Annotated in this window: 54 protein-coding genes, 1 pseudogene and 1 riboswitch; of the genes and pseudogenes, 35 read left to right on the forward strand and 20 right to left on the reverse strand. The window is 48.2% G+C overall.

Annotated features, from left to right (window positions below; genetic code table 11):
- Positions 1–451 precede the first annotated feature (451 nt).
- Complete coding sequence (locus ACFSUF_RS24600) at positions 452–1,009, forward strand: hypothetical protein (protein ID WP_377607638.1); 558 nt, start codon at positions 452–454, stop codon at positions 1,007–1,009.
- Positions 1,010–1,693: 684 nt separating this feature from the next.
- On the forward strand, positions 1,694–3,106 hold the full coding sequence (locus tag ACFSUF_RS24605; RefSeq protein WP_377607640.1) for an epoxide hydrolase family protein: 1,413 nt from the start codon (positions 1,694–1,696) through the stop codon (positions 3,104–3,106).
- A gap of 588 nt (positions 3,107–3,694) precedes the next feature.
- On the opposite strand, the gene ACFSUF_RS24610 is transcribed toward ACFSUF_RS24605, so the two are convergent.
- From ACFSUF_RS24610 to ACFSUF_RS24625, 4 genes are all read right to left on the reverse strand, one after another.
- Positions 3,695–4,426: an SDR family NAD(P)-dependent oxidoreductase gene (locus ACFSUF_RS24610; RefSeq protein ID WP_377607642.1), complete on the reverse strand. Its 732-nt coding sequence runs from the start codon at positions 4,424–4,426 to the stop codon at positions 3,695–3,697.
- Between the two features lie 38 nt (positions 4,427–4,464).
- The gene (locus ACFSUF_RS24615; protein ID WP_377607796.1) at positions 4,465–5,655 is read right to left on the reverse strand and encodes an MFS transporter; all 1,191 of its coding nucleotides are present in this window, start codon (positions 5,653–5,655) and stop codon (positions 4,465–4,467) included.
- A gap of 71 nt (positions 5,656–5,726) precedes the next feature.
- Positions 5,727–6,008 carry an ArsR/SmtB family transcription factor gene (locus tag ACFSUF_RS24620; protein WP_377607644.1) on the reverse strand — a complete coding sequence of 94 codons (282 nt, stop codon included), beginning with the start codon at positions 6,006–6,008 and terminating at the stop codon, positions 5,727–5,729.
- A gap of 164 nt (positions 6,009–6,172) precedes the next feature.
- Positions 6,173–6,661, reverse strand: a complete 489-nt coding sequence (locus ACFSUF_RS24625) for a cupin domain-containing protein (RefSeq protein ID WP_377607645.1) — start codon at positions 6,659–6,661, stop codon at positions 6,173–6,175.
- 708 nt (positions 6,662–7,369) lie between these two features.
- Here ACFSUF_RS24625 and ACFSUF_RS24630 point away from each other — a divergent pair.
- Positions 7,370–7,918: a hypothetical protein gene (locus tag ACFSUF_RS24630; RefSeq protein WP_377607647.1), complete on the forward strand. Its 549-nt coding sequence runs from the start codon at positions 7,370–7,372 to the stop codon at positions 7,916–7,918.
- 612 nt (positions 7,919–8,530) lie between these two features.
- On the opposite strand, the gene ACFSUF_RS24635 is transcribed toward ACFSUF_RS24630, so the two are convergent.
- Positions 8,531–8,779, reverse strand: coding sequence for a hypothetical protein (locus tag ACFSUF_RS24635; protein ID WP_377607649.1), 249 nt, complete (start codon positions 8,777–8,779; stop codon positions 8,531–8,533).
- A 296-nt stretch (positions 8,780–9,075) separates the two neighbouring features.
- Here ACFSUF_RS24635 and ACFSUF_RS24640 point away from each other — a divergent pair.
- The 11 genes and pseudogenes from ACFSUF_RS24640 to ACFSUF_RS24690 all read left to right on the forward strand — a co-directional run.
- A pseudogene (locus tag ACFSUF_RS24640) lies at positions 9,076–9,213 on the forward strand (glycoside hydrolase family 99-like domain-containing protein); the annotation flags it as partial.
- A gap of 189 nt (positions 9,214–9,402) precedes the next feature.
- Positions 9,403–9,579, forward strand: a complete 177-nt coding sequence (locus tag ACFSUF_RS24645; RefSeq protein ID WP_377607651.1) for a hypothetical protein — start codon at positions 9,403–9,405, stop codon at positions 9,577–9,579.
- Complete coding sequence (locus ACFSUF_RS24650) at positions 9,516–9,977, forward strand: TetR/AcrR family transcriptional regulator (RefSeq protein ID WP_377607798.1); 462 nt, start codon at positions 9,516–9,518, stop codon at positions 9,975–9,977. Before ACFSUF_RS24645 ends, ACFSUF_RS24650 begins: the two co-directional genes overlap by 64 nt.
- 75 nt (positions 9,978–10,052) lie before the next feature.
- Positions 10,053–11,450, forward strand: coding sequence for an MFS transporter (locus ACFSUF_RS24655; RefSeq protein WP_377607653.1), 1,398 nt, complete (start codon positions 10,053–10,055; stop codon positions 11,448–11,450).
- Complete coding sequence (locus tag ACFSUF_RS24660) at positions 11,450–11,812, forward strand: cupin domain-containing protein (protein WP_377607655.1); 363 nt, start codon at positions 11,450–11,452, stop codon at positions 11,810–11,812. Before ACFSUF_RS24655 ends, ACFSUF_RS24660 begins: the two co-directional genes overlap by 1 nt.
- Positions 11,813–12,302: 490 nt before the next feature.
- Complete coding sequence (locus ACFSUF_RS24665) at positions 12,303–13,187, forward strand: alpha/beta fold hydrolase (RefSeq protein WP_377607657.1); 885 nt, start codon at positions 12,303–12,305, stop codon at positions 13,185–13,187.
- A 689-nt stretch (positions 13,188–13,876) separates the two neighbouring features.
- A complete protein-coding gene (locus ACFSUF_RS24670; protein ID WP_377607659.1) occupies positions 13,877–14,056 on the forward strand; it encodes a hypothetical protein in 180 nt (59 codons plus the stop codon).
- Between the two features lie 10 nt (positions 14,057–14,066).
- Positions 14,067–15,476, forward strand: coding sequence for an amidase (locus tag ACFSUF_RS24675; RefSeq protein WP_377607661.1), 1,410 nt, complete (start codon positions 14,067–14,069; stop codon positions 15,474–15,476).
- 370 nt (positions 15,477–15,846) lie between these two features.
- Positions 15,847–16,527, forward strand: coding sequence for an ArsR/SmtB family transcription factor (locus tag ACFSUF_RS24680; protein ID WP_377607663.1), 681 nt, complete (start codon positions 15,847–15,849; stop codon positions 16,525–16,527).
- Between the two features lie 1,464 nt (positions 16,528–17,991).
- Positions 17,992–18,738 (forward strand): SDR family NAD(P)-dependent oxidoreductase, encoded by a 747-nt coding sequence (locus tag ACFSUF_RS24685; protein ID WP_377607665.1) that lies wholly within the window; start codon positions 17,992–17,994, stop codon positions 18,736–18,738.
- Positions 18,739–18,853: 115 nt separating this feature from the next.
- Positions 18,854–19,324: a nuclear transport factor 2 family protein gene (locus ACFSUF_RS24690; RefSeq protein WP_377607667.1), complete on the forward strand. Its 471-nt coding sequence runs from the start codon at positions 18,854–18,856 to the stop codon at positions 19,322–19,324.
- Between the two features lie 753 nt (positions 19,325–20,077).
- On the opposite strand, the gene ACFSUF_RS24695 is transcribed toward ACFSUF_RS24690, so the two are convergent.
- A complete protein-coding gene (locus tag ACFSUF_RS24695) occupies positions 20,078–21,268 on the reverse strand; it encodes an MDR family MFS transporter (RefSeq protein ID WP_377607669.1) in 1,191 nt (396 codons plus the stop codon).
- A 507-nt stretch (positions 21,269–21,775) separates the two neighbouring features.
- Between ACFSUF_RS24695 and ACFSUF_RS24700 the strand changes: the two genes are divergently transcribed.
- The 3 genes from ACFSUF_RS24700 to ACFSUF_RS24710 are packed head-to-tail and all read left to right on the forward strand — an operon-like array spanning position 21,776 to position 24,790.
- Positions 21,776–22,990, forward strand: coding sequence for a cytochrome P450 (locus ACFSUF_RS24700; protein WP_377607671.1), 1,215 nt, complete (start codon positions 21,776–21,778; stop codon positions 22,988–22,990).
- A 22-nt stretch (positions 22,991–23,012) separates the two neighbouring features.
- Positions 23,013–23,573 (forward strand): TetR/AcrR family transcriptional regulator, encoded by a 561-nt coding sequence (locus ACFSUF_RS24705; protein ID WP_377607673.1) that lies wholly within the window; start codon positions 23,013–23,015, stop codon positions 23,571–23,573.
- An 11-nt stretch (positions 23,574–23,584) separates the two neighbouring features.
- Entirely contained in the window at positions 23,585–24,790 is a 1,206-nt protein-coding gene (locus ACFSUF_RS24710) for an MFS transporter (protein WP_377607800.1), read from the forward strand.
- Positions 24,791–25,095: 305 nt separating this feature from the next.
- Here ACFSUF_RS24710 and ACFSUF_RS24715 read toward each other — a convergent pair whose 3' ends face one another.
- Positions 25,096–25,665 carry a uridine kinase family protein gene (locus tag ACFSUF_RS24715; protein WP_377607675.1) on the reverse strand — a complete coding sequence of 190 codons (570 nt, stop codon included), beginning with the start codon at positions 25,663–25,665 and terminating at the stop codon, positions 25,096–25,098.
- Between the two features lie 275 nt (positions 25,666–25,940).
- Between ACFSUF_RS24715 and recQ the strand changes: the two genes are divergently transcribed.
- Together recQ and ACFSUF_RS24725 are read left to right on the forward strand one after the other, a co-directional pair.
- Complete coding sequence (recQ, locus tag ACFSUF_RS24720; RefSeq protein WP_377607677.1) at positions 25,941–27,725, forward strand: DNA helicase RecQ; 1,785 nt, start codon at positions 25,941–25,943, stop codon at positions 27,723–27,725.
- 115 nt (positions 27,726–27,840) lie between these two features.
- Positions 27,841–28,635 (forward strand): alpha/beta fold hydrolase, encoded by a 795-nt coding sequence (locus ACFSUF_RS24725; protein ID WP_377607679.1) that lies wholly within the window; start codon positions 27,841–27,843, stop codon positions 28,633–28,635.
- A gap of 73 nt (positions 28,636–28,708) precedes the next feature.
- Here the strand turns inward: ACFSUF_RS24725 and ACFSUF_RS24730 are convergent, their stop codons facing one another.
- Complete coding sequence (locus ACFSUF_RS24730) at positions 28,709–28,936, reverse strand: hypothetical protein (protein WP_377607680.1); 228 nt, start codon at positions 28,934–28,936, stop codon at positions 28,709–28,711.
- Between the two features lie 87 nt (positions 28,937–29,023).
- Positions 29,024–30,238, reverse strand: coding sequence for an acyltransferase (locus ACFSUF_RS24735; protein ID WP_377607682.1), 1,215 nt, complete (start codon positions 30,236–30,238; stop codon positions 29,024–29,026).
- A 271-nt stretch (positions 30,239–30,509) separates the two neighbouring features.
- Here ACFSUF_RS24735 and ACFSUF_RS24740 point away from each other — a divergent pair, with 271 nt between their 5' ends.
- Positions 30,510–32,675, forward strand: coding sequence for a PAS domain S-box protein (locus ACFSUF_RS24740; protein WP_377607684.1), 2,166 nt, complete (start codon positions 30,510–30,512; stop codon positions 32,673–32,675).
- A gap of 67 nt (positions 32,676–32,742) precedes the next feature.
- On the opposite strand, the gene ACFSUF_RS24745 is transcribed toward ACFSUF_RS24740, so the two are convergent.
- Entirely contained in the window at positions 32,743–32,970 is a 228-nt protein-coding gene (locus ACFSUF_RS24745; protein WP_377607686.1) for a DUF1128 domain-containing protein, read from the reverse strand.
- A 171-nt stretch (positions 32,971–33,141) separates the two neighbouring features.
- Here ACFSUF_RS24745 and yyaC point away from each other — a divergent pair, with 171 nt between their 5' ends.
- On the forward strand, positions 33,142–33,663 hold the full coding sequence (gene yyaC / locus ACFSUF_RS24750; protein WP_377607688.1) for a spore protease YyaC: 522 nt from the start codon (positions 33,142–33,144) through the stop codon (positions 33,661–33,663).
- Here the strand turns inward: yyaC and ACFSUF_RS24755 are convergent.
- A complete protein-coding gene (locus tag ACFSUF_RS24755) occupies positions 33,660–34,361 on the reverse strand; it encodes an SOS response-associated peptidase (protein ID WP_377607689.1) in 702 nt (233 codons plus the stop codon). The two genes, yyaC and ACFSUF_RS24755, sit on opposite strands and share 4 nt — an antisense overlap.
- A 113-nt stretch (positions 34,362–34,474) precedes the next feature.
- Between ACFSUF_RS24755 and ACFSUF_RS24760 the strand changes: the two genes are divergently transcribed.
- From ACFSUF_RS24760 to ACFSUF_RS24775, 4 genes are all read left to right on the forward strand, one after another.
- A complete protein-coding gene (locus tag ACFSUF_RS24760; RefSeq protein WP_377607691.1) occupies positions 34,475–34,750 on the forward strand; it encodes a hypothetical protein in 276 nt (91 codons plus the stop codon).
- Positions 34,751–34,897: 147 nt separating this feature from the next.
- Positions 34,898–36,184, forward strand: coding sequence for an ATP-binding protein (locus ACFSUF_RS24765; RefSeq protein ID WP_377607693.1), 1,287 nt, complete (start codon positions 34,898–34,900; stop codon positions 36,182–36,184).
- Between the two features lie 75 nt (positions 36,185–36,259).
- Positions 36,260–37,624 (forward strand): cytochrome ubiquinol oxidase subunit I, encoded by a 1,365-nt coding sequence (locus tag ACFSUF_RS24770; protein ID WP_377607695.1) that lies wholly within the window; start codon positions 36,260–36,262, stop codon positions 37,622–37,624.
- Positions 37,617–38,639: a cytochrome d ubiquinol oxidase subunit II gene (locus ACFSUF_RS24775; RefSeq protein WP_377607697.1), complete on the forward strand. Its 1,023-nt coding sequence runs from the start codon at positions 37,617–37,619 to the stop codon at positions 38,637–38,639. The genes ACFSUF_RS24770 and ACFSUF_RS24775 overlap by 8 nt, the downstream gene beginning before the upstream one ends.
- A 58-nt stretch (positions 38,640–38,697) precedes the next feature.
- Here the strand turns inward: ACFSUF_RS24775 and ACFSUF_RS24780 are convergent, their stop codons facing one another.
- Together ACFSUF_RS24780 and ACFSUF_RS24785 are read right to left on the reverse strand one after the other, a co-directional pair.
- On the reverse strand, positions 38,698–40,086 hold the full coding sequence (locus ACFSUF_RS24780; RefSeq protein WP_377607699.1) for a DUF2252 domain-containing protein: 1,389 nt from the start codon (positions 40,084–40,086) through the stop codon (positions 38,698–38,700).
- A 44-nt stretch (positions 40,087–40,130) separates the two neighbouring features.
- Positions 40,131–40,643, reverse strand: coding sequence for a GNAT family N-acetyltransferase (locus tag ACFSUF_RS24785; protein ID WP_377607701.1), 513 nt, complete (start codon positions 40,641–40,643; stop codon positions 40,131–40,133).
- Positions 40,644–40,878: 235 nt separating this feature from the next.
- Positions 40,879–40,974: riboswitch (cyclic di-GMP riboswitch) on the forward strand.
- Positions 40,975–41,078: 104 nt separating this feature from the next.
- Here ACFSUF_RS24785 and ACFSUF_RS24790 point away from each other — a divergent pair.
- Positions 41,079–41,765: a PilZ domain-containing protein gene (locus ACFSUF_RS24790; protein WP_377607703.1), complete on the forward strand. Its 687-nt coding sequence runs from the start codon at positions 41,079–41,081 to the stop codon at positions 41,763–41,765.
- A 112-nt stretch (positions 41,766–41,877) separates the two neighbouring features.
- Here the strand turns inward: ACFSUF_RS24790 and ACFSUF_RS24795 are convergent, their stop codons facing one another.
- Positions 41,878–42,432, reverse strand: a complete 555-nt coding sequence (locus ACFSUF_RS24795) for a DNA-3-methyladenine glycosylase (protein ID WP_377607705.1) — start codon at positions 42,430–42,432, stop codon at positions 41,878–41,880.
- Between the two features lie 193 nt (positions 42,433–42,625).
- Between ACFSUF_RS24795 and ACFSUF_RS24800 the strand changes: the two genes are divergently transcribed.
- From ACFSUF_RS24800 to ACFSUF_RS24810, 3 genes are all read left to right on the forward strand, one after another.
- Positions 42,626–45,298 carry a LamG-like jellyroll fold domain-containing protein gene (locus ACFSUF_RS24800; protein WP_377607707.1) on the forward strand — a complete coding sequence of 891 codons (2,673 nt, stop codon included), beginning with the start codon at positions 42,626–42,628 and terminating at the stop codon, positions 45,296–45,298.
- A 116-nt stretch (positions 45,299–45,414) separates the two neighbouring features.
- The gene (locus ACFSUF_RS24805) at positions 45,415–47,406 is read left to right on the forward strand and encodes an O-antigen ligase family protein (protein ID WP_377607709.1); all 1,992 of its coding nucleotides are present in this window, start codon (positions 45,415–45,417) and stop codon (positions 47,404–47,406) included.
- A gap of 84 nt (positions 47,407–47,490) precedes the next feature.
- A complete protein-coding gene (locus ACFSUF_RS24810) occupies positions 47,491–47,844 on the forward strand; it encodes a hypothetical protein (RefSeq protein WP_377607711.1) in 354 nt (117 codons plus the stop codon).
- 58 nt (positions 47,845–47,902) lie between these two features.
- On the opposite strand, the gene ACFSUF_RS24815 is transcribed toward ACFSUF_RS24810, so the two are convergent.
- Together ACFSUF_RS24815 and ACFSUF_RS24820 are read right to left on the reverse strand one after the other, a co-directional pair.
- Entirely contained in the window at positions 47,903–48,217 is a 315-nt protein-coding gene (locus tag ACFSUF_RS24815) for a dehydrogenase (protein ID WP_377607713.1), read from the reverse strand.
- Between the two features lie 70 nt (positions 48,218–48,287).
- Entirely contained in the window at positions 48,288–48,749 is a 462-nt protein-coding gene (locus ACFSUF_RS24820) for a cupredoxin domain-containing protein (RefSeq protein ID WP_377607715.1), read from the reverse strand.
- 118 nt (positions 48,750–48,867) lie between these two features.
- On the opposite strand from ACFSUF_RS24820, the gene ACFSUF_RS24825 reads away from it, so the two are divergent.
- From ACFSUF_RS24825 to ACFSUF_RS24840, 4 genes are all read left to right on the forward strand, one after another.
- Positions 48,868–49,461 carry a DedA family protein gene (locus ACFSUF_RS24825; protein WP_377607717.1) on the forward strand — a complete coding sequence of 198 codons (594 nt, stop codon included), beginning with the start codon at positions 48,868–48,870 and terminating at the stop codon, positions 49,459–49,461.
- 22 nt (positions 49,462–49,483) lie between these two features.
- Positions 49,484–50,050 carry a thioredoxin family protein gene (locus ACFSUF_RS24830; RefSeq protein WP_377607719.1) on the forward strand — a complete coding sequence of 189 codons (567 nt, stop codon included), beginning with the start codon at positions 49,484–49,486 and terminating at the stop codon, positions 50,048–50,050.
- A 3-nt stretch (positions 50,051–50,053) separates the two neighbouring features.
- Positions 50,054–50,689: an MBL fold metallo-hydrolase gene (locus ACFSUF_RS24835; RefSeq protein ID WP_377607721.1), complete on the forward strand. Its 636-nt coding sequence runs from the start codon at positions 50,054–50,056 to the stop codon at positions 50,687–50,689.
- 77 nt (positions 50,690–50,766) lie between these two features.
- Positions 50,767–51,357, forward strand: coding sequence for a GNAT family N-acetyltransferase (locus ACFSUF_RS24840; RefSeq protein ID WP_377607723.1), 591 nt, complete (start codon positions 50,767–50,769; stop codon positions 51,355–51,357).
- A 141-nt stretch (positions 51,358–51,498) separates the two neighbouring features.
- Here ACFSUF_RS24840 and ACFSUF_RS24845 read toward each other — a convergent pair whose 3' ends face one another.
- Positions 51,499–52,098 (reverse strand): TetR/AcrR family transcriptional regulator, encoded by a 600-nt coding sequence (locus tag ACFSUF_RS24845; protein ID WP_377607725.1) that lies wholly within the window; start codon positions 52,096–52,098, stop codon positions 51,499–51,501.
- A 96-nt stretch (positions 52,099–52,194) separates the two neighbouring features.
- Here ACFSUF_RS24845 and ACFSUF_RS24850 point away from each other — a divergent pair, with 96 nt between their 5' ends.
- Positions 52,195–53,775, forward strand: a complete 1,581-nt coding sequence (locus ACFSUF_RS24850) for a DHA2 family efflux MFS transporter permease subunit (protein ID WP_377607802.1) — start codon at positions 52,195–52,197, stop codon at positions 53,773–53,775.
- 173 nt (positions 53,776–53,948) lie between these two features.
- Entirely contained in the window at positions 53,949–54,173 is a 225-nt protein-coding gene (locus ACFSUF_RS24855) for a hypothetical protein (RefSeq protein WP_377607727.1), read from the forward strand.
- A 138-nt stretch (positions 54,174–54,311) separates the two neighbouring features.
- On the opposite strand, the gene ACFSUF_RS24860 is transcribed toward ACFSUF_RS24855, so the two are convergent.
- The 3 genes from ACFSUF_RS24860 to ACFSUF_RS24870 are packed head-to-tail and all read right to left on the reverse strand — an operon-like array spanning position 54,312 to position 57,481.
- A complete protein-coding gene (locus tag ACFSUF_RS24860) occupies positions 54,312–55,631 on the reverse strand; it encodes an ABC transporter substrate-binding protein (RefSeq protein ID WP_377607729.1) in 1,320 nt (439 codons plus the stop codon).
- Between the two features lie 45 nt (positions 55,632–55,676).
- Positions 55,677–56,576 (reverse strand): carbohydrate ABC transporter permease, encoded by a 900-nt coding sequence (locus ACFSUF_RS24865; protein WP_377607731.1) that lies wholly within the window; start codon positions 56,574–56,576, stop codon positions 55,677–55,679.
- Entirely contained in the window at positions 56,573–57,481 is a 909-nt protein-coding gene (locus tag ACFSUF_RS24870) for a carbohydrate ABC transporter permease (RefSeq protein WP_377607733.1), read from the reverse strand. Before ACFSUF_RS24870 ends, ACFSUF_RS24865 begins: the two co-directional genes overlap by 4 nt.
- Positions 57,482–57,671 lie beyond the last annotated feature (190 nt).

Genomic DNA, 57,671 nt, shown 5'->3' on the forward strand with positions numbered 1-57,671 from the left:
AGCACAATATATAACAAAGGCTGCAGATCTGGTGATCAGCAGCCTTGTTCAACTAAAGGGCAGATTAGTTTAATGAGGGTGAGAAGGAGGAAAACGGTTCAGGACAGCTAAAAGAAATGACGATAATATGGGAAACTAAGGGAAGTGTACGTTATAAGTAGTAAATGCTTTGAAAAAATATTTAGCGGACAGCAAAGTAATAGTGGTTTGATGGAGTGGTTATTGTAACCTTTCTTTACATCTGAGACAATTCAATATTGCGAAATATACGATTCTTGTCTAAGCAGAGGAAGTGATCTGACAAATCAATGTTGAATATTGGGATTGATGCTGGTGGTACGCTTATCAAAGTCGCCTCTATGAAGAATGGTTCGCTCGAATTTAAAAAGTTTCCAATTTCCTAATTGGAATATGTGGCCTCATGGATAAACGGATTTGAAAACGTTAAGATATGTATTACCGGTGGAAAAGCAGCTTTATTGAACTCATTTATGAATCAAAAGCTGCAGAGATTGTTGAATTTGAGGCAACATGTAACGGAGTGCGCTATCTTCTTGCAAAGTACGGAGTATCAGAGGAAGCATACATAATATCTAATGTTGGTACCGGCAATTCGATTCACCATATAGACAATAATCAACACCAAAGGATCGGTGGTACTGGGGTCGGTGGCGGAACATTAATGGGTCTATCTCAGCTGCTGACCGGGTTAACCGAGTATGAAGCAATTGTATCATTAGCAACTAAGGGACTTCGAGATCGAATAGATTTGAAAGTTAGTCATATCTATGAGGGAGCAGAACCTCCAATCCCGAGAGATTTAACAGCAAGTAATTTCGGAAATATATTATCCTTGATATCCACTGATCAATTAACAAAGGAAGAACTACTTGCTTCTGTTTTCGGTCTGGTGGGGGAAACTGTGGCAACCGTTAGTGTTCTTGCTTCTGGCCAATGTAGGTGGTTCGCATTAAATTCCATACCGGACTTGCCGGAGCAATTGCTGTAAGGAAAAAAGGCGGCTATCGTTCACAATAGGATCTTTGATTATCATCTATGACAAAGCCTCCATGTCCGAAGAAGATAAAGCAATTTAGAATGCGAGTTACGAAAGCCCTGCGGCGCTTCGCGCAAGTAACGGTTGGTATAAAGCATTCAGGCAAGATATTAATGATTTGAAAACTTATAAAAAGCTGTCCGTGCCGGTCCTCGGTATTGGGGGTACAAAATTCGGTCTTGAACCGTTTTTACGTGAAATGCAACTGATGTAAAAATGGTGATTCTCGATAAAATCGGACACTGGATCGCTAAGGAGAAACCGCAAGAAACCATTAAACTTTTTTTCAAGAGTTTTTTCAGTAAAGTTAGAAACTACAGGTATTGACCCAAGAGTAAGCTGACTTACTTTAAGAATGGCTCAATCGGGAACATGAAAGGCGGTGCAAGGGATGTAAACACCCTTGCACCGCCTCTTTATATTTTTGCCTTCACTGCAGTGTTCTTCAAGGGGACTGACCTCCTGTTGTGAGACAGCGATCAATTCCGGGACTAATCTTTAAAGTTGTCGGCCTGTGATGATCAGGTTCCCTGCTCGCCAGAAGACTGCAAAAGAAATTACTTTAAAAATGGAATAAAATTATGGATATGGATGGAACAAACTACTAATCCCTTAAACAGAAAGGAGTTCCACCCAATGAACAGCAGATGCTGGTTTCGATTGCCACAGATCATGACGATCATCCTGTTCGCTTCGTTAGTCTTACCGGCTTGCGGCGTCAATAATAATTCAGAGAGAGCTCGAATATCCGAAGTCGGCCGCAATAACCAGATAATCAAGAATCAATCCGCTAATAATCCCCATCAATCCCAATCCTTTCGCCTTGAGTCGGTGATAAGAGAACAACCTACTAACAATGCTGATATTCGTCAAATTCAAGTGCATTTTCCGGATTCGGCTCTAGCCAATCTACGCAATAAAATCCTTGCAACGGAATGGCCTGAAAAGGAAACCGTCTCCGATCAATCTCAAGGCGTACCGCTTGAAACGACTCAAAGGCTTGCGAAGTATTGGGCAACGAATTACGACTGGCGCAAGGTTGAGGCAAAACTCAATTCACTGCCGCAATACTTGATTAACATCGACGGGGTGGACATACACTTCATTCACGTTCAATCTAAGCACAAAAATGCTTTGCCGATCCTCATTACGCACGGATGGCCCGGATCGATCATCGAACAACTAAAAATTATCGATCCGCTTACGAATCCCACGGCATATGGCGGGAAAGCGTCCGACGCTTTCGACGTAGTGATTCCATCTATGCCCGGTTATGGATTTTCGGGCAAACCGACCACGGTTGGTTGGGGCCCGGAGCACATTGCAAAAGTATGGTCAAAGCTGATGAAACGGCTTGGATATACGAAGTATGTGGCCCAGGGCGGTGACTGGGGAGCGGTTATCACGGATTTGATGGCTGTACAAAAGTCTCCAGGACTAGTCGGTATTCATACTAACATGCCTGGCGTGTTTCCGCCTGAAATTGATAAGGCGGTCCAGTCCGCTGCCTTTATCAGAAGCCCGCTGCCCTCAGGGCTTTCGGCAGAAGAGAAGCGTGCGGTCAAGCAACTGGAATTCTTTTATAAACACAGCGGTTACGCCTACTTGATGGGGACGCGCCCGCAGACACAAACCGGACTCGTGGATTCACCTGTTGCTTTGGCGACCTATATGATTGACCATGACGCAAAGAGCTTAGACCTGATCTCGAGGGTTTTCGCCGGGCAGCCCGAAGGACTTTCACCAGACGATGTGCTGGACAACATTACGCTTTTTTGGTTGACAAAAACAGCGATATCTGCAGCTCGTCTCTATTGGGAGAGACAGGAAAAAAACATCTCCTTCTTCGCCGCTAAGGGTGTCAAAATCCCCGCAGGCGTCAGCGTATTTCCAGACGAAATGTATGAAGCACCGAAGAGTTGGTCTAAGAAGGCTTATCCGAAACTCATCCATTACAACAAGCTCCCTAAGGGCGGACACTTCGCCGCTTGGGAGCAGCCAAAATATTTAGTGGATGAAATTCGAGCGACCTTTAGGACGCTTCGTTAATCGGTATCGATTGGAGAGTCACTCGGCGGTCTGTTCAAGACCGCCTATATCTATGGGTGGCAGAACGTTGAACTCTCCTGAGAAGATAGAAAATCAAGGTTACATCAATAATAGTTCTTGCAGTTTGGATTATATTATTTCCACTCGATAAGATAGAAAAGAAACTCTAATTGGGAGTGACCCCTATTTTGAGACAGGGATCAAAATGCCTTTTAGGAGGGTCAATCGTTATCGTCCAAGTGAAAAACTAACTCCGCTAAGTTCTGTATTTACAACGGCCGGGTCTCTGCGTCGACTACATACACTTATACGATTACGAACGATACAGGCAAAATTAAACGGCCTCAGTCCCATGGAATTCAGGAATAAAGCCGCTTTAAGTGATTTCATTTTTTGTCTTCTACTTGACATAGTGCAGTTTTACATTTTACGATCGAAGAATTTTCAAGGTAAATAGGATCATAAATTTGAAAGAGTATGCATCAATATGTCGCTGTCTATTTAGAAGCATAATTCCGGTACAGCCCCTGTCATTCAAGGGTGTCGTGGCATTTAGTCAGCTCGGGAGCTTAAACTAGAAAACCGTGTTCACACTCTATCTGTTTCCACCAAATGGAACTCCTGAGCTTTAAAGCGCATGCCGTTTTTATCACGGGAAGCATCTGATGCCAAGTAACCGAAGACCTTTGTAATGTCTTCCGGAAGGGCAACTTCAAAATCGCGAATCGGCATAGCCGCGTTGAGCATGTCCGTATCCATCGCACCTGGGTCTACCAAATTCACTCGGACTCCGCTTCCTTCAAGTTCCGCTGCCCATATTTTGGTCAATCCCTCTAGCGCAATTTTAGATATGCTATACGCTCCTATGCCTGGATATATGTTTGCAGCAGCATCCGTCGTTAAATTTATCACGCTGCCGATGCCTTTTTGTAGCATAAGAGGCAATACCCTTTTGGTTACAAGAAATGCTCCTACCGTGTTGACACGTAGTGTTTCTTCAATATCATGCTTTTGATGGTTAAGAAGTAGTACAGGCAGCGGGGTCGGCCCATTAACCGCTGCATTATTAATCAACACATCAATGGTTTGAAAATGTTTTTCAGTCAATGCGATAAAACGCTCAACGTCCTCTTCTTGCGAAACATCTGCGCTGACTGCTAATACACGGCTGCCCAACTTCTCTGCTTCTTTCGTTACTTCTATTAATGCCGCTTCATTTCGTGCACAGATTGCTAGGTTATAGCCTTCTTGTGCAAAAAAAATCGATAGTGCCCTCCCAAGTCCCTTTGAGGCTCCAGTTATCATAGCTACCTTTTTCATATTTGAATTCCTCCTGTTAAATTGATATTTCACTTTATTTATTTGTTTGGGAGACCCGGTACCGTCGCCCGATTCCGGGAGCGGGACTTAGCCATGCCCATGGTTGTGGCAGCTATCACCGTCGCGACGAATACTCCGGACGCGCCCAGCCAGCTTACGGACGCCAGCGATATCCGCTCCACAACGATGCCTCCGATACCGGCGCCAGAAGCAAATGCTAAATGAATAACGGACGAGTTCAAGCTAAGTACGATGCCGGAAGCATTCGGAGAGAGCTTCATTAGATTGTATTGTTGAGTGGGGCCCGTCGACCAAGTGGAGAACGCCCATAGCAACAATACCGGAAATACGATCACCGTTGAATGTGCGCCTAACGACAGCAAAACCAGCGCTAAGGTATGTAGAATCATGCCGCCGACAAGTGTACGGGAGACGCCCCATTTGTCCGTTCCGTAGCCTCCAAGCTTGGAGCCGATCAGGCTGGCCAATCCGAAAGCAAACAGGGCGATGCTTACCTCCCGTTCATTCATTCCCGTTATCGTTAGCAAAAACGGAGAAATGTACGTGTAAGCCATGGAGTACCCGAATATCCAGAAGAAGCTGATAGATAAGGCCACGACGATTTTTCGGTCACTGAGCAAAGATAACTGCCGTTTCAGTGGTACCGGCTCCTCTCCACCCGTACGGGGAATTGCCAGATGGATGATAATCATCGCCAGCACCCCTAACGCTCCAAGGCCCACAAAGATCAGATTCCAATCGAATGAGGCGGCGATAACCCTTCCGAGCGGAAGCCCTATGATAAGGGCGAAACTGAAGCCCATCACTAGCGTAGCAATGGCGCTCGCCTGCTTTCCTGGCTTTGCAAGACTAGTGGCAACCGTCAACGAGACGACTACGAAAAGCCCGGTGCTCGAAGCCAGTATAATGCGTGAAACCATGAGGGGGATGAATCCCGAAGCCGCGACGGCGATCACATTGCCGATGACGAAAGCACCGAGCGAGAAAATCATCACTTTCCTGCGTTCGATACGGGCCGTTAACACTACAAGGATCGGCGTTATGAATGCATACGAAAGCGAGTAGACGGTAATCAATTGGCCGGCGGCGGCGATCGATACGTTCACGTCTTTCGAGATGATATCCAAAATCCCCCCGATAATAAACTCCGATGTACCCACCAGGAAGCTGACGGCGGCTAGCATGAAGATTTTCCACGTATTTGACAACATGGTTTGCTCCTTTCTCCACTCCAATATAATTTTATGTTTCTAAAAATATAGAAATAATGTCAAAAAAATTACTGCATTAAGTATGGCGCGTACTTTTGCACTACTTCACGATTCACACTGTAGTAAATGTAGGTGCCTTCTTTCCGTGGGTTCAGAATGCCGCAATCCGTCAATTGCTTCAGGTGATGGGACAGCGTCGACCCAGCCACCATTTGAAGTTCAGAGCCGATGTCGATGCAGCACAGACTCCTGTCATCGGTTAGGAGACGGACGATTTTAAGGCGTGTCGGCTCTCCGAGTGCCTTGTACACTTTCACGGCTTGCCGGATGTCTTCGAGGTCTTCAACCATGATTACTTCACCTTTATCATTGAGATAGATAATATTTCTAAAACCATCGAAATAAATTTACCACAATTTTCATTGGGAGTAAACCAGTCGCTTTCCTGACACTTGAAATAAGAAGCCGGGTTCCCCCAGCTTTGCTTTCTATTTCAGTAACTTGCTTTTAAACATTATCTTTCAAGAGGAGGTCCAACGGTAATGATTTGATGTTTTGTTGCTGTTTCATCTGCATCGTGATTTCCTGCTGCTGCATCTAGGAATGCATGCTCATCTCCCGCAGGGGTAAACGTAATCTGCATGTGTAAAGGAGTGTCGCTAAAATTTGCCCAGGCATGAATCGTATTTTTGGGAATTACAACGATATCACCTACTCCTGCGTCGAACTCCTTTCCGTCCAGATGGAAACGAGCATTTCCCTCAATGATACGGAAAATTTCGTCGGCCCTTTGATGCAAGTGAAGCGGCGTTCCATACGGTGGTCCGTAAGAAGAGTAGTCTGCGACTACATCTAAAATGGAGTAAGCGCCATTAGTATCTTCACCTTTTACGCGAATACAGAACTTTTCTCCTGGCGCGTGGTTAAAGTACAGCCACTCGATTTCATTATTACGATGGAAAATGGCTTGACGTTCACTTGTTACTTGTTGATGATTTGTCATAATATATCCCCCTAAAGTAAAATAAAATAAAATGAAATAATCTAAAAATAGGATTATTTCCAGAATTGATTATAAAGTTTTTCACAACTATTGGGAAGGAGATATATATTAATTGATATATATGATCTATGTTCCTGGTAGTTTTGTACTAGTATTCTTTACCAAAATGGACATAGATTTCACAAGAGTTAGAAGGTAATAGGAGAATCGGAGCATGACATGAGCGACTACAAGTCCTGCTCATTTCCTTCCATTCGCGCGACTATATGCCTATACATGATGCCGAAGTAGTTCTTGAATCCTTTTATGCAATGAGCTGCAAAGCGCGAACTAAAAAAATCCATTTTATCATCATCCGATGGAATTCCATATCTAGCTCCTGAAATAGTTCTTTTTATAAATCAAGTTATTTAGATGGCAGCGATGCTTAACACCATAATCAAGAGCTAGATTCAGCATTATTATGTTTTAGCTTGGAGCAAAAACAATGGCTAAGATGGACTATTGAGAGGGAGTATCCTCACGGTCACGTCTGGTTAGATAGGTTGAATTAACGGGAGACGATAGTAAAATAAAGGAAACTGACGAGGCTGCCACGAATATGTAGGCAGCCTCGTTAAGCTAAAGGGTAGGTTAGTACACGAGATATTTTCAAAAGGATATATATTAATAATATATAAGGAAATTCTCTATTGAGGTGGTGGGCTAATGAGACATAAATTCATTTTAGTGTATTTTATAATAACGTTATTAGTTATAACTGGTTGTAACACATACAAATCATTAGATGAAGCTATACAAAGTAAGTGGAAATCACCAATAAAGGTTCTTCTCATAGATAAAATGAAAAACACGGTTGTCTTTCTGGACCAAGACCAATATGTGTTTAATACTTTCAAGAAAAATGGTGATAAATACATTTATTCTACTGATGGTGAAGATGGATGGACATTTACTGCTGACAGTGGATTGACTCCTTTTTTGTTTAGGTCACTTAATACAAAAACTGCTGGTAACGTATTTTGGGGTGCAATAAAGACAGATAAGGACGTAGAAACTGTCGAGGTCACATATACTAATATAAATGCTTCTGATAGTCAGATTAAAGTGAAAATACCAGTAGTAGATAACGTATTTATTGGTTATCCAACACGGGATTTTTTCGATTCTGATTTAACACTTTCTGGGGAATGGAAATTATCAGCGAAAGCATTCGATGAGGATGGAAATATAGTAGCAGCCGTGACAGGTTTCTGACTACGCTAACGAGGAACAATAGCTCAGTAAAGGAAACTAACGAGGCTGCCACGAATATGTAGGCAGCCTCGTTAAGCTAAAGGGCAGTTTACGTAAATGAATACACTATCCTATCCAAGGGTACTTTGCGTGTAAGGCCATAAATTAATATCGAATATCGAACTTCCAGGAATCCCCTGCCTTAATAATTGAGTAGGTCGTGTTATCAGCATCTCCAATATCCCATTCTCGGTTAACTTCCAATTCAAACATCTTATCATCTAGCTGGTTTAGACTCACAATCTCAAACAAGTTAGCTTTATTTGGGCAACTTCTTCAGCATATCGCTTTTTAACATCATCCAAGGTTAGTTCGTTGATATCTTCACCTGTACACCACGTGAAGACACGCCTAACGTACTCTTCGGTAGAGTACTTACTCCAAGTGTATATATCATTGAACCCACTGAAATAGTTTTCGATAACTGTACTCACACTTGAGTATTGGACATCCTGTTTTACATTAGAGTAGCCATTGATTTGCTGGACCTCGGAATCCATATTCGCAAAACTTATCTTATTACTGGAGCATGCGGTCAGAAAAACAAGAAGAAACAAATGGCTAATTCCTTTCTCAAACTAAGTCCCCCTTTGCCGATCCCTTCTTTGTGATAAGTTTCTTCATTACATCATGGTGATAATGGTAAATCAAGAAATGCTCTCGACTTTCCCAGCAACTCCAATTGCTTACCTCGTTTTGTGATTGATGCTCAATCGCTAAAAGGAATTTGTCCAGTAAATCCTCATCTATTTCATACGGAGATTTGAGATCAAGTTCATTTATTGCACGAGTATAGAAGTAAGACAGTACTTTCTTTGCCACCCTTGTACAAACTCCCATTGAGTGTGCGAGTGATCGTACCGTAATTAAGGTACGTTTGAGCGGTTTTTGGTTTCGTCATATTAGGCGGAAGTGCAATCGGGATTGTGAACGACCGGGCGAGGAGCGGCCATGTGAAAGGCGGCCTTAATAATATTGAACTATGGTTTGCGGTTCGTAAAGTGTAGTTGGTGCAGAGAGCTTAATTAAAGCCATACCGGGGCTGTCCCATAAGTAATAAATTAAGCTGACTTGAAACAAAGAATTTTCTCCAAGAGGGCGGCACGAACCCTCCCGTACTTACCATCAACTCATGGAACGAGTGGACGGAGGGAAGCTATATCGAACCTGATACGGTCAACGGTTACGGCTATCTGGAAGCGATCCGAAGCGTATTCGGGCAACAGCGGCAGGCGCCTTCCCGACAGGAGGATTAATGAATTGATAGAACGCGCCAGATTCTATTCCGTTGGATGCGGCGGGTGTCCCGGCGGGTTCCTGAATGGGCAAACGAATGTAGCTATGTTAGTTACTTTTCAGCAAATGAGAACGATCGGTAAAAGTATATTCTTTACCGATCGTTCTCAATGTGCTATATTGTACGGAGAAGGGGGGCCGTAAGAGCTATGCCCAGAGCCAAAGAATTCAATGTGGATGAAGTTCTGCTGAAAGCGATGAAGCTATTCTGGGAGCAGGGATATGAGAAACATCGGTCAACGACCTGGTCGAGCACCTGGGTATTCATCGCAGAAGCTTGTACGATACGTTTGGCGATAAACATCAATTGTTTCTGCAGGCGGTAGATGTGTACCGCAGCTTTGTTAAGCGGAACCTGGACCAAGTCAGGAAGCCTGAAAGTGCGAAGCAAGGTTTGCGGCTGATGTCTGATTTCATCATTGACGGGGCTGAAGGTTTTCCGCCCGGCTGTCTCGTAGTGAACATGGCCGCGGAGCTTGCCCTGCGGGACCCGGACGCGGAGATGAAGGCGGCGGAAAGTTTCGAACGGATGGAGAACCTTATTACGGAACTGATCCGCAAGGGCCAGGAGAACGGGGAGTTTGTTACCTCCCGTGATGCCGGGGAGCTGGCTGCGCATTTTCACAGCACGATGCTCGGGCTGCGTGTTCTTGTCCGGACTTCGGCCAGCAAGGAGAAGCTGCATCGAATAGCGGAGAACGCGATCGCAGTGCTGGAACGTTGAGGGGCGCTGCTCTTTTTTTGACAATACTAGAATGATCATTCCCGTTTTAAACATAATGAGAAAGGTGTGATATCAATGAATCAACAGGAGAGCGGCTCACCGGAAATGCAAGCCCTAGCTCAAGATCCTGCTACCTCCGTTTTCAAAGAAAAGCCGGTTACCTACACACTTGGTATCGCCGTTATTCTTGTTATCATGAATACGATGATGTTCAATTTGGCCCTTCCCAAAGTGGCCGAACAATTTTCACTGAGTCCCTCTACGGTCTCCTGGATCGTGACTGGTTACTCGATCGTCTTTGCGATGTCGTCTATCACCTTTAGCCGCCTTTCAGACTTTGTACCGATCCGTACCTTGTTTACTGCGGCGCTGGTTTCGGTTGGGACCGGTTCCTTACTCGGTATGTTCAGCGAAGGCTTCGGGCTGCTGCTGGCAGCGAGATTGATTCAAGCAGCGGGGGCAGGGGCCATTCCGGCTCTAGGTATCGTTCTGCTTACTCGTTATATTCCTCAATCCCGTCGGGGGAGATCGATGTCGATTATTTTATCGGCAAGTTCTTTAGGATTGGGACTCGGACCGGTTATCGGCGGATCCGTCGTACAGTATCTCGGATGGCATTTTCTATTTGTGATTACCGGCGTCATGCTGCTGTTCATTCCTGTATTCCTGCTGATGCTTCCTAAGGAAAAAGCGTCCAGCGGTACCTTTGACTTCATCGGTGCTTTACTCGTCGGAGCGGGTACAACGGGACTGTTGCTGTTTCTTACATCCAAAAGCATCATAGCCTTGCTGGCAGGATTGCTTGCGCTGTTTCTGTTCTCGCTTCGTATCCGTGCTGCGGCGGATCCTTTTGTCCAGCCGTCTTTGTTCCGAAACAGAGCCTACATGTCGTTAGGGGCGGTCGGCATTGGTACGTATATGATTAATTTTACCTTTTTGTTCATCGCACCGCAGATGCTTTCCCGTGTCTACGGTTTGGATCCCGGTGTATCAGGCCTGGTCATGTTTCCCGGAGCGTTGACCGCTATGTTCGTCTCAAACCAGGTAGGAAGATGGATTGACCGTTACGGCAATGGTGTCATTCTCCGCTATGTGCCCTGGCTTCTGTTGGTATCCATCGTATGTCTGGCACTGACGTCCATCTATTCTTATTACGCGATTGCTTTCATCTATGTATTTACAAGTATCAGTTTTACGGCTATTTCCAGTGCGGTTTCGAACGAAATGTCACGCTTGCTGCCCAAGGAGCATATCGGCTCCGGAATGGGGCTGTTCCAGCTGCTCCAATTTTTCAGCGGGGCTTTCGGTGTCGCTCTTTCGGGAACTGCGCTGGTGTGGCAGCACGCTTTGCCGGAAGTGCATGCGTTCGGAAATATTATATGGGGTATGACGCTTGCCGCGATTCTTGCAATCACTTGCGTGTTCATGTACCGCAAGTACACATCAAGCTTAGACAGCGCGCCAAATCTGTAATGGCATTTATCGTGCCTATTCATAGTCATGAAGACCGTGAAACTTTCTATGTAGTTTCAGGGGAGCTTGAAGCTTGGTCTGGTGATCACTGGGTAACAGTTCGGGCTGGTGACGTACTTGATGTTCCCGAGAACCAAAAGCACGCTTGGAGAAATACTACGAACGAAAAGGTAACTTTATTAATTACTTCAACAGTAAAAATGGGAGAATTCTTTCGTGAGGTTGGCCGTCCAGTAGCGTCCGTTCCGCCAGGGCCACCTGCACCAGAAGCTTTACAGAAATTTTTTGAAGTTGCTATCAATTACGGATATTGGCTTGGTACGCCCGAAGATAATGCCGAAATTGGACTTAAACTTAGGTAAGAATTTACTTGATTAAGTACCAGGAAATTATAAAAGTACGTTGTTGACAAATTGCAAGCTGACTCCGGTATCTGCTAAAGTTTTGTCCACCTATCTCAACGTAAAAACCCGCCGGCAGGGCTTGCCTAGCCGCGCAAGAGAGATGCTCAAATATGCCAATTCTTTTGTAGCATTCAGTTTAAGCGTAATCGCAGTCGATCTCGAAGGAATACTACGAAGCGGCGACGATCGACGGAGCGGGCGCCATTTTCCGGTTCATGCATAACACATGGCCACTCCTCACCCCGTCGTTCACCGTGAGCATCAAGCGTTCGAAGTCATCGTGGCCATGACTAACAGCTGCAGTACCGTAATTGGTCATTCCTTTGACAACTTACCAACTTATAGTTAAATACGAACACGGAAAACGCATTTACGATTTCCGTATATTTCGCTAAAAAAAGAACACAATATATTTAATAAATTAACTTAGAAGGATGGGATTAACAGAATGAACACTAACTTTACAACATCGCCAAAGATGGAGATTGGCGAGCTGCAGGTCAATTCGGATATCAAGCTTCGACATATGGTTTATCGTTCTGCCCATTCAAAGGCTACGGTGTTGTTCCTGCACGGCTTCCCGGAGACAATGTATGCGTGGATGCCAATTGCTGAGTCTCTATCAAGCGACTATGAGGTTCATGCGTTTGACTGGCCCGGTTACGGACAGTCCTCACGTCCAAGTGCCGATCGCTTTTCCTACGCGCCGAAAGACTATGCCCGCGTGCTACAAGATTATATCCAGACTTCCGGTATCGACAGCTCGAAGCTGGTGATTTATGCAACCGATATTGGGGCTTTGCCTGCGCTGCTAGCCGCCCTGGAACAGCCACATATCGCGAAGGAGATCATCGTCGGAGATTTTGCCCCATTCAACCGTCCGCAGTACATGTATGAAAGCCTAAAGGCCCTGAAATCCAAGCCCTCGTCCGATGCCGTGCGTGCTGCGTTTAACCAGAACCGAGATGAAATTCTGGCAAGCGCGTTCTTTCGCGGCCTGCCGGCAGAAGAGCACTACTCATTGCCACAGGAGTTCAGGGACGATATAGCGAAAGGGTGGAACGGCGATATCACTCCGGCCGACGCGTTATATCACTATTACTCTCACTTCACCCGCGACCAGGACTATTTTGAAGCCAATATGCCGAAGCTCAAAGTGCCTGTGAAAGTCGTGTGGGGCGAAAAGGATATCATCATCAAGAAGGAAATGGGTGTCGAGTTCGCTGAGTGCATTCAGGCAAAGCTTACAATTCTCCCTAACCGTGGCCATTATCCGCATCTGCAGGCACCAAAACAGACCGCAGATGAGATTCGAGCCGAAATCGACTGCTGATGCCTGGCCAAGCCCGCTGCGCAAGCGGGCTCTCCGCCAAAACATTGTTCCATTAACGGGCTCTCCCAAAAGTCATCATAAGATGACAAGGGACGCCCCTTTTCTCATTTTTGTAACACAAAAAGAACCCACCGACTGTTTAGTCTATGGGTAATTTTTCTTGTAGGGCGATTAACGGCAGGTGAAGGCTGGGGAGAGTCTGACGCTTACATATAACCCTCTGCATGTAAAGAAAAGCAAAGAGCCGGATGACAATTCGCCAACGAAGAACGACGTCAAGGATGCTAAGGTTATCGCGCAAACTGGTCAAAGACGGAAGATACGCCGTACCTTGACTGTCACTCTGTACGAAGGCTCAATTAACCCGACTGAATTAATAATCGTCTAATTAACGCTGCAAAAGTAAGCTTTCTTGCTGCGAGGACAAGTAAATTAATCCAATGTTGCATGTTTACTGTCCTATAAGATTATTTCAATAAATTATTCAATTGTTTTATTGAATAGGTTTATGTTAATAACTAACTTATTTATTGTCAAGGGTCATATAACCTATAGCCAACTTTCCCTCGGTCAGGAGACTCCGTCGCTGTTGGTGACACTGGACTGAAAATGCCTAGGATAAGGATGTAATGGATTGCTAAGAATATGAAACTTGAAGCCCTTAAAAACGCGAGAAGGAGTTAAAAAAAATGCCCATATCCGCTGAAAGTGTCCAAAAGCTCTTTATTGAACAAGTCAAACGGCCAATTGACCCGGCCTTAACAGAACATGTTGTAGGTCTGCTTTCCCCGTTTATAGATGGACTAAATATGATTGAAGTTCCAATGGAAGTACAGCCAAGTATTGTTTTTCAGCCCATAGAAAGGTGAGATCTCTATTATGAGTCAAGAACTAGCATTTCTTCCCGTGTCAAAACTGGCGCCACTCATATCCTCCCGACAGATATCACCAGTAGAATTGACAAAGCAAGTATTGCAACGAATCGAAGCAGCAGAACCCAAGGTTAACGCCTATATAACCAAATTAACACAACAGGCTCTAGATGAAGCCTCCGCTGCGGAGCGCAACATTCTAGCGGGTAATTACCTAGGACCGTTACACGGTATTCCGATAGGCATTAAAGATAATATAAATATTCAGGGGATTAAAACCACTGCAGGCTCGGCAGTTTTGGCGAAGGATATACCTAATTATAATGCCTCCACCGTAGATCGACTTCGCCAAGCCGGTGTTGTCATTGTAGGTAAGCTAAATATGCACGAGTTTGCATATGGGGCAACAACGAATAATCTAACATACGGTGCTACACATAATCCTTGGAATCTTGAATATATTCCCGGGGGGTCTAGCGGCGGGTCCGGGGCAGCCGTCTCAGCTTCAGAATGTATTGCGGCACTTGGAACCGATACCGTTGGATCAGTTAATACTCCTGCAGCTCTTTGCGGCGTTGTTGGACTCAAACCAACCTATGGCAGGGTAAGCAACTTTGGAGTAATTCCCCTCAGTTGGTCGATGGATCATGTTGGTATGGTAAACAAGTCAGTGACAGACGCTGCCCTAACACTGCAAACAATTGCAGGGTACGATCCGTTTGATGTAACCACATCCTCACTGCCTGTGCCTGACTATACCTCCAATATTGAAAATGGAATTAAAGGCCTTCGCATTGGGATCCCGCGATATTACTTCTTTGACCGAATAGATCCGGAAGTGAAGCAACAGGTCGAGAAATCAATACAGGTGCTTATTGATTTAGGGGCAACCCCTGTTGAGGTTACGTTACCCGCGGAATTAGAATTATCATTTTTACTGTCGTTTACCATTGTTTTCTCAGAGGCATCCAGCTATCATGAACCACTTGTGAAAAAATGGGCCGAACTGTACTCTCCAGATGTCCGGTTGTACCTTGGAGCAGGCGAGGCAATAACAGCTACCAAATACCTAAAAGCTCAGCGATTACGGACCTCTTTCAAACAAAGTCTCAATTTAGTCATGGAACAAGTGGACGTTCTTGTTACTCCAACCGTACCTTCTCCAGCAGTGAAGATTGGTGAGGATTTCGTTGTGATTAACGGTCAAGAAGAGCGTGTCAGCCAAGCCATGTTCCGATATACGTGCCCTTTTAATTTGTCCGGCCAGCCAACACTAGCTGTTCCATGCGGATTAACTGAAAAAGGGTTGCCAATCAGCATGCAGATAGCGGGACGTGCCTTTGATGAAGCGACGATTTTGCGGGTAGGAAGAGCATTTGAGGCTGCTACGAATCATGAATTTCAACCGGCACTATGAATAAAACTTTTCAAAGTGCATTCTATCATATATGAAGCTAAGGGCTTCAGAATCGTTCGATGTTCGAGCTGAAATATCCTAAAAAGTCTTACTGATTAGATGATGCGGCATTGACGGAACATAAATGATTCATTTAAGCGAGCCATAATCCATTCTTGCTAGAAGCTGTTTCCGGTATTGCCGGAAACAGTTTATTCTACTTGCGATTGACGTAGGATACTCGAAATTATGTGAAACAATTTCATCGAAGAAGATAATTGGGACGGTGCGAAATCGATTGGAAGAGAATTATGGCCCTTGACACTGTTAGGTATAGCATATAACATATATCCATTCAATAATACAATTGAATAGTTAGGATGTGTTGATCGTGGACGATGAGCGTAAATGGAAAGATAATTTGTATCTTGAATTTGCTCGTATCGGCACATGTCTATCCAGTCCGAAACGTTTAGAGCTAATCGACTTACTTTCTCAAGGACCTAAATCTGTCGAGCAGCTTTCTAAATCTACGGGAATGAGTGTTGCAAATGTATCGCAACATTTGCAAACGCTGCATGACTCAAAGCTGGTTCGTTTTCATAAAAAGGGGAACTACGTTATCTATGAGGTAGCGGAATTATCAATAGCTGACTTCATGGTTGGTTTGCATCGACTTGGCGAGAAGCAGTTGACGACTATTCAACAGCTAAAAGCTGAAGTTTTTCAAGATCACGCCAATATTACGCCCATAGCTTTAGACGAGCTCAAAAAGAAGGAAAGAGGGCAAGTTTTATTGTTAGACGTACGGCCCGAAGATGAATATCAAGCGGGTCATCTCCCTGGAGCTGTTTCGGTACCTGTTGATGATTTGAAAACAAAACTTGCGACATTACCGACGGATAAGGAAATTGTGGTCTACTGTCGAGGTCCTTATTGTATAAAGTCCGCTCAAGCCGTTGAGATCTTGAAAGTCAATGGATTTCATGCATCCCGAATCGAAGAGGGCGTTCATGAATGGAAGCGACACTTTGAACAGTCGAGTCCTTCACCTCTGGAAGAGCTTCAATAGATATTATCTAAATATCGGGCATAATGAGGTCTTTAAAGTTGGTCACTTGCGTTAAGCGCACCTTGGGAAATTCCATCATCTGCAAGCCGAAGCCTATCGGAATGGGATAAAGTTCATGTATTTAAGACATCAAGTTCTGTCAACCGACGACTGAAACCTCATAATTAACTACTTTCAAAATGTTCAGGAAGTCAGCCGGGTTGGAACATATGTTTTTGCTGTCATCCAACAAACATTTTTTACGATTAACCAAAAAGAACGCCTACAGCTGGACGTTCTTTTACTGTTATAAAAGCGAAGAATGGGAAGTTAATTTGTTAAGCGTTATACGGACTTATATATTTTGGAACTCCGTACGTCTGACGACACAAAGCAGGGAAATAACTGAACGCCCGAAAGCTTGAGAAATCAAGCTTTTTTGTTTTTATGTCCCCACATTTGTATCGCAGACAGACGACCCAAATGTGGGGACCTTGTCGGGAGTGGAGCGTGTTGATTCCAAAAGGAAGAGCTGGTATATATATTCCAGCGGATCCCTCTGGATCGCCTCAACAATTCAGCATGAATGAATTATCTTTAAAAAAATCGTCAGGCAGCTTTATTACGCTAACGGAGAACGTTAGTTCAATGAAACAACACCAGTCTATGGACAGTACTTGCAGCATCATTCTAAAAAATAGACCTATACGTAATCCGGAGCAATCCGGAGAAAAACAAAGAACCGCCCCCGGCAAAAAGGGGCGGTTTTTCGTATTGTTCCACGGATGGCGAATCGACGCTCACGGCCGAATTTGACCAAATATGCGAAACGCTTTACGCTGCTGACGTGTCATTATTTTTTATTATCGAACATTAAACGGAAACTAGAAATTTATTACTTAGAAAGTCAATCTACATTCATACGTAGAGCCTTACAAGAAACCAGGTTACCCCGATACCTATAACTGTATATATAAATATTTTATATAATTTAGATCAACATACCTCGGTTTAGCCAGTGGTTTTTATTTGTTTGTGATTTTTCATCATCTCACTCCAACCATCAAGTTTTATATTACAAGGATTTATTGTGTAGCAATGAGATGAATAACGCTCCAGGGAACTTCTTTTTTAGTTTTTCCTATATGTCAATATATTTAAACGTATTAGCATGCCATAGATGTTCGGCTGCACCCAAGCTTTGTCCACAAGAGACAAAGCTTGTTTTTTCTTTGTAATCAATTTATTCAATAATTCTGCAGCCGTATATACATAATAAGAGGATTAACCTCCAACCAGGAGCTGGGAGGTATTTACTCGTCCTGAAATTCTCCGCCTGAATACAATTATTACTTTTATGTGACTATATAACATTAAAGTGCGTACTATCCAAATGGATATTAAGATCGCATAATAAGTTTTGTTACCGCGTGATGAAATGAAAAAACCATATTTACCAATAGATTAACAAAGGAGTTTTGCAAAATGGGAAAGTTTGAAGGAAAAGTAGCAGTCGTAACAGGTGGTACTAGCGGTATAGGCTTACAAGCAGCGCAACAGTTTGTAAATGAAGGTGCTTATGTATTCATTACAGGAAGAAGACAAAGTGAGCTTGATTCAGCCGTTAAGCTTATTGGAAAAAATGTTACCGGAGTCCAAGGCGACATATCCAATCTTGCGGATTTGGATCATTTATATGAAGTTGTTAAAAAAGAAAAAGGCCATTTGGATATTCTCTTTGCAAATGCAGGCCTGGGGTCGATGCTTCCACTTGGAGAAATTACAGAAGAGCATTATTACAAAACGTTCGACGTCAATGTAAAAGGAACCATCTTCACCGTACAAAAGGCATTGTCTTTGTTTCCTGACAAAGTGGGTTCCATTATTCTAACGGGGTCCACCGCTGGTTCAATCGGCGATCCAGCATTCAGTGTATATGGAGCTTCAAAAGCAGCAGTCAGACAATTAATCCGCAGCTGGATTCTAGATCTGAAAGGGACTGGAATTCGCATCAATGTACTTAGCCCAGGTTTCGTTCATACTCCTGCGTATGATGAGTTATTCGGGGAAGCGAAGAATCATGTTCTTGAACATGCGAAGACGATAACTCCGCTTGGAAGAGTGGGAACCGTTGAAGATATCGCAAATGCTGTCATGTTCCTCGCTTCTAACGATAGCAGCTATGTAAATGGAATTGAATTGTTCGTAGATGGCGGAACAGCCCAGATCTAATAACAGAAGAGATATATTATAAGCGACTATAACAGCAAAACGACATATACTTCGCCGCTAAATTCCATAGATGGTAGAAGACAATGCTAATCCATTTTTCAAAGGAGCGATTTCGATGAACCAAACTGAATTGCAGAAAAAACGTATTGATTCGGCAGTCAATTACTTTCGATATGTCGAAGTAGGGGATCCACGCTTAATGGCACTTTTTAAAGATAATGCAACGCTTTATTTCCCGAAGGTAGGTATAGTACACGGCAAGGATGAAATTGGCCTTCTTGCTCAAGGATTCGGAGCTTTAGAAATTGCCCATATGGAACACGACATAAAGAACTTTAATATTATGCCAAGCGGTGATTATGTAGTAATTGAGGGACAAGTAAAAGGCACTACAAATTCCGGCGAAACTTTTCCAAATAACCCGTATTCGCATGGTCGCTTCTGCAACGTTTTCGAATTTGATGGTGACCTCATTAAACGGGTACATGTGCACCAAGATCCTGATTTCAATGGTTCGGATGCTCCTCGAGTAGAGTGGGCGAAAAAGATTCAAGAATCCATTGCACAGCACAGAAACTCTCATTAAGTGCCAACCGAATGGGGATGAAAACTGTGTTTACACTGGTACCCATAGACTGTTTAGTCTATGGGTGCTTTTCTTGTAGGTTAGGGCGATAGCGACAGGTGAAAATGGGGAGAGTTTGACGCTTACATATATAAAGCTAGCACAACAGGCTATAGACGGTATGAAATGCCCTTCTTTTTCCGTTCGATAAACCTTCACAATAATTCAGCATGCTTGACACCCCTTCTGGCACATATTTAATGTGATTAAAAAACTATGTAAAACACACCAAGTTGGTGCGGAAAGCATTCATGTGTATGACGATTCTCGTTATCCGATGGTATATGCTTGGGTAGGTTTATTCTACTGATGGGGAAGATGGATGGACATTTACTGCTGACAGTGGAATGACTCCTTTTTTGTTTAGGTCACTTAATACTACAACTGCTGGTAACGTGTTTTGGCGTAATACAGACAGACAAAAACGTGGAAACAGTAAAGGTCACATTTACTAACAAGAATGCTTCTGACATTGAGATTAACGTGACAATACCAGTAATAGATAATGTGTTTATTGGTTATCCAAAACAGGACTTTTTCGAGTCTGAATTAACACTTTCTAGAGAATGAGAATACTCTGCGAAAGCATTTGATGAGGATGGAATTACAGTAGCTACGACAGGTTTCTGATTTACGCTAACGGGACACGATAGTTGTGGAATAGGAATGATTATTCTTTCGTTCTTACTGTAAATTTATATAAGTAGGAAAGCTTTACCCCGCAGCAATCATTTCGCCGCGCTGCTGTCGTGGAGCAGCCATTCGCTTTCCTAGACGTAACAGCAAAATGGCGAATGTGGCGCCGCACAGCAGCAGCACACACCAAGGCAGCCAGTAAAGTGCGGGCTGCTTTTTTGCTATGTCGAACAGAAAGCCGCTGCCAGAGTTTCCGATCACCCCGCCGATCGCAAGCGCAATACCATTAAAGCCAAAGTAAGTCCCGAACAAGTTGCGCTCCGTAAATGAAGCGATCATATTGTTCATGATCGGCATTGTGACCATCTGCCCGGTCGTGAACAAAAGCACCGCGAGCAGAAGTGTCCACCACTGAAAGGCAGCTCCGATGGCGAAAAGCCCCAGCCCGAGCATCAGGGATCCGATCGCGAGCACTTGGCTGGCCGGCCAACGGCGCTGGAGGAATTGCGTCAGCGGCAGTTGCATCGCCACCATGTAGACGGCGCCAGCCAAGTATAAATACGCCACGGACGACGTTTCCGCGAATAGCATCCCCGCCCTGACGGGTATGGCCAGATACAGTTGAACGTAAAGTGCCCATACTCCCATCATGCAGAGGCAAAACAGCAGGAACGATGCATCCTTCCGAATCAACCCGACGGTAGACAGGAAAGAGACGGAATCTCCTTCGAATTTCATCGGCGGCAGGAACCGATACGAGATGGCAAAGACCAGCAAGAACATGAATGCTGCGATCAGACAAACCCATGTAAAGCTGAATTTTAACAAAAACATCCCGATTACCGGTCCCAGTATGAAGCCGAAGTTGCTTAACATCTCGCGGATTGCATAAATTTTACTTTTGGATTCATCCGGAGTCAGCTTCGAATACGCACCGTAACTAGCCGGATGGAAGATTGCTCCCGCCAATCCGGAAATAAATGCGGCAAATGCGAACGCCCAAGGCATATCCGCAAATGCATACAAAAGATAGCCGGGAATGCGTAACGCCACGCCGATTAAGATGGACCGTTTATATCCGATACGATCAGCTATCATGCCGCCCAGCACCTTGAAAGCCTGCTGTGAAAAGCTGCTGGTTGCCATGATAGAACCTGCGGCCGCCGCGCTCCATCCCAAGTCGTGCATCATATGAAGGCCAAGCATCGGGACCAGCATAAAAAAGCCGACCGCAATCAGAAGGGTATCCAAATATAAGACAAAGATCATGAAGAAGCCGCCTTCTTTCATCGGAAGTCCACTCATCATAGCACTAAAAGACAGGAGGGTCGGCGGAATTTCTTTATCCTTGTTGTCGTTTTTTTTAGGTGGAAAGCACAGCTATAGAAAAGCGGTGAAATATTTGCGATCTTCGTCAAAATTTTATATATAGGGTAGAGGAGTTCCTAGTAATCAGCAACGGGGCGGCCACGCTTGGCTGTGCTATTCGTTTGAATACAAACAGCGGCAGCCTTGGACGAAAAATAATGTCCTCTGCCGCTGATTCTAAATTAGTATAGTCTACTTTAAAGACAAGGTCATCTAACCGTTTGATAAAAAAGGCCTAAAGCTCCAGAATCAAAAGTTTTATTCTCATTAAGTTTTAAATTCATTTTCTCCTTGATACTTCAAGGATGAATTGGAAATCATACACTTCGCTTTACATCATACCGTCCAGACGGTATACTAATTCTATACCGTCCAGATGGTACAGTAAAAGCGAAAGAGGTTATAGAGATGACAATGGTTCGATATGATCGGTTATTTCCTTTTGAATGGTACGCGTATATGTTAGAAAACAACCCGGTGTACTATCATCCGAAGCAGAAGAAATGGCATATTTTCAGCTACGAACATGTGATGTCCGTCTTGGCGGATTACATGAATTTCCCGCAACTGTCCCGGCCGGAAGAGAAAGCAATCAGCCCGCTGGAAACCAGTTTGATCGGGCTAAATCCGCCGAATCACCGCCAAATGAGGAGTCTTGTCAGCAAAGCTTTTACACCCAAAGCGATCCAGGATCTGCAGCCGCGCATCCGGGAGATTGCCCGGGAATTGTTGGACCGCGCAGTAAACAAGAACGAAATGGATATCGTGAAGGAATTCGCGTATCCATTACCGGTGATTGTGATTGCGGAAATGCTGGGCATCCCGAAAGAAGACCGGGACCAGTTCAAACAATGGTCCGATGATATTGTGAACAGTGCAGAGCTCGGGTCATTTGACATGAACGACGAAAAGGCAGGGTTCGGCGATAAGGCGAAGAGGCTGGCGAAACAGCTGCGCATCGTGCAAAAATTCCGTAAAGCGGAAAAAGAGCTTGGCGCCTATTTCAAAAAGATCTTTGAGGAACGCCGCAAACAACCGAAAGACGATCTGATTTCACAGCTGATAAAGGCCGAAGTGGACGGCAGACAATTAACGGAGTTCGAACTGTTAGGCTTCTGCAGTTTGCTGCTGGTGGCAGGGAACGAAACCACCACCAACTTGCTCGGCAACATCATCTTCAGTCTGAATCAATTCCCCGAAACGGCGGCCCACTTGAGAAACCATCCGGAAGATATGCGCAAAGCGATTGAAGAGGTTCTTCGTTACCGTTCGATGGTACGGAGTCTGGAGCGCGTAGCCGGGAATGATATCGAAGTAGGAGGCCAGCTGATCAAAAAGGGACAAACCGTGATCGTGTGGCTCGGAGCGGCCAATCAGGATCCTGCGAAATTCCCGAATCCCGAAATGCTGGATATTCATAGAGACAACTTGCAGCATGCGGCTTTCGGCCATGGCGTTCATTTCTGCCTAGGGGCACCTTTAGCCAGGTTGGAGGCGGATATTGCCATGCAAGAGTTGTTTGCCTATTTTAGCGATATCCGGCTGAAACCGGATGTGGAGTACCGCCTGAATGCCTTGGACGGGATTGAGAATTTGCCGATAACTTATACGGTTAGAAAATAGACCATTTTTAGGGGGGAACATAATGAAATCACAACAATCAAGCACTACACGCGAACTAATCCTGAAATCTGCCTATCAAATTGTAAAAGAACAGGGCTTTACGTCCCTCACCCTGGAGGCCGTCGCTAAACACGCGGGGGTCAGCAAGGGGGGACTGCTATATCATTTTAATTCAAAAGAGGCACTGATCGGCGGAATGGTCACAATGATTAGCCAATTGGCGGATCAGCAGATTGAGCAAGAGTATAACAGAGCGCCTAAAGAACCCGGTGCTTTTCTGAGAGCTTATCTCTCTTTGCACACTGTAGAGGATTATGAAAAAGAGATGGGACCCGGGATCCTTGCTGCCCTTGCCTCGAACCCTTCCATATTGGACCCTATCCGCGCTGAATCTCAGAAGACTCAGCAGCGGATTGAGAACGATGGGCTGGATCCCGTATGGGCAACCATCATCCGTTTGGCTTTCGATGCGATGATTCAAAGCGAGTTTTTGCAAATCGGGGAGCTGGATGAGGGGATGAAGAAACTTGTACTGGAACGCTTGGATGCTATGACACGCCAGTCCAAAGGTGAGCAAACTTGAAGGCACCGGCATTGTTCAGGAACCGCCCGTTTCTTCTTGTATGGTTAGCGACGGCCTTTTCAACCATAGGATTTTCTATGTACATGATTACGGTGTCCTGGCACTTGGCTAACAATCTTGGCATGGCGGAGGCGGTCGGGATAGTGCTGACCACCGCAGCTGTCCCCCGCGTAGCGGTCATGGTCTTGGGTGGGGTGTTGGCGGATAAATACCAGAAGTCCAAAGTCATGTTCTGGACACATGTCTTCCAGTCTATAACAATCGCCGGGTTATGCTTCTTTTTTACCGAATCCTTACTATCGTTTCCGCTTCTGCTCCTCTTTGCTTTCTTCATGGGATTGTTCGATGCGTTCTATTGGCCGGCCAGTTCCTCTATTATTCCGTCTATTGTAAGGGAAGAGGATCTTCAAAGGGCGAATTCCTTGCAGCAAGGTTCGCATACGTTTTTTTATGTACTCGGACCGGTGCTCGGGGGAGCTTTAATTTCAGCCTTTTCGGTAGGCGTCAGTTTCCTTGTGAGCGCGTTAATGATCGTGCTGTCTGCAGTATTTGTTTTTCCAGGCTTCATAAAAGATGAGGTTATGGCAGATACGTTGGGGAAAACGCAGATGATCCATGAGCTCCGGGAAGGTTTTCGTTATGTGAGGCGCTCGCCGGTTCTCTTGTGGGGAGTCATCATTATTGTGATGGTTCACTTTTTTGTGCTTGGACCGCTTGGGAACAGTTTCCCTATTTTGGTTACGATGTTAAAAGGAAGCGCTCTGGACCTTAGCTATATGGAGGCGGCCCTGGGTGCAGGAACGTTTTTGGCTGCTCTGCTGATGTTCGTCATATCCAAAAAGAACCTCGGTACAAAGCCGATTTTTATAGCTTTGTTTGCGACAGCGATTCTGGTGGTTATCTTTAGCCGTATCGATCGGATTCCAATTCTCATCCTGCTGAGTGCGGGAATCGGCTTTGCTGCGATTGCGGCTTATCTCCCCATTATCACGCTCATTCAGCAGCGTACGGACAAAGAAAAGCTGGGTCGTGTCATGAGTATCGTATCCTTATCGTCCAACGGGGTAGAGCCGCTGGCGTTCGCCTTCCTCTCTGTGATGATGACGGCAGGATTCTCCGTTCAGACATTATTGACCATGCTGGGCATGGGCTGTCTGGTGTGCGGGATGATTGTGTTTGTCCGGGGTAAAGCATTTCGTAATCTGCAAGAGGCATAAGTGCAGGCTGGAAAGCAAACCATAAGCAAATCTACTAGTTGCATTGCTGGAGGTTTATTTTATGAAGAAGTGGATTACAATCACTGCACTGTTGCTGCTTGCGGGCTGTACAGCAAATTACGATCAGGGTCTGGTCGAATGAATAATTCGCCAGTGGCATTTACGCCACTGGCATTATTTTTGCACTCAATCTTACTCCGGCCGGTCCACGGATTCCATACCATTTAGTCTAATACTACGCAGGAATTTGTTGATTGCAGCAGGCTTCCCTCTGCTGCCTGCATACAGGCTGAAGCTGCATGAAATCAAACGCCTTCCACGAGCACATCCGCCTTCTCCTGCGGCTTCAGCAGCTTGACGTAACGGTCTTCAGCAGCCATCCAGTCCTCCCACCATTTGCGGGCTTCCTCTCCATCCCGCTGCAAACCGCGCTCCAGCCGCAGTTCTCTCGGGCAATCCACCCATACCGTCAGGCCGTAGCTGCGGGCCAGTTCCGGGAGGGTGCTGTACACGCCCTCAATCACGACAAGTCCCTTGGCCGGAACGGTATGTTCCTCCGCCAGACTGTCGGATGGCCAATCATACCGCTGATAGCGCGCTTCGTTACCTTTTGCAAGCGGCGTCAGCACCTGGGCGTGCAGCCTTGGCCAGTCATAATCGGCTGCAATCGGTTTTTGGTCTGCAGGAAGCTGCACGCGGTCCGCCGAGAGCCTGTAGAAATCATCCATATGGACGATCGTCGTACCGGAAAATTGTTCGGCGATCTGCCGAGCCAGGGTGCTTTTGCCGGAACCGCCGCAGCCGTCGATGCCGATGATCGTCAGAGGCTTGGCCAAAGTCAGGACCGATAATTTATGAAGTAATGTTGGATTCATGGGTTGGGACACCGCCTTAAGTAGACTATTTTGAACTAACCTATGTTCTGTATTTCAAGCTTTTTTGCTCATTGTATTGCTATATATAGTTTACCACCGCATCCCCCTTTTGCCTGTATAAAAAATAATTCTACTTCATTTTACCTCCATCATTCGGTGATCCTTCGTGTGACTTCATCTCCCCGGAATGGTACTATATGAGGTGAAGATAGTTAGCCGGTATGCCGGGTTCGGCTTGCTGGTTTTCGCAGTTTAGGAAACAGAGGTGAACGGTTGTGCTGCAAGATGCCGTCAGGCTGCTGCAACGATTTTACGGGTATCCGTCCTTCCGCAAGGGGCAGGAACCGATTATAGAGAATTTGCTGGAAGGCAGCGACACGCTGGGGGTTCTGCCGACAGGCGGAGGAAAGTCGATTTGTTATCAAATTCCCGCCCTGCTGTCGGAGGGGACAACCCTCGTTATTTCCCCATTGATCTCCTTAATGAAGGATCAGGTGGATGCACTGGAAAGCATGGGCATTCCGGCAGCCTACATCAACAGCTCCCTGAGCGCATCCGAAGCGAACGAACGGCTGCGCAAAGCGGCGCAGGGCGAGTACAAGCTGCTGTATATCGCGCCGGAGCGGCTGGATACGGGAAGTTTTCAATACTTGATGGATTCGATACGGGTTCCGCTCATCGCCATCGACGAAGCCCACTGTATTTCCCAGTGGGGGCACGATTTTAGGCCAAGCTATTTATCCATTGTTTCTTTTATACGCAAATTTACGCGCCGTCCGGTTGTCGCGGCCTTTACGGCAACGGCTACCCCGGAAGTCATACGGGATATTGCCGAAGCGCTGTCGCTCCAAGACCACAACGTCTTTGTGAACGGGTTCAGCCGGGAGAATCTTTCCTTCTCGGTAGTCAAAGGGGCGGACCGGCGCGATTTCATTACCCGGTACCTGAACGAACATCCCGATGCTTCCGGCATTGTGTATGCCGCTACCCGCAAAGAGGTGGACGACCTTCACACATTTCTGAACCGTAAAGGGTTCGCCGCAGGCAAATATCATGCAGGTTTGAGCGATGTGGAGCGCCAGCAGGCACAGGAGCAGTTCCTGTTCGATGATGTGCGCGTCATGGTAGCAACCAACGCTTTTGGGATGGGCATCGACAAGTCGAATGTGCGGTTCGTGCTGCACCATAATATGCCGAAGAATATGGAAGCCTATTACCAGGAAGCGGGCCGTGCCGGAAGGGACGGGGAGGAAAGCGAATGCATTCTGCTGTATTCTCCTCAAGACACTCAGCTGCAGAAGTTTCTGATCGAGCAGGGGGAGCTGTCGGACGAGCGGAAGGCTATGGAGTACAAGAAGCTGAAGTCTATGGTCGATTACTGCCATACCGGACGCTGCCTGCAGAATTACATTGTGCGGTATTTCGGCGAGGAGCATGATGATACCTGCGGCAAATGCAGCAATTGTACGGACGAGACCGAGTGGTCGGACGTCACGGAGGAAGCCCAGAAAATATTTTCCTGCATCCGCCGGATGCGGGAACGGTTCGGAGTCTCCCTGGTAGCCAAAGTACTGAAAGGCTCCAAAGACCGCCGGATTATGGATTTCCGGTTTGATGAACTTCCGACCTACGGTCTGTTCCGCAACCTGCCGGAGAAGGACATATCCGCCATGATCAATTATCTTGCGGCGGAAGGCTATCTGCTTATGGAAGGCGGGCAGTACCCCGTTGTGAAATTGACTCAGCGGGCGGTAACCGTTCTGGCGGGGCAGGAACGGGTATCGCGAAGGGCCGTGAAAATGGCATCCGCCGCGCAGCCCGAACCGAACCGCGAACTGTTCGAGGAGCTTCGCCGGCTTCGCAAGGAAATGTCGGAGAAAGCAAAGGTGCCGCCGTTCATTATTTTCCAGGACGCCACGCTGCGTGAAATGGCTGAGAATATGCCGACGGACGAGTCAGCTATGCTGAGGATCAAGGGGATCGGGGAGGCCAAATTTAACAAATACGGCCGTCCGTTCATGGAATTTATCGCAAAGTATGCAGCCGCCGCCGGAGAGTAGACCGGGGAGAGGCCGATCGCTCCCGCCATACTGGCGTAGTTACAAGGCGCGTTCCAATGGGTAAGAATTGAAATCCGATATGATGAAATACATTGACGAACCGGAGGTATGCCATATGGAAGTCAAACGAGTGAAGGTGCAGGACCAGTTGGAATTGGCTTATGTTGAAGAGGGACAAGGGGAACCGGTCCTGCTGCTGCACGGCTTTTGCGGAAGCTCCCGTTACTTTGAGAAGTTCATTCCGCTGCTTAGCGGCGATTACCGTATCATTGCGCCGGATCTGCGGGGCCATGGACAATCCTCTGTGCCCCAAGGTCCTTATGCGATCGAGGCGATGGCTGCGGATATCCGCGGCTTGATGGAAGCATTAAACATTGAAAAGGCGCATCTCCTGGGGCATTCGCTCGGAGGGTACATTACGCTGGCTTTCGCCGAAGCGTATCCGGAACTGCTGAACAGCTTCGGCCTGATTCATTCGACCGGCTATCCGGATACGGAAGAGGGCAAGGCAGCCCGCGGCAAAGCTATAGAAGCCATCCGCCGGGACGGGATGGCTCCATTCATGGACGGCCTTGCGCCGAAGCTGTTCGCTTCTTCCCACCGCGCGGCCCGGCTGGACGCCCTGGAGGAGACGAAGCGGATCGGCACAGAGACCGATCCGGAAGGAGCCGCCTCCACAGCGGCAGCCATGCGCGACCGCCCGGACCGGACGGCGGTCATTGCCGAAACCCCCATGCCCGTCCTCCTCGTGGCCGGAGGCGAGGATGCGGTGATCCCTCCCGAGAAGACGTTCTCGGCGACGGGACACCGCATTACCCAGGCCCGGCTGGAGAGCGCCGGGCACATGAGCATGATGGAGACGCCGCGCCAGCTGGCGGCCGTCGTCCGTGAATTTCTGCGCAGCGTGTAGCGAAGGGCTGCGCAACCAAAGAAATAGACCCAATACCCTCCGGGGGTATTGGGTCTATTCTATGTAAGGCCTGCTATCCGGCCACTTCCATGTACAGCTTCGTACCGTCCGCATATTTGAAAATAGCTACGTCGCCGACGAGCTCAATGGCCGAGATTTGTTTCATTTTGCGCCGGAAATCCAAGTTCAACTTTAACTCGTTCAACTTGCAATGAAGGTGTTTCAGGTGGGTGGTGTCACCCGATGTATTATGAACGGGAATGCTTTTGTTTTTATATGAAATGGTGGTGTAGATCCGCAAAAGTAATCGCCTCCCTGACTGCTGTTCCGTTACTTTTATTTACTACAAACCGGTCCGCCTGAAACGGGGAGAAAGAGAACTTATGTGTTAAGCCTGCAGCTCTTGCGCATTGACTTGCGGCCTTCTGTAACGGGCGCTCTTTGGGGCGGAGCCCACAAGCATCCATGGCCAAGGGAAGTACCTCAACACGGCCTCTGTGACGATCCACGAAACCGCCCAGGCTAAGAGGAAACCGGAAACCTGGAACAGATGAAACCCGATCGGCGAATTGCCGAACGACAGCATCCGGTAGAATAACAGCACCAGCGGATGAATGAGGAAAACGCCAAACGATACGATGCCCAGACGCATCAGAAAATTTACAAGCCTTAAGGGACCGGACCGGTACAGCAGGAACGAAATTTGAAACAGGACAAGACAGGAAACCAGATTAAAGCCGCAGGAGACCAGACTGTACATTTTGGATGAATAGGCAGGCTGCCCGGAGAGCAGTACATAGTGCATATAGACATAGATTGAGCCTAAGAGAACCCAACCGGTCCAAAGCACAGCCGTCCCTGCCCTTCTCAGCAGGCTTCTTTCTTTACTCCCTACGTTCCCGGAACCTAAGCCGGTCCATGGATACTTCAGCCACCCGCTCACCCGTTCCCAATAGATTCCCAAAAATGCCCCAAGCATCAAGTATGCAAAATATGATAAGAGAATACTCCCGCTTCGATAGGCGATATTTGGAAGACCTTTCATTTGACTAATGACTTCGCTGTTCAAAAAAATATAGGACCATTGCAGGCCGATCCCGATCAGCACCGCGTACCGGGCGGCTCCATGCTGCATCCACACTAGCAGAAGAGGAAACAAAACATACAGCTGAATCATCAGGAACATATAGTAGAGATGAGTGTGCGCCCCGCCGGTAAGCAGCTGGATTATACCCCTGTAAACCGCAGTGCCCGCGTCGGGGTAAGGATGAAGCCAAGCCTTAACAGCAAAGTAAAGGACGGAGAACAATACGTAAGGCACAACAATATAAAGAATCCGTTTCCGGTAGAAAGCGGACAGCATAGAAGAAGTTACGGGCTTCTCGTAATAAGTGTAAAACAGAACAAAACCGCTTACGCACAAAAAGGCGGGAACCGCAAAAGAGCTGAATTTATTAGCATATAAATATAGTCCGAATAAGGTCGAATGGCGATCCAGTATGGCGACCGCCGTATTTGTGCCGTGAATTGTCAGCACGGCTATCATGGCTATAGCCCGAAACAAATACAGCTCGGGAATTTGGTTACGTTTTTCGGAGCTCATCCTTGACACTTCCTCCGTTCTTCCCAAGCTGGGTAGTTCCAATGTATTACCATCATACTATTCGGATGAAACTGTATAAATTAGGGTGGGAAATTCGGTTCATGACAGGATATGCTGCGAAAGAAGGTTTTTGAGCGGACATGTCGAATTTCACGGTAACTATTCAAAATTGGAGTGCTGCTGCATGACAAGGCGAACGAGAGCAAGGTTACACCGGTCCAGAAACCGAAATATCCGCAAGCCCGTCAATTCCTCCATACAGGGAGCCCATATGATCAGACAGTGGTATCATTCCCTGCTTCACCATAATCCTGACGGGATCATGGTGTTCAGCAGAAATGCACGGATCCTATCGGCCAATCCTGCAGCGGAGGCCATATTGGGACGTACGATCCATGAATTAATTCAATGCGAGACTTACGGGGAACTGGTAACCCAGGAAGAGCGGCAGAAACTGTATAGCTATTTTTTACAAGTAATTCAAGGCGAACACCAGACCTTTAGCACACGGATGCTCTATAAGGACGGCCGTATCCTGGAAATCGACGCAAAGCTTGTTCCCATGGTCGTTAACGGGCAGGTAGCGGGCTGCTTCGGCATTTTCAAGGATATGACGGGATACCGCGAAGCGCAGCGGGAGCTGTTGAGGACAAAGGACACGATTGAGTCGTTCATCCATCACTCCTCCGACGGGATTGTAGTGGTTGATCTGGAATGCAACATTATAAGGACAAATCAGGCATTTTGCGATCTGATCGATAGCAGCCCCTCGGAGGTCCTTGGCACACCGATCAACAGCCTGCCCAATTATCTCAACCAGCAGAACCTTCTTGACATTTGGGGGCATATCGCCAACGGAGATCAATGGTTCAATTATGAAGCCGAGCAGGTCCGCTCGGACGGGAGTATTGTCAACCTTGATATCCATGTAAGCCCGATTGCCAATGAGCAGGGTCGCGTTTATGGTTATGCCGGAACGATTTACAATATTACTCCGCGGAAGAAGCTGGAGTGCGAGCTTAGGGAAAGCCGCGAGAAATATAAGCTTATTGCAGAGAATATGACGGATCTGATCTGCCTGATCGATGATAAATGGATGATCCGGTTCATGTCGCCATCCAGCGCATGGATTCTCGGTTATCCCCCTGAGAAGCTGGAGAACACACTGGTATGGGCATGGATATCGGATGAACAGAGAATTCCGCTGAAACCGTTGTTCATGTCCTCAGGGATCCGTGAAACGATATTGACCGAATTGGAATTCAGCTTGCCTGACGGTAGCCGGATCGTTCTGGAATGCAACTCGATGCCGCTCTATAGAGAAGACGGTACGCTAAAATATATTTCCGTAGTGGCACGGGACATCACCCAACGGAAGAAGGATCAGCAGGCGCTGGCTGAAGCAGAGGCGAAATACCGGGTACTTGTGGAAGAAGCTCTAATGGGTGTGTATTTATATCAGGACGGATATTATCTTTATGCGAATCCTAGGTTATGCGAGATGCTCGGGTATACCATTGAGGAAATCTCCCGTATTCCTGTGGCGGAACTTGTATTTAAGGATGACTTGCCTCTGATGGAAGAGAATATCCGGCTTCGCTTCAACGAAGACGTAAAGAATGTAAATTACTCCTACCGCATGGTGCGCAAGGACGGATCCATCGCTTCGATGGAGGGGACGGGCAGCCTTACGACCTTTAACGGGAAGCAGGCAATTATTGGAACAGTTATGGACATGACTGAGCGCAATAAGACGGAGGAGATTCTCCGCAAGACGGACCGGCTGTCTCTGGTAGGCCAGCTGGCGGCCGGAGTCGCCCATGAGATCCGCAATCCGCTCACCTCCCTTAAAGGCTTTGTACATCTGCTCAAGGCCCGCAGCAAAGGGTATACGGAATACTTGGATATTATGTCTTCGGAATTGGACCGGATTAATTATATCGTCAGTGAATTTATGCTGGTGGCCAAGCCTCAAGGCGCCGTGCAGTTTGAGAAGAAAGACGTTGCGGCTATCATGGACCAGGTGATCTCCCTGCTGAGTTCCCAAGCGGCATTATTCAACGTTCAGTTTCTTACGGCAAAATTTACGGATTCCATCTTCGTAAACTGTGATGAGAATCAGATGAAGCAGGTATTTATCAACATTACGAAGAACGCGGTGGAGTCAATGCCCAAAGGCGGTTATGTCCGTATTGAGTTCACCAGGCAACCGGACAACCGGCTCCGGATCCGCATTGAAGATCAGGGGGACGGCATCCCGGAGGATCGGATGCCGCAGGTGGGAGAACCTTTTTATACGACCAAAGAAAAGGGAACAGGTCTCGGCCTGATGGTTTGTTACAAGATTATCCAGTCCCATGGAGGCAGTATTGCCATAAACAGTGTCGTACATAAAGGTACCGTGGTGGATATTACCCTGCCGCTGGCGGAAGCGTGAGGGCATGGAGATCAAACAAAAAAGCACACCTCGGCTGCGGCCGGGTGTTCTTCTTTGTTACGCTTGATCAGACGTTTTTGCGAAGCTTGCCCAGCTCCGAAACGAGCTGTTCGATTTCGCTGATGCTGAAATTAGACTTGCTGTTTACAAGTTCATATACATCTTTAATGTCCTCGTACTGGTTCGCGTCAAAATGCTCCGGCTTAATGGCAGCAGCGGAAGCCATCTTGAGTTTGCCTTTGATCTCTTCAATCATGAAAGAGATATTCTCCGCCGTCGGTTGGGTTAGATCCATGAAGCACGACCTTTCATATGGCATAAATAGTAGTTCAAGTTGCCTTCATTGTACCATGTTTCCGCAAGGAAACAAACGCAAGCGAGTGGTGCCAAGGACCGACATTTTCTACAGGACAAGCGTGATATAATACGGTACATCAACCATAACCTTCGAAAGGAGCGATGCGGTGTGGCAGATCAAGCTTATGCTTTTCGCGCCAAAGTATCGGGGGAAGAGCTTCCCGAGTTTTTTGAAAATATGAAAATCATCTGTCCTTCACTCGATGATCTTGTCTTTCTTTGTATCGGAACCGATCGCTCCACAGGCGATTCACTAGGTCCCCTTACGGGTACATTCCTTAAGGAAGCGGGATGCCCGCATGTGATCGGAACGTTGGAAGCACCGTGTGACGCGGGTAATTTACAGGAGAGGCTGGCGCAGGTGCCGCCGGGAAAAACGGTAGTCGCCATTGATGCCTGCTTAGGGAGGCCGGCCTCCGTCGGATATTATCAAGTCTCCAACCAGCCATTGTTACCCGGTGCGTCCGTCGGGAAAAGACTGCCGAGCGTGGGAGATTTCAGCATTGCGGCGATCGTTAATGCGGACGGTGTCAAAAAATACTGGATTTTGCAAAATACATCTCTTAATCATGTAGTCCGCATGGCGAAGCAGATTTCCGCAGCTGTCGTCAGCGTTTATGACGTAAGTTAAAAGAGCAGAGGTTCATCCGGGATGTATTCAGCCTCTTGGATGCACTCCGGGCTCTCGTTCTTTACGCTGCCGACAAGCGGAGATACGGGATATGCCATCATTTCCTCGGAGGGGAATGGCCTGCACAGCTGCAGCAGCCTCTCCTTGTCGGTCATGTCCCGGCTGAGCCAGATATCTTCGTCCTCACGGCGCAAAATAACCGGCATCCGGTCATGGATCGGTTCCATCAGGGAATTGGGAGCCGTCGTTAGGATCGTACAAGTGGCGATGCTGCGCCCGGGTTGAGCAGGGTCACTCCACGTTTCATATAAGCCGGCCATGGAAAAGATGCCGCGGTGCTTCATCTGAATCCTCATAGGCTGTTTCCCGCGGGGCGTCTTGCGCCATTCATAAAAACCGTCCGCAGGAATGAGACAGCGTTTGTGAAGAAAACTGTTACGGAACGACGGCTTCTCCAGAACCGTTTCCGCCTTGGCGTTCAGAAGCTGGGAAGCCATCTTCTCGTCCTTTGCCCAAGACGGGATCAGTCCCCATTGAAGCTGTCCTACCCGGTTGCCGTTATCCCCGCGGATGACGGCGGTAACATACTGTCTGGGAGCCACGTTATATCGGGGGACATAGGGGAAGCTGAGTCCAACCGCTTCGAACCGGTCCAGCAGCTCGTCCTCTTCTTTCGTTAATGTAAAACGTCCGCACATGCTGATTCCTCCTTAAGAAGGCCCTGCCCGGGCGATTATCGTGAGAATACAGGGCAGGCCAAGCATATAGTATGTCATTAGTATATCATGATCGAACCGAAAGGAGCTTTGTCATGAAAAGAGTCCATCATATTAACATAAAGAACGACAGGGGAGAGGTCTATTGCTGCCTCCGCAATAAAGTGGTGCCGCTGGATGAGGAGCAGCTAACATCGTTCTGCAAGGGTTGTTCCATGTTTGCCGGAACGGCCGGTGGACAGGGAGTAGAATGCATCTGGAACGATATGCGATCTATTGGCAGCCCTTGCCTGATCACCGATCCTGTCTCCGAGCTAAAGCAGAATCAGACTAGACAGGTACGCCTGCGTACTGTTTCACCGGCAATGTAAAACCGGCTATCATAGTCATCCCTATCAAAGAGAACTGCAGGTCATAGACCGGCGGTTTTTTTGCTTTGCAAAAAAATCCTTGTAAAAATTAGCAATTTCGTCCACATTATACATAGGGAAATGATGACAAAAGCTGGAGTGGTCACCTTGTACAACGAAGGTTTTAAGGAACTTATATTGTGCTTTTTATTGCTCCTGCTTCCGGTGTTTATTTACCGGATGTATTTTGGCGAGGATACGCTGCGTAAGTGGAAGTTACCGAAGTATTGGAGATGGGCCTTTTATGGGGCAGCTACTGTACTCACGATGAATTTTCCTTTAAGGATAGCGGAAGGATACCAATTCGATTTAAGGCAGATTCCTTTTATCGTAGGCTCTTTCTATGGAGGCCCGGCCCTGTCTTTCTTTTTGTACGCTGTTACTTGTCTGTACCGGATATGGCTTGGCGGAGGGGGAGTCGTATCGGCTCTAATCAGCTCGACCCTTATTTTATTGTTGATCCAGCCGGTGCTTTCCCGCTATAAAGCGCTTCCGTCGAAATCCCGGACCGTATTCGCTGCCGGCACAGCCGTTGTCTTTGCAGCCACATGGATCGGAACCGCGGTTGCTATGAAGCCTTCTATTATAGGCGATATATTCCTCCAGTTGCAGCTGCTGCTGGTTGAAGTATTCAGTGTGGTCCTGCTTGTTACGCTCATCGAATCAAGCCGCAACCGGATGATGCTGCTAGAGGAGGTGCGGAAGTCTGAGAAAATGAAGGTCGTAGGGGAACTGGCTGCCAGCGTAGCACATGAAGTGCGGAACCCGCTGACAGTCACCCGGGGCTTTATCCAACTAATGCAGCACGGGCGCTATACGGAGGACAAGAAGAAGGAGTTTATTGAACTGGCTCTCCGGGAGCTGAACCGGGCTCAGGATATTCTGTCCGATTATCTGTCTTTTGCCAAACCGCAGATGGAGAATGTCGAACGGCTGAACGTTGCCACCGAGCTCAGGTATGTAGCCGATGTAATGTCTCCTTATGCGTTGATGCAGGAAGTGTTTTTCGAGAATGATCTGACCTATGACTTATGGATCCAAGGAGACCGTCAAAAGTTCCACCAAAGCCTGATTAATCTGGTAAAGAACTCGATTGAAGCGATGCCCGGAGGAGGTTCGCTCTATTTATCGGCCATACCGTTAGGCGCGTGTGCGGAAATCCGGATCCGGGACACGGGGATCGGAATGAATTCTCATCAGCTGCAGCGCCTCGGCCAGCCGTATTTCTCCAGTAAAGATAAAGGCACAGGGCTCGGCATGATGGTTGTATTCAGCATCGTAGAAGCTATGGGCGGTATCATCAAGGTGGAGAGCCAGGTGGGGCGGGGCACCGTATTCATCATCCGGCTGCCGCTGGTTTCCAATGCCGCTTTTCAATTGGTAAAAGATGCATAAAATGAATTTCTTTCGCTCATATTACAGATGGAAAGGTTTGTTATTTCCATTTAGCAGCGAAGGGAAGCGTTAAGTATGGACAATATAGTGATGGCACGCGCCCTGTTCGGGACTTCCATGGCGTTTCATATCATTTTTGCGACGCTGGGTGTCGGGGTTCCGTTTATGGTGGTATTCGCCGAGATTTTATATCATGTCAAGAAGAACAAGCATTATGCCATTCTGGCACGGAGATGGACCAAAGGCTTCGCCATCATTCTAGGCGTTGCCATTCCCTCCGGTACGTTGGTCGGCGTTATGCTTTCTTTGTTGTTCCCGGGTTTTATGGAAATTGTGGGAAAAGTCATCGCCGTCCCATTTCAGGTGGAACTTTGGGCGTTTATGCTGGAAGCCTTATTCATGTCGATATACGTGTATGCGGCAGATCGGCTCTCTCCGGTACTTAGAATAGTCAGTGTGTTTTTCGTTGCATTAGGAGCCAGCGCGTCAGCTGTGCTGATTACGGATGCCCATGCCTGGATGAATACCCCACGCGGGTTTGATTTAGTCAACGGGGAAGTTACGAATGTAGATCCTATTGCGGCTATTTTCTCCCCTAGTTTGTGGACCACTTCGCTTCATGTTCTGTCCTCGGCCTACATGACCGGAGCGTTCATTATTGTGTCTCTCGCCGCTTATAAACTGCTGAAGCGCAACAAGACGAAAGAAGAGATGGAATATCATGCCCGAAGCCTTCTGCTTGGTCTTGTTGTGGGGGGCGCGCTTTCCTTGTTTACAGCACTGAACGGGCACGCGACCGCACAGATGCTGCATAAATACCAGCCCGAGAAGCTGGCCGCCGCGGAAGGGCTGTTTGAAACGACAGACCATGCGCCGCTTGCCGTGTTCGGACGCGCGAACCCGGATACCGGAGAGATCGAAGGCGGCATTGAGATTCCCTGGGCGCTCAGTTTTCTGGCCGGAAACAGCTTTGATACGGTCGTGAAAGGATTGAACGAGTTCCCGGAAGAATTGTGGCCGCCGCTCTATATCCATACGTTATTCAACATTATGGTTATGATCGGGATGGCGCTGATTGGCCTTGCTTTCGGAACGATAGCCTGGAGGTATATACTTAAACGAACGCTGCCGAGGTGGTGGCTGTGGGTGCTTACCAGTGCGGGAGCCTTGTCCCTAATCGGGATTGAGACCGGCTGGATTTTTAGTTGTACCGGACGCCAGCCGTGGACGATTTACCATATGCAGCTGACGAAAGACGCCGCTACGAAGTCTGAGAACCTGGGGCCCTTGTTCGTGCTGTTTTTGGGAATCTATATCGTGCTGCTATTCCTGACGGCATTCGTACTGCGCTTCTATTTCAAGCGCCATCCGGTTTCTAAGGATCTGTCCCCGAATACGCCTGTACTTGAGCAGGATGAGGGGGTGCAGAGCAATGGCTGAGTCTTCCGTTGCGATTCTGCTGGTCTGGTCAATTCTGTTCGTCTATTCCGTTCTGGGCTCGGTAGATTTCGGGGCCGGGTTTTGGGGCATGGTGTTCGGCCGCGGCGAGGTGACGAACGCAGGAGCTTTGGCCAACCGTTTTTTGTCGCCTACGTGGGAGGTAACCAACACGTTTCTGGTGATGGTAGTTGTGGCACTGATCGGATTCTTTCCGACGGCGAATGCGTTGCTGGGTACAGCCTTGATTCTTCCGGTCAGCCTGGTGCTTGCGTTGCTGCTTGTAAGAAGCACCTTTATGATATATGCCTATTCCTCCCGGAAATACGGCAAGGAGTTAAATATTGTTTCCGGGGTAACCGGCGTGTTGATACCGGGACTGCTTGTAAGCGTGCTGCCGATCTCGCTCGGCGGATTTATCGATATAGAAGGCGGCGTTCCGGTGCTGCATTTCGGCCGCCTGTTGTCGTCGCCTACGCTTTGGGCCCATTTAGGGTTCGGCTTGTCCACCGAGCTGTTTCTGTCTTCGTTGTTCCTGGCGGATTATTCCAGCGAGTCGGGGGATGAGACGGCTTACAAGCTGTTTCGCAAAGCGGCACTCTGGCTTGGGCCGTTTACCTTGTTCTTTGCGGTAATCACCACGTTCTCTATGGTGGGGGACGCGCAGTGGATTGTAGAAAATATTCAGGAGAACTTCCTCTGGTTCCTGTTTTCCATTCTCGCTTTTCTCATAGGGTACAGCTCTTTGTTTTGGACACAAGGCTATGGAACGAGCGCACCCCGGCTGGCGTTTACGGCGATTATTATCCAGTACGCCTTTGCCAGCATCGGGTACGGTCTGTCTCACATGCCCTACATTATCTATCCGTATATGACGGTGGAGCAGGGCTTTACGGACCCGGCTACGTTCCGCGCTCTGCTGGTGGCCTACGTCGTCGGCCTGCTCATTCTCGGTCCAGCTTTCTATATATTCTGGAAGCTGTTCCTGAAAGACAAGCGGTATTTGCGCCAAGAATAACGGCGCTTGAATATAAGAGGAAGGGCACTGACGGAGATCAGTGCCCTTCGTTGTTGATTCAGGTAATCGGGATCTGATCCGCGTTCCCAGCCGCTTCTTCATTCCCGCTCACCAGGCCCTCCTCACGGATCCAGCTGCAGAACATCTCGTAGTCGCTGTTTGCCTGCTTCGCATAAGTGATTGCTGCAAAGGAAAGCTGGCTGATGAAAGCATCGGAGTCGCTGCCAATGGCGCGGACGATCTCCTCTTCGCTGTGATAGGGCAGAAGCGCCTTTTCTACATCCCTGTCAGCTCTGGCATGCATTTTGGCGGTGATTCGTCCCATTTGCTTCACAGTCGAAACCAGATCGTCCACCGTCTCCAGCTGGTCGATTTTCAGCCGCTTTTTGAAAGGGGAACGTTCTCTTACATAATAATGATCGCCGTTCAGCGTAAAGTAACCCAAATAAGGATCTGCTTTATGATGCATCGAGCGCTGGGTAGTAATGACCCGTTTTCCCTGATGAGGGAACTGCTCCCAGAACGATTCGCTATGGGGGAGGAAATAAGCGGGAACCGGTGCGCGAACCTCTTTGGCTTCCAGCACCAGGTCATCCAGAGCCGTACGCTCCATTCCGCCTTCCACCAGCACGTAGTAGCGGTCCAAACCAATGGAAGCCGTCCCGGACGCATGCTTCACCACAACATCCTTTATCTTGTAAAATCCCTCTCCCCGCGCACCGGCTTCTTCCAAAGTTCCAACGTACTCAAACCAAGCCGATTCCAACAGTTTACGCTGCTTCGGTTTCAATGGCTCCAGTTCCGAGGTGCTGTTAAATCTGCGCCGCTGACCGCTCATGGAAGTAACGTCCTCCAGAAGATGAGACGCGCTTCGTTTATTTACTTTGCGCAGCAGTTTACGAAGCAAACCGCTTGATTGCTCTTCCGTAAAGTTCATACGGGCCGCGTCATCCCTGCCGTCTGCAAACCTGCGGATCTGCTTGTAGTACGCCTTAAGGTAGCCCTCTACCGCTTCCCGCGCGTCGGATTCGCCGAAATGTCTCATTTGGGCGATAAGTACAATGCTGACCGCCATCCGAAGCAGATCATATACGTACGAGCCGAGGTAACCCTCATCAAAATCGTTGACATCATAGACCATCTGTCCGTCTTCATTTCGGAACGCGCCGAAATTCTCAAAATGAAGATCCCCCTGAATCCATACCGGACGGTCTTCCGGAGTATGGAAGGGGAACGGAATCCGCGTAACGTCATAGTAAAACAAATAAGCGCTTCCCCGGAAGAATCGGAAAACGCTTTGAGCCATTTTAGCGTATTTCTCCGAACGGTTGGAAGGCTCCAGCTTCATGATGTCCCGGTCAAATTCATTTAAAATGGCGCTGATCGTATCGGTCCTCAAACGGTGATGGGTATGTTTAATGCGTTCAGGCGAGTATAAGCTTTTCAACAGGCATGACTCCTTTATGGCACGAATAGGTTGTAAATTACTTCCTATTTTACCACATTCCATTCCTCGGCAGGAGCACGAAATGCAAAATCCACCACGACCTCTACCGGCATCATCGACAGCTCGTAAATACTTCTATGCTTACCGGGGCCGTAATAATTCACTTCCAAATGGCTGTGCTGAAATCCGAAAGACTGAAGCGCACGAATGGAAGCCAGGTTCGTATCGCTTACCGTCACCTGGACGCGGCGAAGCCGGGGGAACTGAGAAAGTGCCTGCAGCCTCGCTTCGATAAACCGCTTGCCGATTCCCTGGCCCTGAAACTCCTTGGCTACATTGTTGAACAGCAGCCAGCCGGTCGTCTGATACATGTCTATTCCCGCGCAGCAGAATCCAACGAGGCGGCCATGGAGCGTTGCCTTGAAAATCAGCCCTGGGTACAGTTCAAAATATTTCTTCAATTCATGCTGATTCATTCTTTCAGGCAGGGTTAAGTCCGCTAATTGGATCATATCAAGAAAATCTTCCCTGTTGGCTTGGCTGATAACCGCTTCCATGGTGAGCTCCTCCTTGGATGTATGCATATACAATCTATTAACCAACTGTACCACCCTATTGTTAAGGCGAAACGCCAATGATATTAAATTATTGTAACGGATGCTGTCAAAACGGATCGAGGGATGCTTAAGGTCCTATGAAACAGGGTCTTATGAACTAAAAAACTTGGTGAAATCTATTGCATCATCTGTAAAAAAAAGGTATAGTAAAATCAACCAAATAATTTCGAATGTATTCGACAAATGGCAAACTTATCGAAAGATAAGGACGCAAAGCCGAGGGTCTAAGGAATGAATGCAATATTCATGCTATGGCAGCCTGGTTACCGAAAATCCTTTCTACAGCCATAGGCGGTATCTATTCAAGAGGATGCGGTCTTTTTTGTTGTAATTCAGGAGAATACAGGGGCGTGGAGGAAAGGAGCGGGTAAGGAAATGAGCGCAGGCTTTGCCTCAAAGAAGACAAATTATCAATCGGAGATCGCTGCCTCGGTTCTATTGGATTGCAAAACAGTAGTGGAGAAAGATGATTTTGTATCCACAGGTGTATTAACATATGCGGAAGGCGATATCGTAGAAGTGGAGATCGCTGAATATAAGCTGTTCAAGCTGGGAAGTCCGGTGAAGCTGACGATTTATTCCCCGGCGGGTATCCATGTGTTTCATTCCACGGTGATTGCCAGGCATAACGGCGCTATTATGGTGATCAACCCTCCGGAGAATAAGAGAAAATTCAGGGACAAACGGGAGAGCCCGAGGGTTCCGGCTGACCGGAAGGGGCATTTCAAGTCCCCGCACGAGTCTACGCTATTCTCCAAGGGGGAACCGGTTGCTTTGCAGCTGAAGAATGTCAGCTTAAGCGGTATGGGGCTCACCGTGTTCGATTACGACCGCCTTCCCGCAGGCACCCGCTTGGACCTTACCCTGGATATCGGGTTCACCTTGGAGTGCCCGGTAGAAGTGGTCCGGTGCGAGCCTTTGCAACAAGGCTTTTATTACGGCGTACAGCTGCTGGACCTAACACCGGAGCAGTCGCAGGGACTTAGAGCTTTTATTTTGCGGAGTCAGGCGGAAACGTATTTCAAAACCAAGGAAGTAGAACGGGATAAGAGGGAAGAGTAACCGGGCTGGTGCCCGGAATACATCGAACAGAAGTTTTTGCTTAAGATTAAGGAACGTTCAGCAAAGACCCTGCTGCTTTTGCCTTGTATCTATAGCGAGTGCTAACACCGCGTTAACGTGCCACAAAGCGCCAAGGCAGTTCGCGCGCCTTGGTGATGCCGATCCGGCCGGTCTCTTCTATGGAGACCGGCTTTTCTGTTTCGGGCGGCCACAGTTCCAGGCCGCCCTCCCCGGGGCTGAACAGATCGTACCCGTTGAACGAGAGGTCGATCGCCAGCCCTTTGGTCAGCTTGCCGGGGCCGTTCAGCAGCTGCGCATCGGGGACCCCAGGACGATTGGCCCGGACCAGGTCGAGCCCTTCCACGACCTCGGCTCCGCGCAGAAGTACAGCGCCCGGTTCGCCTTCCCCTTCCGTCGTAATGTTCATGCAGTAATGCATGCCATACGATAAATACACATACACGATGCCAGCTTGGCCGAACATAAGCCGGTTGCGGGGCGTCACTCCGCGGTGGGCGTGGCTCGCCGCATCGTCGGGACCGCGGTACGCCTCCGTTTCCGTTAAGCGTACAACAATACGGCCGCTATCGGTTGTCCTTACAAGCCGGCAGCCTAGTAGTTGCTTGGCTGCCTCCACAGTATGTCTCTGCAGAAATGTGCGTTCCATAGAAAGTCCTCTCCTTTTTGCAGTAGTCCTTGTGCCCTAGATTTGTATGTCATTAGTATTGTCAAAATTCTATAAAATGTGACAAAAATACTATGTTCATTAGAAGCTCTCTGCTAGAATAGAAACGAATAAGTAAAAATTTCCACTGCGGTGTGGAATCTCGCCTGATTCAGGCAAGGGAGGATTTTTAATCATGAATTATACTCCGTACTTTAAACATAAGGTGAAGGAAATATCCGTTATCGCTTTACTCGCTGCAGGAGGATACCTTCTGCCGGAGGGCGATACTGCGCAGGCGGCTTTATCGGCTGCAGATCAGGATCGGCCTATTTTGTTAATGCCTGCTCGTACAACAGTGACGGATCAAGTGCGGCCCGAGGTTCTCTTTCGCGCTCCTGCCGGCACCATGATTGTTCTTAAAGAGAACGGGATTGAGCTCGGAAGAGGCCAAGGTAACAACTCCGGGATTGTATCGATAACCTTTGCCCGTGATTTACCGGAAGGAGCCCACAACCTGACTGCAGAGCTTACGTATGGGGAAACTGCCGCTGTCGTTGCGCTTCCGCCGGTCATCGTGGACTCGGATAAAGTGTTCGATATCAGGGACATCGCGAAGCTCATGAAAGCACCGGGAGCCGATACATATGATTATAACCAAGATGGGCGTAAGGGAACGAAAGAGGACTTTAAGTTTCTTTTGGGAAATGTCCAACCTGCGAAGGTAAATGCGCCTATTGGCGATTTAACTGTGTTGGCTGCCGCGTCTACTCCGGAGTCCGTTTCTCTGCTGTTTTCTGCTCTGCAAAGCGGGAATGTGAAGCTGCTTCAGTCCGAAGATCAGGGACTGACTTGGAAAGAGGCGGTCCTAACCAAGCCTTTGAATGAACAATCTCAATTGGCTTTGGTAACCGGGCTGAAACCGTCAACGGCTTATCAGTTCAAGCTGCAGGTAAACGCGGGGGTTCGCCAAGGCGAGTCCAACACGGTGTCGGCGCTCACGCAGCCTCCTGCAACGGTTGAAGCTTCGCTGCCTCCAAGCGCTGATCATATCTTTATCTACCCCGCTCTTGGCAAGGTGAAAGTAGACGGATTGTCCTCGGGCGATACGGTGAAAATCTACGATCCATCAGGAGAGCTAGTTGCCTCCAAAACGGTTGAAGCATCAAGCAGTGAGGTATCATATGTTGTTTTTGAACAGGTGCCGATAGAGAATAAAGTAGGCAAGTTCGGGTTCACGGTTACTTCCCCCGGCAGAGCTGAAAGTGCCCGGACTGTTAAGTATTTTATGAAGAGCCCGGTTATAGAAGTGACGGAAGAAGGTCTGGTTGTAACGGGTGCAGTGCCTGATTCCAGTATATATTTGTATAAATACGCTAGTACTAACCTTCCGCCTGTAAAAGTTCAATACGCAGATCAGGATGTAGTTGTGACAGCCGATTCGGAAGGACACGCATTCTTCCCGGCTGAAAAGCTGTCTCAAGGAAACTATACAGTCAAGGCGCACATGGTTTATGAAGGCAGCCATGTTGAGAGTGAGTTTGCCCCGCAGAGAGCATGGGAAATGCCGCTGCATTCACGTTCCTTTGCGAGAGCAGAAGGCAAGCATATTCTGCTGCCTGACAGTAATGTAGATGTCGGATCGTATACTTTAGAGGCATGGATCAAACCTGACTCTTTCGGTTGGAAAGAAGGAATTATCAGTAAATACCAAACCAGCAGGGAACCTTCATTTACTTTGCGTACCAGCGATGGTCCGCCAACTTTGGATGGGTTTAATCACATTAATTTTGCAATCAATGATACCTTTCAACTTAACTCTGTCCGTACATTAGAAACGGGAAAATGGTATCACATTGCCGCTGTTTATAAAGTAGGTCAGAACGAAATGCAGAACGAAATGCGGTTATATATCAATGGGGAGCTTGATTCTTCCTTAGCTGGAGTTGTAAGCTCAACCAATGCATCTAACATTACAATCGGCTCGGATTTCCAAGAACGTTATTTTGACGGCATGATCGGTGAGGTGCGTATTTGGAAGACGGCACGTACGTCCGAAGATATTGTGTCCGATATGACAAATCATAGCAGTAGGCACATCGATAGCGATCTTGCTGGATATTGGAGTTTCTCGGATGAAACGAATCCTGGAAAAGATACTTCAGGAAATGGATATCACGGTATTCTTACCACTGAGCATCAGCTGTCCCTAATCGAGGACTTCGGTGACGAGTTGTACACTAAGGGGATAGAAGGGCCTTTAGGAAACGGGTTTACGACGCTTCCGTCCTACACAGAAGAAGAGTTGCCTGAAGGTACCATTCTGAAATACAAAAACGTTACTTCCAATGAAGTGCCAAGACTTTTCGTAGGCAGTAAACTTGACGATGATTTCATAGAGTACAAAGATAAGATAGAGGCTGCTAATGATGATAGAATTGCTTTCGCTGCTGTAACGCCAACCGGTGAAATCGTAAGATATGGTTGGAGAACGGCGCTTGTATTGGGGAGTGATGGTGTAGTCTTTTATAAAGACCCTTCTACGATTCTTGAAAATTACCAGGAGTTTATTAAGGATTCTGAAGACACCAAGACCTACTACTTTAAAGCATATGCCGAGGGTAGGCCCATGGACCGTGACTTTACAGTAAGGATCTATAAGTTGGCTTACGATGGTGAGGGAGAGACAGAAGTAGAAGTAGAGGGTGCTATTATCAGTGCGGTCTTAAGTGATCCGGACAAGCATCTATACAAATTCGATATTGATGCGGATTTGTTAGAAGAAGGCATCTGGCAAGTTCAAATATTGGATCAAGATGAACCCCTTGATAATGAGTTATACTTGTTTATTGGTCTGCCATCGGTATAACGCCTATAGTGAAACAAACCTGCCTATCCTTGTACAGGCAGGTTTTTTCTTTCGTATGCAGAACTTAACACATACCTGATTCACAATCGATTCCAACTAACCGGGAGGCCTGACTAGTGCAAACCCGCAACGCGCTGTTTCTCGTGTTCCTGATTACTCTGCTGGCGGCGGCTGCGTTTCGCCGCGGGCTCTTTTTTGACCGCGATGGGTATGCCTTGCAAATCGTCATATTCTTGTCTGCAGGGGCGGCGTTGATCTATAGCCTAAAAAGCCGCAGGCCGCTGTTTCCAGCCCTAACCTGGGCTCTTCTGCCATTAGGTATGGCCGTGTTGTATGCGCTGAAGCTGGGCTATCATCCGGCATCGGCAGGCGCTACGATAAATGAACTGCTCAGGTGGACTTTTTACGGCTGCTTTCTCTGGCTGGCTGCACTCTATGGGCAAAGGCCGCGAGGCAGGGAGGCCATGAACTGGTTGCTGCCTTGGGTTGGAATCTTTGTTACAGGAGGAGCCTGGCTCGGGTTCTATGGAGTTTTGGACTTCCCGAACATCGTCGTTTATACAGATGACAGACGGTTATCTGAAGCAGGCTTTCGTTTGTCTGGATTTTTTCAATATGCGAATATGCTGGCTGCCGTGCTGAGTGCGCTCTTTCTCTTTCATACCGCCAAGCTTTCAGCTTTGCGCTGCTATGGATGGAAGCTGTGGCTTCTGGCTCTGCCCCAAGTCCCGTACGTAACCGCATTATTGCTTACAGAATCCAGAGGGGGCTGGATCGCGGCAGCGGCTGGTTGGATCATCGGCCTCATGTGTACCCCAGCGAGAGATAAAATCAGATACGCGATGTTCTCTCTGCTGCCTGCTGTCTGCGCGGCTGTAGCCTATCGGGAAATACTGCGGGAGATGCAGATGGATATGCTGTATCCCGGGCTTCCTCTGCTCTTATCGGTAACCCTCGCCTATTCCGCAGCCGCTGTACTAGGCACTTTGCGTGTCACAGCAAAGCCCCAAAGCAAGCCCCTGATCCTTACAAGCATCTTATTGATCGGCCTGGTCCTCTTTGCAGCCATTGTTCCGGACAGCACGGTACAACGTGCAGGAGGCCATTATGAAACTGCTGCTGCGCGTAAGCTTTTTTACTTGGATGCATGGACGATGCTGCAGGAATCGCCTTGGACCGGAGGCGGAGGGAACACCTGGGCGAACAAATACACCCGCTTTCAACAGCAGCCTTATGTAGGGACGGAGGTGCATAGCGGATATATTGATATCTTGCTAGATTTGGGTTGGACAGGCTTCCTTTTTTTCATAGGAATGCTGTTCTATTTCCTCTATCGGATAGTCCGCCGGTCTCTCTGGCTTGCGGCCCCTGCTGTCGTGCTCCTGTTACACGCTGCAATAGATTTTGACATGTCATTTGGCTTTTACTGGCTGTTCCTGTTTAGCATGGTCGCTATCGGGGGAACCGATGTGATTGCCAAGCCATCTGAATTCAGGAATCATCCCGCCTCGGCCAAAGCAAACGTCCTGATCGGCCTGCTCCTTATAGGAATCACTGCAGCAGGGGTCTACAGCGTCAGGTTTGAGGCGGGGCAAGTTGCTCTCACCTCCGCAAACCCTGGGGAGGGGAGCCGTTTCACAGCTTTGCGTTACAATCCCTATGATACGGCCAACCGGCTGCGTCTTGCTGAAAGGATGCCGCTGGAACAAGGTTTGCGCCTGCTCTACGACGGACTAAGCTATGAACCGGACCGCGTCTCCTTGCTTTGGAAAGCGGGGACGATGCAGGCACAACTTCACCGCTGGCATGAGGCCGTTCCGCTGCTCTCCCGTGCTGTTGAACTCGACAGATATGATACACAGAAACAGGAGGAATACATTCAACTTTTATATCAAGGGGCGCTTCAATTAAGAAGCAGGGGAGACGAAGAGCAGGCGAGGCAGCTCGCGCAGGCCGCGGTCCGTTCTTACCTCCAATATGAAACATTGGCCAAAGCACTGAGTGAACTCCCAAACCCGGCCAACGGAAGAAAATTCCACCTTACCCAGCAAGCCAGTTTCTTGGCGGAACAATGCGCATCGGTGTTCGGAATCCCGCTGCATAATTAGGTTGTTTCTTCACAAAGTTCATCCAATCATAGGTCTCCCTTTTAGCATACGGTAATTGGAAATGCATAAAAGGAGTGACTGTCGATGAAGCAACCTAAACCTTTATTAAAAGCCGGCGTATCAGGCGGACGTGTACTGGCGCGCAGACAAGTATCCGCGAAAACGGCCGGTAAAATATTTTCCCGTCTGGTCATCGTGTGGCTGCAAAGCAATGGAGTGCCATTCAATACAACAGGTTTCCGTGCCAGGTTAATCCGCCAGAGCACAGGCCAGGTTGTAGCTACCACAAGCTTCGATCGATACGGAGCAGCCAGGTTCAGCACGATCTCAACCCTGACACAAGTCAGATATAGAGTCCAGCTGCTGGATAACAACGGCACCGTGTTTAGAACACGACAAATCCCTGCCGGCGTTGAAGTTTTCGGGGTCATCGGGTAATACAAATGCCAGCAGCTTGAAACAGTAAAAGGACCGTCCCCAAAGGGCGGTCCTTTGCTTAGCCTCCGAACGATTCCCGGAACGCTTTCGAAAGCTGATCGGCAGGAACGTCCCAAAGCCCGGCAAGCTCCTGACACACATTCTCGTCCCACCAATCGGCCAACATCTTCCGGTTGCTGCTGTGTTCGTGAATCCAGAGCAGATTCAACATAACTTTCTTATAATACAACGTTTCCCCTTCCGCAAGCTTGTCGGCAGGGATGTACGTCTTCAGCCGCTTCACGGCACGGTATAATTCTTTACTGCATGCCCTGCGGATTTTTCTGGCCGTCGGCAGGCCCCCCGCTTGATGTTTCACCTGGTTGTACTGCATGAAATTCACCGCTCCTCTCTACAACACCTTATGCAGAGATAGGGCGTCAGGCTACTTTATCCGGCTCTCTTTAATCCACGATAATGTAACCGATCATGGGGGCGGTACGGCCGTTTTCGGGATGCGTCAAACAGACAATGCGGTAAGTGCCTTCCTGTTCGGTCTGAAAGCGGACGACGGTCTCTTTGCCTTTTCGGACCTCGCTTCTAATGTTCGTTCCCTCGATGATAAAAGGGTGGCTTCCGCCGTTCACCCCGTAAAACGAAAGATTCACCGGCTCGCCCTGACCTACATATATCGTGCCAGGGTGGAAGGTATAAGCTTCGATTTCTTTTCCGTCAGCCCCGGTTGACTTATACTCTCCTGTAACGATGTGAATCGTGCGCTCGGCGGCGCCTGTTTCGGAAGCTGCAGGCTGTAATGCGCTTGTGGTGTTATGGAGGTTCAAATACAGCGTGGCGGCAACCACCATCAGCCCGGCGATGAGCACCAGCTGCAGCTGCCTTTTGGTTACAACGAAGAAATTGGACATCGGCCATGCCTCCTCAATCGTTCAACTCCTACCGGAGTCTGTGATACAACATGTCTATGCAAAGGCTTGTCACCATATGTTAGAATAAAGTGGATTACATATAGAAAGTGGGAGAGGCATGTCTGGTATCGTTCATGATTTATTGCAATGGGTTGAGAGCTTAGGGTATTGGGGAATTATGCTGGGCCTCATGATTGAAGTCATTCCGAGTGAAATTGTGCTGGCTTTCGGCGGATATCTCGTATCCCAAGGGGAAATTTCTTTCCTGGGGGCCGTGATTTTCGGAACGATCGGCGGTGTCATCGCCCAAATTTTCGTGTACTGGATCGGGCGCTACGGCGGCAGGCCTTTTCTTGAGAAATACGGGAAATATATTTTTATTAACAAAAAGCAGATCGACATGTCGGAAGAATGGTTTGAACGATATGGAACGGTGGTCGTTTTCACAGCCCGGTTCATTCCGGTCGTAAGGCACGCGATTTCGATCCCTGCAGGGATTGCCAAAATGCCTTTGGGCAAGTTTACCCTGCTCACGACTGCAGCTGTGATTCCATGGTCCATTTTGTTTGTATACTTAGGGGATACACTGGGCTCAAACTGGGAACATGTGGATGAGAAGGCGGGACAATACGTACAGCCCGCTCTTATAGCGGCTGTTGTGCTGCTGGCGGTCTATTTTGCAGTAAAATATGTTCGCAGAAATAAAAAATAACACCGGTTAAGGAGTGTCACAAATGAGCAAATCTGTAGGGTCTCAGCTGAATACAGGATTAAAGCCGCAGCAATTTATCGATGGGATGACGAAGAATAAGGAAGCTTTTCAGGACTGGTATGACCGTTTCGCTTGGGAATCGGAGGAAGACAAGGAATTTTTTGAATCGCTGAACAACCGTGACGATCTTCGCTGCCTGATCCTCGCTGCCGACTGGTGCGGGGATGTCGTGCGCAATATTCCTGTCGTGTTCCGTGCGTTGGAGAATTCAGGGATTCCGGTGGAAGTGCTGATTATGGAAGACAACCTGGAAACGATGGACCGGTTCCTTACGTTCGGCGGACGGAGTATCCCGATTGTTATTTTTGCGGATACAGGCGGTTATGTGCTCGGGCAGTGGGGCCCGCGTCCTGCGCATGTTCAAGCGGTGATGGCTGAATTCAAAAAAACCGATCCGGATCGTGAAGCCCCGGATTATCAGGACAAAATGGCGGCTGTTCGTGCCGAAATTATGAAGCAATACGGAGAGGGCACAGGCTACCAAAGCGTGATCGTAAAAGAGCTGCGGGACCTGTTGGCATCGTTCTGATTTATGGCACAGTTGAACATCGAGAGCTTTTCGCTGGGCGCTTTCCAGACGAATGCCTATTTGTTGACGGATCCGGATGGCAAGAGGGGCTTTATTATCGATCCGGGCATGAGCCCGAAACCTCTGCTGAAACGGATTGAGAACGTGGAGATCGAGGCGATTGTGCTTACTCATGCCCATCTCGATCATATCGGCGGGGTGGATGAAATCCGCAAGTGGAAGAACTGCCCTGTGTATCTGCACGATGCGGAAGCCGACTGGCTGACGGATCCGAAGCTGAACGGTTCGGCCCGTTGGCCGGATCTCGGCGGCCCGATAGTAACCGAACCGGCTGAATACGCGCTGGACGACGGGATGACACTGAAACTGCTCGGTGAGAAGTTCCGCGTATTCCATACGCCCGGCCATTCACCTGGAAGCTGCAGTTTGCTGTACGACAATAAGCACTTGTTCGGCGGTGACGTGCTTTTTAAAATGTCTATCGGCCGGACCGACCTGACCGGGGGCAGCGAACGGGAGCTTTACAACAGCATCCGCAGCAAGCTCTATACTTTACAAGATGATGTAATCGTGTATCCGGGACATGGACCCAGAACGACGATCGGTTATGAGAAACAGAACAATCCATATGTAAGGTGATACAATTGACGCAATTTAAATAAAGCGGGCGGGGGGAGCGATCTTCCCGTTTTTGTCTATAGAGGGGAGTTACATGTATGCCTCATATCGTTGGTGACCGGATTCTGCTAAGGGAATACCGGAAGGAAGACTTCCCGTTTATCCGCAAGTGGGTTAATGATGAACGGATCGTTGGGGCGCTGTCGGATGTCTTTGATTATCCGCATACCGTACATGCGACTGAGAGCTTCCTGAATTCAATGCTGGACGGAACCTCGAGCATCAAAGGCTTTATTATTGCCCATAAGGATACGGAAGCTTACATAGGGCAGATCGACCTGCATTTCGTGGATTGGAAAAACCGTGTAGCAGAGCTGGGAATTGTGATCGGGGATATGGAAATGCACGGCAAGGGATACGGCCGGGAAGCGATTCGCCTCCTGCAAAGGTTCGTCTTTCGGACATTGAATCTGAACAGGCTGCAGCTGCAGGTCTATGATTATAATGACAAAGCTTACCGTTCCTACCTTAACGCAGGCTTCAAAGAAGAAGGAAGACTGAGGCAGCGCCTATTTAAAGACGGGCAATACCGGGACGTGATTTATATGGGAATTCTCAGGGATGAATATTTGCAATTTGAGGAACGTCAGTTGAAAGGTTCAACAGAGGAGAATTCTACAGAGGATTAGGATCTATACATTAGGCCGTTCCGAAAGTATTCGGAAACGGCCTTTTTGTGCATTCAAGTCTCCTTTATCCATGCTCGCCCTTAGCCATTGCGGACCGGGCGTAACCGGAACCGGTATGGGCATGGAAAATAAGGGATTTTATCATCTTACTAGCGGGTCTACCAAAAGCTGTTCCACATGACGCTTTATGTCCTCTGTTGTTCTGCCTTGGCTGTATCGGAACTCCATATACAATTCAGGACAGATCACCGCCAGGAAAGCGTGGGAAGTGAACTCGGGATCAACGGCGGAGGCAGGATGTTGTTCCTTATGTTCAAGAAGCAGCTGCTGAATTTGTTCCTGAATAAACAGATACGGAGCCGACCGGTACATCAGAGGCCGCCCGTCTTCGCACTGGGAAGATTGGACTGCTCCGAGATAGCCTGATTTGTCCTCAAGAAAATCGATACAGACGCTTATGATTTCCCGCAGCCGGTCTGCCGGGGAAACAGCAGGACGGTCCTGGACAATGGCCTTAATCTGAACCTGAAACTGAATAAAGCTTTCGTTCATTAAGTCTATACATAGCTCACCTTTGCTTGCATATCTGCGGTATAAAGTGCCTTGACCTACACCGGCCGACTTGGCTATTTGATGCATGCTGACGGTATCAACGCCATGTTCCTTGAACAATGCAACGGCGGTATGCAGGATGCGTTCCCTATGTTCTGCTGCGTCTCTTCGCGGTTGTCGAAGCTGCATGACGGCCACCTCGTTTCCTAAAAATGGATAGGGGTATTGACTGACGGACAATTGTCCGTTATGATGCAAGAAAACGGACAATTGTCCGTTTGCGGGATGATAACGACTTCGTTTACATATTATTGTAACGGGACGTACGGGCTCAGGTCAATCCTGGAGGCCCCACGATACGAATATACACCCGCTAACAGGATGGAGGAGAGAGAATTGGCAGCAACAACAGCAAAGGCAGTACCTGACGGTCAGGAGCCGTCCATCAGGAGTATTTTGGCTCCGCTGGTTGCAATCATCGTCGGTTTGTTTATGGTTATTCTGGATGGAACGGCAATGAATGTTGCATTACCGGGTTTCGTAACGGAGTTCGGTAAAGATTTGTCCGTGGTGCAGTGGACCGTTACGGGTTACGCTCTGGCCCAGGCAGCGGTTATTCCGCTCGCAGGCTGGTTATCCGACAGGTTCGGCGCTAAGAAAATATTCTTGATTTCTGTGGCCATGTTCACGTTGGGTTCGCTTCTGTGCGCGCTTGCGGCAGATGTAAACCAACTGATTATCTACAGGGTTATTCAAGGAATCGGCGGCGGGATGGTTATGCCGATCGCGATGGCGTTCACGTATCGACTGAGCCCTCCCGGCAAAGTGGGTGCGGTAATGGGCATGATGGGCATTCCGATTCTGCTGGCGCCAGCCCTTGGCCCGGTTATAGCGGGATGGCTTGTAGATTATGCAAGTTGGAAATGGATCTTCCTATTGAACCTGCCGGTCGGCATTATCGGAATTCTGATTGGTCTGCGCACGCTTCCTAACATAGATAGACAGTCGGTTCCGGCGCTTGATATGGCGGGTATTATCCTGGGGCCAATTGCCTTTGCAGGGTTGTCTTACGGGGTAAGCGAAGGAGGAAACAGCTGGACCTCCGCACAGACGCTGACAGGTTTGATTGTGGGTGGAGCCGCGCTGATCGGATTCGTGATCGCCGAATTGAGGCGCGAGAATCCGCTGCTTGAGCTGCGCGTGTTTAAATCGTCAGACTTTACCCGCGGCATAATTGTGCAGTGGATCTCTCAAATCGCCCTTTTCGGTACGCTGTTTATGATTCCGTTATTCCTCGTAATGGCGAAGCAATATACCGCTTTTGAAACCGGTCTGGTTATGCTGCCGCAAGCTCTTGCCGCAGGTTTGTTCATGCCGATCGGCGGGAAATTGTTTGATAAGATCGGCGCGCGTCCGCTGGTGATCAGCGGAATGTCTCTGGTTCTCCTTGCAGCGTTCCTGCTATCCCGGATCCAGATGGATGACAGTGTCTGGGCCATGGTGCCTCCGCTTGCGCTGTTAGGTGCGGGTATGGGACTTAGCATGATGCCGCTGAACACCCATCTGATGCAGTCCGCACCGCAAAACCTGGTCAGCCGGGTTACGTCCTTGACGAATGCTGCCCAGCAGGTTATGACTTCGTTCGCGGTAGCAGGTTTGACAACCATTCATACTACGCTGACCAAGGATTACATCACAGACGGCACTGACCCGGCGAAAGCAGGCGGTCTGGCTTTTGGGGATACGTTCTACGTCCTTGTAGGTATCGCCGTGCTGGGCATATTGATTGCCTTCTTCCTGAGAAAGCCTAAGAATGCTGCGCAGAACACCGGCCAGCAGCCTGAGGTAGCAATGGTGATGCACTAACATCGGTACAGCAATATTGATAAAAACAACCGTCCTCTCGGGAAACCGGGGGACGGTTGTTTTAGTTGATGCGACATGCAGATTAACTGATAAAAAGAGCAGGAAACCCATCTCCTATCTTTTCTGAATAATACAGGAGTGAAGATTACATAATAGGCTCAGGAGGTGAATACATGTACAGATATTGGAAATCAAGTGGCATAGTAGCCAAATCTGTTCTTGGCATAGCACTCCTTACAGCGGCGGCAGGCTGCAATAATGCGGGCCCGGAGATACAGCAGGAACAGCAAGAGGATCTGATTGACGAACGGGAAGACGATACTCTGAACACGCCGGGCGGGGAATATCGGCAGGAGCAGCAAGAGGATCGGATGGACGAAGAGGAAGACGCACGTTAAGTGCATCTTCCTCTTTTTATTATTACGGATCGAGAGGTCAATGGAGCCGGGACCGGATAGCCGTCCAGTTCCCAAGCCAATCCGTGTTCCATGTCCATTCATGCAGCGCCGCCGTGTTTTCACCCAATTTATCTCAGGTTACTTTTTTTGCAGAATTTCATTAATCTTATCGTTCATTTTCTTCAGGCCTTCTTCAACCGGGATCTTGTTCGTCCAGATTTCCTGTCCGACCGGACCGATTGCCTTATCGCCTGCTTCCCGCCATCTCAGGTGGTAAATATCTCCGATCAGGCCGTTCTGCATCCATTCGAACCGCGAATCCTTATAGCCTTCCGGCGCCCATTCTGGCGGAGTGATCGTATCAAGGGCCGGCTTATAGACCGGAATCCAGGATTGCTGCTTGGCGAGCGTTTCCTGGTTTTCCGTCATAGCCCATTTTATAAATTCCCAGGCTTGATCCGAATTTTTGGATTTGTCCGCAATGACGTATCCGCCCATGAAATAGGGGGTTGCCCGCTGTCCCTGCCAGGTTGGGAGCTTCACCATACCCCATTTAAAGTCCTTCACTTCCTTGATGGCACCCAAGTCCCAGTCGCCGCCCGTCGTCATCGCTATTTTTCCGGTGAGGAACAGATTGCCGCCGCCAATTGCCTGGCCTTGGATCGTATCCGGCGCCACTTTATGCTCGTAAATCATGTCCCGAAGGAACTTTACCGCCTGCACCGCTTCCTTGGAAGCGAAGTTTACTGATGCCGGTTCGTGGACATTTTCGGCCAATTTGCCGCCTTGCGCTTCAGTTAATGCGTTCCAGCCCCACCAGTTGCCCAGTGCGCCGACGTCGAAGCCGAATTGGGTCACTTTATCGCCGTCGCGGATCGTCAGCTTTTTGGAAGCTTCCAAGACATCATCCCATGACCAGTCGTTCATAGGATACTCGACCCCGGCTTTGTCGAATAGATCTTTGTTGTAGTAAAAAATAAGGGTTTGATAGTTTTCCGGCGCGACATACATATTCTTGTTGTCAAATTTGAAAGGTTCGAACAACTTAGCGTCGTACTTATTCATATCCAGCGATTGCATGTAAGGCTGCAGGTTCTTAATCAGGCCTTTTTTATAGTAAGCATACGCCGGTACGTCCCAGTAGAACAGATCGACGGGGTTGTTAGAGGCTAGCGAAAGCTCGATTTTTTTAAAGGTCTCTTCCCAGGGCAGCAGAGTCATTTTTACCTCGATGTTCGGGTGAGACGCATTGAATCGCTTGATCTTATCCTTCTCTTCCTCATCCAGGGCGGGGCCGTTTGACCATCTGATAAAATTCAGCGTGACTTTCTTGTCTTTAGTGCCGCTGCCGTTCACTGTTTTATTATCTTCGCCGCTTTGCCCTGAACAGCCGATCAACAGTACGAGGATCATGACGGTCATACTCAGTATTGAAATCCATTTCCTAGTAGCTTTCATTGCGCTTCCTCCCAATTTGGTATTGGAATCTATGTGACAGGACGATTAGCCCTTGACCCCCGTGAATACGATGCCTTTCACAAAAATGCGTTGACAGGTGAAATACAGAATGAGACAAGGTGCGACCGCATAGATGGTAGCCGCCATAAGCAAATGCAGTTCCGGTGATGACCTTGCTGAGCCCTGAAAATAGGACAAGGCTAGGGCAAGAGTTCTTTTGCTCTCGTCGGTCAAATAAATCAGCGGGGTCATAAAATCGTTCCAGGTGGCCATGAACGTAAAAACCCCCACCGTAACCATCACAGGCCGTGTGAGCGGCACCAGGATACGCAGCCAGATCATAAAAGTACTGCATCCGTCAATCCTTGCCGATTCTTCAAGCTCGCGTGGAATACTCATAAAAAACTGGCGCATAAGAAAAATATAGAAAGCGTTTCCAAACCAGGACGGAACTATAAGCGGAAGAAATGTGTTGATCCAGCCCAGTTTGTTAAACAGTATGTACAGAGGAACCATGGTCACGGCGTACGGCAGCATCATGGTCGCCAGCAGCAGCATAAAGATGAAATCTCTGCCCGGCGCAGATAGTCTTGCAAAGCCGAACGAAGCTAGAGAGCAGGACAGAAGTGTACCGATCAGCACAAAGAATACAATAATGGCTGTGTTGAACGTATACAAAGGAAAAGGAAAAGTCGTTAGCGCATCGGGAAAGTTGTGCCACTGTGCCGGAGAAGGGATCCATTCCGGTGGAAACTTGTAGACATCGACCTTCTCCTTGAGCGAAGTGGACAACATCCAGAAGAAAGGAATCAGGATTATGAGGGCTCCGGCCGTAAGCACAAGGTAGGACGCCGTCATAGCAAGGGTACGGGAGCGTTTGCGCTTAAGCCGCAGCCCGGTCTTCCTGGATCTGTCCGATAAAGGTGTCTCCATGACGGAGTTCATCGTTTGCGTCCCCCTTCGTAATACACCCACATGGGTGAGGATTTGAAAATAAATAGTGTGAAAAAGAGGATGACGAGAAACAGCACCCAAGCCATTGCGGAAGCATAGCCCATCGACAGGTAATCAAAGGCGTTGCGGTATAAATAGAGGACACTGAACAAGGTGGCGTTGTTCGGACCTCCCTGTGTGAGCACGTAGCCCTCGGTGAATACCTGTAACGCACCGATAATACCCATGATCAGATTGAAAAAGATGACGGGCGAGAGCATCGGGATCGTTACGTTCAGGAATCGCCGGAACCGGCCTGCTCCGTCAATCTCGGCAGCTTCATAAAGGTCGGAAGGAATGCCTTGAAGTCCCGCCAGATAGATTAGCGTGCTGCCTCCTACGCCCCATAAGCTCATAAGGATTACAGAAGGAAGCGCCCAGTTCTCGTCTAGTATCCAGTTAGGGCCGTCCAGGCCGAACAATCCGATAAACCAGTTAAGCAGACCGAAATCCGGATTGAACAACCATCTCCATAAGAGAGCTACTGCGACCCCGGAAAGCACGGCGGGCATATAGAAAATAGTCCGGTAAATGAAGATCCCTTTGAGATTCTGGTTAAGAAGGATTGCTAAGAACAGGGAAACGGCAAGGCCCAGCGGAACGCTGACTACCGAATAAATGAGCGTGACCTTCATCGATTTCCAAAAAAGATCGTCGGACAGCAGAGTACGATAATTATCAAGCCCAATCCAACGGGGCGGGCTCAAAATATCATATTCCGTGAAGCTGAAATATGCGGAGGCAATGATGGGTCCAAGCAGGAAAACGACTAGACCGATGATTGCGGGACTGATAAACAAATAACATTCCAGTGCTTCACGGGAGGCTTGTGTCAGCCTTTTCGATCGAATGCCCATATCCGTACCTCCAGTTATATTGAATCTCTTGCAGTTCATTTCGAGTCTTTCCCGTACCCGGATTTGCAGGTTGAACCATCGCCCCTTCCTAAAAATGTTATCGCTTACAAAAAAAGATTGTTAACAATATATTGTTTTATGCTCCCCATTATACGATGCTTCGCCGAATAGTCAATCCATTTTTTTGGGA

It is taken from the genome of Paenibacillus gansuensis, assembly GCF_042684925.1.
Classification (GTDB): Bacteria; Bacillota; Bacilli; order Paenibacillales; family DY6; genus Paenibacillus_N; species Paenibacillus_N gansuensis.

Bases quoted from the DNA above. Each gene is read 5' to 3' on its own strand.
- ACFSUF_RS24600 (WP_377607638.1), top strand. From the start codon at position 452: ATGTATTACCGGTGGAAAAGCAGCTTTATTGAACTCATTTATGAATCA.
- ACFSUF_RS24605 (WP_377607640.1), top strand. From the start codon at position 1,694: ATGAACAGCAGATGCTGGTTTCGATTGCCACAGATCATGACGATCATC.
- ACFSUF_RS24610 (WP_377607642.1), bottom strand. From the start codon at position 4,426: ATGAAAAAGGTAGCTATGATAACTGGAGCCTCAAAGGGACTTGGGAGG.
- ACFSUF_RS24620 (WP_377607644.1), bottom strand. From the start codon at position 6,008: ATGGTTGAAGACCTCGAAGACATCCGGCAAGCCGTGAAAGTGTACAAG.
- ACFSUF_RS24625 (WP_377607645.1), bottom strand. From the start codon at position 6,661: ATGACAAATCATCAACAAGTAACAAGTGAACGTCAAGCCATTTTCCAT.
- ACFSUF_RS24630 (WP_377607647.1), top strand. From the start codon at position 7,370: ATGAGACATAAATTCATTTTAGTGTATTTTATAATAACGTTATTAGTT.
- ACFSUF_RS24645 (WP_377607651.1), top strand. From the start codon at position 9,403: ATGCCCAGAGCCAAAGAATTCAATGTGGATGAAGTTCTGCTGAAAGCG.
- ACFSUF_RS24655 (WP_377607653.1), top strand. From the start codon at position 10,053: ATGAATCAACAGGAGAGCGGCTCACCGGAAATGCAAGCCCTAGCTCAA.
- ACFSUF_RS24660 (WP_377607655.1), top strand. From the start codon at position 11,450: ATGGCATTTATCGTGCCTATTCATAGTCATGAAGACCGTGAAACTTTC.
- ACFSUF_RS24665 (WP_377607657.1), top strand. From the start codon at position 12,303: ATGAACACTAACTTTACAACATCGCCAAAGATGGAGATTGGCGAGCTG.
- ACFSUF_RS24670 (WP_377607659.1), top strand. From the start codon at position 13,877: ATGCCCATATCCGCTGAAAGTGTCCAAAAGCTCTTTATTGAACAAGTC.
- ACFSUF_RS24675 (WP_377607661.1), top strand. From the start codon at position 14,067: ATGAGTCAAGAACTAGCATTTCTTCCCGTGTCAAAACTGGCGCCACTC.
- ACFSUF_RS24685 (WP_377607665.1), top strand. From the start codon at position 17,992: ATGGGAAAGTTTGAAGGAAAAGTAGCAGTCGTAACAGGTGGTACTAGC.
- ACFSUF_RS24690 (WP_377607667.1), top strand. From the start codon at position 18,854: ATGAACCAAACTGAATTGCAGAAAAAACGTATTGATTCGGCAGTCAAT.
- ACFSUF_RS24695 (WP_377607669.1), bottom strand. From the start codon at position 21,268: ATGATCTTTGTCTTATATTTGGATACCCTTCTGATTGCGGTCGGCTTT.
- ACFSUF_RS24700 (WP_377607671.1), top strand. From the start codon at position 21,776: ATGACAATGGTTCGATATGATCGGTTATTTCCTTTTGAATGGTACGCG.
- ACFSUF_RS24705 (WP_377607673.1), top strand. From the start codon at position 23,013: ATGAAATCACAACAATCAAGCACTACACGCGAACTAATCCTGAAATCT.
- ACFSUF_RS24715 (WP_377607675.1), bottom strand. From the start codon at position 25,665: ATGAATCCAACATTACTTCATAAATTATCGGTCCTGACTTTGGCCAAG.
- ACFSUF_RS24725 (WP_377607679.1), top strand. From the start codon at position 27,841: ATGGAAGTCAAACGAGTGAAGGTGCAGGACCAGTTGGAATTGGCTTAT.
- ACFSUF_RS24735 (WP_377607682.1), bottom strand. From the start codon at position 30,238: ATGAGCTCCGAAAAACGTAACCAAATTCCCGAGCTGTATTTGTTTCGG.
- ACFSUF_RS24740 (WP_377607684.1), top strand. From the start codon at position 30,510: ATGATCAGACAGTGGTATCATTCCCTGCTTCACCATAATCCTGACGGG.
- ACFSUF_RS24745 (WP_377607686.1), bottom strand. From the start codon at position 32,970: ATGGATCTAACCCAACCGACGGCGGAGAATATCTCTTTCATGATTGAA.
- ACFSUF_RS24755 (WP_377607689.1), bottom strand. From the start codon at position 34,361: ATGTGCGGACGTTTTACATTAACGAAAGAAGAGGACGAGCTGCTGGAC.
- ACFSUF_RS24760 (WP_377607691.1), top strand. From the start codon at position 34,475: ATGAAAAGAGTCCATCATATTAACATAAAGAACGACAGGGGAGAGGTC.
- ACFSUF_RS24770 (WP_377607695.1), top strand. From the start codon at position 36,260: ATGGACAATATAGTGATGGCACGCGCCCTGTTCGGGACTTCCATGGCG.
- ACFSUF_RS24775 (WP_377607697.1), top strand. From the start codon at position 37,617: ATGGCTGAGTCTTCCGTTGCGATTCTGCTGGTCTGGTCAATTCTGTTC.
- ACFSUF_RS24785 (WP_377607701.1), bottom strand. From the start codon at position 40,643: ATGGAAGCGGTTATCAGCCAAGCCAACAGGGAAGATTTTCTTGATATG.
- ACFSUF_RS24790 (WP_377607703.1), top strand. From the start codon at position 41,079: ATGAGCGCAGGCTTTGCCTCAAAGAAGACAAATTATCAATCGGAGATC.
- ACFSUF_RS24795 (WP_377607705.1), bottom strand. From the start codon at position 42,432: ATGGAACGCACATTTCTGCAGAGACATACTGTGGAGGCAGCCAAGCAA.
- ACFSUF_RS24800 (WP_377607707.1), top strand. From the start codon at position 42,626: ATGAATTATACTCCGTACTTTAAACATAAGGTGAAGGAAATATCCGTT.
- ACFSUF_RS24810 (WP_377607711.1), top strand. From the start codon at position 47,491: ATGAAGCAACCTAAACCTTTATTAAAAGCCGGCGTATCAGGCGGACGT.
- ACFSUF_RS24815 (WP_377607713.1), bottom strand. From the start codon at position 48,217: ATGCAGTACAACCAGGTGAAACATCAAGCGGGGGGCCTGCCGACGGCC.
- ACFSUF_RS24820 (WP_377607715.1), bottom strand. From the start codon at position 48,749: ATGTCCAATTTCTTCGTTGTAACCAAAAGGCAGCTGCAGCTGGTGCTC.
- ACFSUF_RS24825 (WP_377607717.1), top strand. From the start codon at position 48,868: ATGTCTGGTATCGTTCATGATTTATTGCAATGGGTTGAGAGCTTAGGG.
- ACFSUF_RS24830 (WP_377607719.1), top strand. From the start codon at position 49,484: ATGAGCAAATCTGTAGGGTCTCAGCTGAATACAGGATTAAAGCCGCAG.
- ACFSUF_RS24835 (WP_377607721.1), top strand. From the start codon at position 50,054: ATGGCACAGTTGAACATCGAGAGCTTTTCGCTGGGCGCTTTCCAGACG.
- ACFSUF_RS24840 (WP_377607723.1), top strand. From the start codon at position 50,767: ATGCCTCATATCGTTGGTGACCGGATTCTGCTAAGGGAATACCGGAAG.
- ACFSUF_RS24845 (WP_377607725.1), bottom strand. From the start codon at position 52,098: ATGCAGCTTCGACAACCGCGAAGAGACGCAGCAGAACATAGGGAACGC.
- ACFSUF_RS24850 (WP_377607802.1), top strand. From the start codon at position 52,195: ATGATAACGACTTCGTTTACATATTATTGTAACGGGACGTACGGGCTC.
- ACFSUF_RS24855 (WP_377607727.1), top strand. From the start codon at position 53,949: ATGTACAGATATTGGAAATCAAGTGGCATAGTAGCCAAATCTGTTCTT.
- ACFSUF_RS24860 (WP_377607729.1), bottom strand. From the start codon at position 55,631: ATGAAAGCTACTAGGAAATGGATTTCAATACTGAGTATGACCGTCATG.
- ACFSUF_RS24865 (WP_377607731.1), bottom strand. From the start codon at position 56,576: ATGAACTCCGTCATGGAGACACCTTTATCGGACAGATCCAGGAAGACC.
- ACFSUF_RS24870 (WP_377607733.1), bottom strand. From the start codon at position 57,481: ATGGGCATTCGATCGAAAAGGCTGACACAAGCCTCCCGTGAAGCACTG.